This is a genomic window from Silvimonas sp. (assembly GCF_031291215.1).
Lineage (GTDB): Bacteria > Pseudomonadota > Gammaproteobacteria > Burkholderiales > Chitinibacteraceae > Silvimonas > Silvimonas soli.
Map to the genome: position 1 here is coordinate 56916 of NZ_JARLJK010000139.1, position 57671 is coordinate 114586.

Here is a 57671-nt window from a genome sequence, read left to right on the forward strand (position 1 = left end):
GCGTATTGCGAGCCAAACACCGTGACATCACCCACGCCTTCAACGCGGCTGATAGGGTCTTTCACGTTGGCGGAGAGGTAATCCCCCAAGTCGTTCTTGTTCATGCTGCCGTCGGTGGATACAAACCCGAGCACCATCAAGAAGTTCTTGGTCGATTTGGCAACGCGAATACCTTGCTGCTGCACTTCTTGCGGCAGTAGCGGTGTGGCCAGTTGCAGTTTGTTCTGCACCTGCACCTGCGCGATATCCGGACTGGTCCCGTTCTTGAAGGTCAGCGTGATCGAAACCGCACCCGAGGAATCACTGGTCGAAGCCATGTATTCCAGGTTATCGATCCCGTTCATCTGTTGTTCGATGACCTGGGTTACGGTGTCTTCAACGGTCTTGGCCGAAGCGCCTGGGTAGGTTGCGGTAATGGCAACCGACGGCGGCGCAATCGGCGGGTATTGAGAAATCGCCAAGGAGCGGATCGACAGCACCCCGGCGAGCATGATGACAATGGCGATCACCCACGCAAAAATCGGGCGATCGATAAAAAATCGAGCCATGAGCTACATCCCCTTATTACTTGGCAGCAGGTGCAGAAGCAGCGGCAGGCGCAGATGCGGTGGCATCTATCGTGGTGACTTGAACACCCGGCTTCACTTTTTGCAGGCCCGAAACAATGACTTTGTCGCCCGCTTTCAGGCCGCTGGTCACCACCCAGACATTGCCGATGGCGGTATCAGCCACCACCGGGCGCGCTTCTACCTTGTTCTCGGCGTTGACGACCATCACTGATGCATCACCGCTGGAGGTACGTTGCAGGCCCATTTGCGGCACGGTCAGCGCGTTGTCTTGCACGGCTTGCGACAGCTTGGCTCGCACGTACATGCCAGGCAGCAGCTCATGGTTGGGGTTGGGGAATTCAGCGCGCAAAGTCACCATGCCGGAGGTCTGGTCTACGGTGATATCAGAGAACAGCAACTTGCCCGGCAGCGGATAGAGCGAACCATCTTCCAGCGCCAGATTGACCTTGATGGCACCATCAATATTCTTGAGTTTGCCGGACTGCACAGCACGGCGCAGACGCAGGATTTCGGTACTAGACTCGGTAACGTCGACGTAAATCGGGTCGGTCTGGGTCACGGTGGCCATCAATGTGGCATCGCCCTGCCCGACCAGCGCGCCCTCAGTCACCTGGGCTTTGCCCACGCGACCAGAAATAGGCGAAGTCACAGTGGTGTAGTTCAGGTTCAGTTGCGCGGTTTGCACGGCGGCTTTGGCTGCGGCCAGATCGGCCTGGCTGGATTTCACCGCGATCACGGCGTTGTCGTAATCCTGCTTGCTCACGGCCTGTACCGGAACGAGTTCGCGGTAGCGCGACTCTTGCAGCTTGGCCTGTGCCAGTGCGGCATCGGCTTTATCGGCGTTGGCTTTAGCGCTATCCAGCGTGGCTTGCAGCGGAGCCGGATCAATACGGAACAACAATTGCCCTGCTTTGACGTCGCTGCCTTCCACAAAGGCCTGTTTGAGTACAATGCCCGCGGCGCGAGCACGTACTTCGGCCACGCGCACCGGATTCACCCGGCCTGGCAACTGAGCCGCCAATGGCAGATTCTGGGCCGAAATGGTCACCACACCGACTTCAGGCGCCTGGCCCGCAGCCGCTGCGGGTGCAGCGCCTTTGTCACCGCAAGCGGCCAGCGTAGTGATTGCCGCAAGCGCGGCTATCGTCATTAAACGTAAAGGAAACCGGTTCGTGTGTGCACGCATGAGCGCCCCCGCAACATGGAAAATTTGAAGAAATACAGAAAAAAACAGAGAAACGGACCCGTGCTGGCGGCTAATAAAAATCTGGCTGCCATACACAACAAGCCGCCTGGACAGGCGGCTTGAGTAATCGATGTGGCAATAGTAACATACATACATTCGCGGATGTATGTATGTTCGAGAATTAATTTAGTCGGTAAGTGTACAAGAAAAAATAGTTAAAACATAAACTAAATATCGCTGTTTGAAATGACAGCGCTACACCGGGAAGGTTCGACGATGGCGCGCAAAACCAAGGAAGAAGCAGCAGAAACACGAGCGCTGCTGCTGGATACCGCTGAAAGATTATTCAGCGCCAAGGGTGTTTCACGCACTTCACTGGCAGACATTGCCGATGCCGCCGGGCTGACCCGCGGGGCCATTTACTGGCACTTTGAGAACAAGGCAGCTGTTTTCAATGCAATGGCGGACAGCATTTGCCTGCCGCTGGAAGAAGCACTGCAGCCTGATGCCTCTGGCCACTTCACCAATCCGCTAGGTCAGTTGCAGGACGCATTAGTCCAGGTTTTGCAAGATACCGAAACCGACGAGCGCCAGCGCCGAGTCTTTGACGTGCTGTTTAACAAGTGTGAATACACCGATGACATCGAAGCGGTCGTCGTTCGCCGCCGCGAAGCCACGATAGATGGTGCCGAGCGCCGCAAGGAATTGCTGCATCAGGCGATCTTGCAAGGCCAGTTGCCGGCAGGCTTGAATGTCGCCCGGGCTGACTGCTTGCTGCTGAGTTTTCTTACCGGCGTACTGAACAACTGGTTGTTCATGCCGGATCAATTCAGTCTGCGTGATGAGGCGCTGCCCATGGTGGCATCCATGATCGAGATGCTCAAAACATCCGAAACGCTCCGTACCTGATCTACCCGGCGCCAATCGACCAGGTACCGGTTGCGGCGGGCTCCGTGGCGCCGCCGCCCTGCGCGCAATTCAATTAACGCTTCGACCACGCCCTTTCGACCAGCGCCACGCGTACTTCGTAGTGTTCATACCAGTCGCGCTTGCCGTTTTCTTGCGCCACCCGGTGCTCACCGTGAGCGCGCCAGTGAGCAATGGCTTCCTGACTGGCCCAATACGATACGGTAATGCCGAAGCCATCTGCATCGCGCACGCTTTCTACACCCAGATACCCCGGTTGCTGCGCCGCCAGTTCCAGCATGCGTGCACCGGTGGCATCGTAATCGGGGTCATACGTATCGCGTTGCGAAGTAAAGATCACTGCGTAATATGGTGCTACCGGGGTTTGGGCAAACCTGGAACCGGACATCAGTTACTCTCCTGGATAAACAACAGCTGGGCTCCGCAGATTATTGATAAGCCTGCTTGATGCCAAGTAGTTCATCCACGGTAACAAACTCATAACCCGCTGCCTTTAGCCACGGAATCACCTCGTCCACAGCTTCAACCGTCTGATCACGCCGCCCGCCGCCGTCATGCATCAGGATGATGGCTTCTTGGTGGATATAAGTCTGAATCCAGCGCTCGATGTAATGCGAACCGAACAACCAGCGGTTTTTATTCCAGTCTTGCGTATCCACCGACCATAAAATGGTCTTCAGGCCATGCTGCCCCAGCGCCTTGATTTCGCCATCGTCGATCTTGCCGTAGGGTGGACGGAACAACACCGGGCGCTTGCCGATGATGCGCTGGTAAATATCCTGGGTGCGGCTGATCTGCTCGCCCCACCAGAAGTCTTCGCTGGTGCCGGAGATATCCGGATGATCATAAGTGTGGTTGCCCAGCGTGTGGCCTTCGGCCAGCGCCCGCCGGACTACTTCTTCACGCCCTTCCAGATGTTTGCCCATCCAGAAAAAAGTCGCTTTCACATGATGCTTTTTCAGTACATCCAGTAAATCTGGCGTGTACGGGCTGGGGCCATCGTCAAAAGTCAGTGCCACCACCCGCCGATGCGTCGGGCCTTCCAGCCATGCCAGATCGGGATTAAGCCGTGCGTGATCCGCCATGATGGCCAGATCCGCTTGATCCCAGTCATCCAGAAACGGCGTGCGCACGTATTGCCGGGCTTTGGGCGTGCTGGCGGCAATCTGCCCCGGTTTGGGCATGGCGGGCGGTAACCAGGCGTAAATTGCCCAACCGATCAATGCGGCCACGACAATCAAAACCAGCCCCCACCTTGTTTTGCGCGGCATGGCAGTCCCTTGCGTTAATGAACAACCGGAGCATGCCGTAATTTGCGACCGCGACCGCAGCGTTGCTGACACACATGGCAAGCCCGGCAAAGTAGTGGGTTAAGCAGCCACCAACAATTCCCATAAGATGGTGCTCTACCGGCGTCGGCAGCAGATCGACCCGTTCCAGAGGATTCAAACATGGCTTTGCCTGGTGTCCGGCCGCAAACGGCCTGGCTGTTTGTTGCGCCGTTTTTTGCGGTGTTCGCGGTCTTTACGCTCTGGCCGGTGGGGTTCAATGCCTGGCTGGCATTTACCGATTACTTCATCCGCACCGGCCACACCCAATGGAACGGCTTTGCCAATTTTGTGATGCTGACCTGGCATGAGGTCGAGTTCGGCGCAGCGCTCAAAAACTCGCTGATCTTTCTGGTGCTGGTGCCGTTATTGCAGCTTGGCGGATTGCTGCTGGCTCTGCTGCTGCATCGCCCGTTTGCTGGGGCCGGGGCTATTCGGGCGCTGTGTTATGTGCCGGTAATTATCGCCATGTCGATCAGTGCCGTGGTGTGGCAGCAGATATTTCATTACGACGGTTTGCTTAACGCCATGCTGGCAACCCTGCACCTGATTCCGGCAGACCTGCAGCCCGACTGGATTGGTCGCCCCAATCTGGCCCTGTGCGCGGTGATCTTCTTTTCGTTCTGGAAAAACCTCGGGTTTTACATGGTGCTATATCTGGCCGGCTTGCAGTCCGTGCCGCGGGATCAGCACGAAGCCGCCATTCTGGATGGCGCAGGCCGCGTGGCTCGGCTGTGGCACGTTACCCTGCCTGCGCTGCAACCGGTGGTGCTATTGAGCACGCTGTTATCCACCATTTACGCGCTCAAGGTCTTGCAAGAGCCGCTGCTGCTGGCTCATGGCGGGGCCAGCGACACCACGACGGCATTGCTGTTTGTATATAAGGCCGCCTTTTTTGGCCAGCGTTTTGGTCTGGCTGCCGCCGCTGGCCTGGTCATCACGCTGATTTGCCTGGCGCTGGCCACGGTGCAATTCAGAGTGTTCGGCCCCCAAGGCTGGCTGCGGCGCGGAGGTTGACCATGACACACACGCACCACTTGGGACTACAAAGTAGCCGCGCCGTCGGGATCGCCCTGTTTACGCTATTTGCGATCTTTCCCTTTGCCTGGGCAACCGCTGTGGCGCTGTCCGGCAATACCAGTTTTATGTGGCGTTTTCCGCAAGGATTTCTGGCGCATCAGATCACGCCGGAATGGTTTTTACGCGTGGTGGTTGCCATCCCCTTCATGACCTATCTGCGCAATTCGCTGATCATGGCAGGAGGCACCACGCTGGGCGTATTGCTGCTGGCCATTCCCTGTGGTTTCGCGCTGGCACAAATGCAGTTCTCGGGTCGCAAGGTCTTGTTTGGCGTGCTGCTGGTGACGTTGATGTTGCCCAGCGAAACCATGCTGGTTCCCAATTTCATCACCTGCATCAAGCTGGGTTTGCTGGATAGTTATGCAGGGGCAATGCTGCCCAATATCGCCAGTGCTTTCGGCGTTTTTCTGATCAAACAGGCTTTTGAAGATTTACCCGGCGAGACGCTGGATGCCGCGCGGGTTGATGGCGCCAGCGAATGGCAAGTGCTGTGGCGCGTAGCCGTGCCACTCACCTTGCCAATGATCGGGGCGCTGGCCGTACTTACCTTTGTGACTTCCTGGAACGACTATCTGTGGCCCGCTGTGGTCTTGAACAGCCAGAACAAACTGCCACTGGCGGTTGGGGTTTATCACGATCTGACCGGGCCATTTGCCACTTCCACCAGCATGTTAATGGCCGCCGTGGTGTTGTCTGTCCTGCCGGTACTGGCGGGCTTTGCCTTTACCCAGCGGTTTTTCCTGGCAGCGCCCCCGCTTACCCCGCGCCAGGCGATCTAGTTCAGGCGTGGTCATGCCGCCCACCGGCGTGAACATCGGTCCGCGGCTTGGCAATGTGCCAAAGCGGACTATGCTAAGGCCAGCCCACGAGGCAATGTCACCACACAATCAAACCCGACCTTGTTTGTTGTCCAGGAGAATCGTCATGTACCGCAAAGGATTTGTTCTGCTCGCCGCCCTGCTGGCAATGGCCTCTTGCGCGACGTTTGCCGCCACTCTGACATTTAGCGCAACCTTGAACGCGGCCACCGAAGTGCCCCCCAAAGAAAGCAACGGCACCGGTATCGTTCAGGTCAACTACGATACCGACACCAAAGTCATGAACTACACGGTGAACTACAGCGCCCTTACCGGCCCGGCCACCGCAGCTCACTTTCATGGCCCGGCCGCAGCCGGCGTCAACGCGGGTGTGGCTGTGCCGGTGAAAGGTGCGCTAGTCAGCCCGATTGAAGGCACGGCAACACTCACCGATGATCAAGCCAAAGAACTGCAGGCTGGCATGTGGTACTTCAATGTCCACACCGCCGCCAACCCTGGCGGTGAAATCCGTGGACAGGTGCTGCCACTCAAATAAATGCGGTTGGCGCCAGCGCTCTGCATCGCCCAAACACTTTGCCCGCTACCTGAGATATGTAGCGGGCAAAGTGTTTTTGGAGCGGTCAGCAGCAGTTCAAACCTTGCTTTCAGCCATCGGCGGACGGGCACGCACTTTGGACTTGATATACGCCTTGAGCGATTCGTCTTCCCACGGCGGGGTATCGCCAAAGTGCTCGACCAGTACATCAATAAAGGTGCGCAGTTTGGCCGAGATAAAGGTGCGACTGGGGTAAACCGCGTAAATCGAAATCGGCGGCCGCGGGTAATCCAGCAAAATCGGCACCAGTGTCCCGGCGTGGATATGCTCCTGGATCAGAATGGTCGGCTGCACGGTAATGCCCAAGCCCTGCAGCGCCGCCCGTACCGCCATTTCCCCGTTATTCACTCGCAATCGCGGCGTGATATTCACCGAGAACTTGCCATCCGGCCCGTCGAACACCCAGGCATTACCGTTGTTGGAATACGTGTAGGTAATGCACTGATGATTGACCAGTTCATCGGCCGAGCGCGGGGCGCCGTGCCTGGCCAGGTACTCTGGTGCAGCCACAAACAGCAAGTTGATTTGCGCCAGCCGCCGCGCTACCAGCGACGGATGCGGTGAGGCAGAAATGCGGATCGCCGCATCGAATCCTTCTTCCACCAGATCAATCACCCGGTCGCTTAGATCCAGATCGATACGCATCTCCGGGTAGCGGGCGTAGTAGTCAGCCAGCACGGGCGCCAGGTAGTTCACGCTGAATACCGCAGGCGCGCTGATCTTCAGCGTGCCGCGTGGCTTGACCGCACTCTGGCTGAGCAAGGTCTCGGCATCTTCCAGATCATTGATTGCGTGCTGGCAGCGCTCAAAATACACGGTGCCCGGGCCAGTCAGGCTCAAGCTGCGCGTGGTGCGATTCAACAGGCGCACGCCCAGTCGGGTCTCCAGGTGTTTTACATGCTTGCTGACCATGGCCGTGGACAACCCGCTGCGCTCGGCGGCGGCAACAAAGCTACCTAGCGTAGCTACCTGACAGAACACCTTCATGCTTACCAGTGTATCCATGCCTTCCCCAAAGTTTTCAAACCATCCAACCCGACCCAAGCATTGATCGCGCCATTCGATTGCACCGATATCGGGCAACAATTTTACCCACCCGTCCTGGAATTCGGCTTTTCAAGGGGGTAATTGTTAACTATCAGGAAACTATCAAACTACAGTATTGATATTTATCCACACGCGAGCAATGAATATCATGACGTTCATGGATGCAGCACCAAGAAGCAGCACCGCATATCAAACAACATATCGGAGAAACATCATGAACAAGTTCGCAAACATCGCTTTCGTTACTTTGACCTTTGCTGGTGTAGTTGGCGCCGCACAAGCCGCTGATGGCCTGGCCCAATATGCACAACGCGCCGTGACTCCGGTTACCCAATCGGCTCCGGTTGCTGCAACCCAGACAGAAGGTATGGCGCAATTTGCTTTCCGCGCTGTAACCCCAAGCAAGCTGGACGCTGCCCCGTCCACCCAAACTGCACAAACCAAGGCGGCAGTACAAAAGACTTCGGCCACCGGTTTTGCAGTTTATGCCCAACGTGCCGTGACCCCGGTACTGTAAGCGCTGGCAAAAGCCGAGGGATTCTGACTCTCCTCTTGACCTCGGAAAAAGCCCTAAAAGGCCGCGCAAGCGGCCTTTTTCTTTGCGCGAAGCTTTTGCGTGCCGCCTGTTGGCCAGGCCTGGTTCACACAGGCATTTGCCCTTTCATGATCAGCGGCAAACCCGCCGCCGTCCAGATCACGTTGTCGCACTGCGCGGCCAGCGCCTGATGCAAGCGCCCTGCTTCATCCACATAAACCCGGTTGCCAGCGCCTAGCGGCACCACACCCAGACCCACTTCATTACTGACCAACAGCAAAGTACCTTGTACCGAGCCCAAGCTCTGCAGCAACAAGGCTCGCTCCTGCGCTAACAATTGCGGCAAATCCAGCCCTGGCACTCGCGTCCAGTCATCGCCCTCACCGAACAATACATTGCTGAGCCATAAGGTCAGGCAATCGGCAATCACCACGCGGCCTTCAGTACAAGTCTGCTCAATCGCTTCGGCCAGAGCACAGGGCGCTTCCAGGGTTTTCCAATGCGCGGGGCGCTGGGCGCGATGCTGCGCAATGCGCTCGTTCATTTCAGCATCTTGGGGCTGGGCAGTCACAATCACAGTGACGGGTGCGCCGATTTGCGCGGCCAGTCGCTCCGCCAACGCACTTTTGCCAGATCGGGCACCACCCAGAATCAATGTCGTGCTCATGGTTGTGGCCGTGCTCCATTCACCGCGTGCTGTTGCTGTTTCATTGTTTATTGCCAGTCCAGTATGAGGATTTCGCCGTGCGGTACAGGTTGCTTCAGGCAATCTGCTATCGGCGCATGACGCGACCATAGCGCCCGAATCACGCCAGCGTGGGTGACAACTACGGCCGAATCAGTCTGCTGCGCCGCTGTGTTGGCCCATTGCCAAACGCGCTGTTGCATCACCGCCAGACTCTCGCCGCCGTGCGCCGTTCCGTTGTAGTCACCGGCGATCCAGTCATCCAGCGCTGCAGCGCCGATGCTCTGCCAGGGTTGACCTTCCCAGCGACCAAAATCCAGCTCTTGCAGACGTGAGTCCAGTCTCGGCGCCGGATGTAGTCGCTCCGCCAGCAGGCGGCAGCGTTGCAAGGGACTACTGAATACCGGCGCTGCAGCGGGCAATTGCCGCCGCAACGCGGCGATCATCTCGGGCTGGAGCGGCTGGGCCAGCGGCAAATCCAGCTGCCCATAACAGATGCCTTCGCCCCCGTGCACTGGCCAATGTCGAATCAGATAAAGGCGCACGCGCACCACACCAGATAACAGAGCAGTTCGGCCAGCTGCTGCGTCATGCCCAGCGTGTCACCGGTATAACCACCTAATGTTCGGGCTAGATAGCGAGCGACCAACGTCCGCAGCACCAGGCAGGCAACAAGCGCCGCCAGCGCCCATTGCCACGGCAACAGCGCCAGCGCGGCCACGCCACAGATCAATGCCACCAGCAAACCCGCGCCCGCCAGCCGGGTCGCCACCGGCTTGGCTTTGCCCGCCGGGCGAACGTAATCCAGCGTTGCCAGCAAACTCGCTGCCACCAGGCGACTGAAGGCATGCGCGGCGATCATCGCTGGGGCGATCCACGCTACGGGCAGCGCGGCGAGCGTTTCCAGTTTCAGCAATAAACCGGCCAACAGCGCAACCGCGCCAAAGGTGCCGATGCGCGAGTCATGCATGATTTCCAGCATGCGTTCGCGGGTATAACCGCCGCCCAGACCATCGACCGAATCAGCCAGACCATCCTCATGAAATGCACCGGTGAGCCAGATGGTGGCGATCATGCTCAGCAAAATAGCCACGCGCAGCGGCAGCACCAGGTGAGCGACAAACCAGACCCCGGCCGCTAGCAGCCCTACCAATAAACCCACGAGCGGAAAATAGCGGGCGGCGTGATCCAGATCATCGCTCTGATAACCCACCCACGCGGGGATCGGCACGCGGGTGAAATAACCCAGAGCGCAAAAGAAATGCCGCAGCGTATTACGCACCGCGCTCACTCACCCCGGCCTCATCGAACGATGCCATCTGATTGAGCAAGTCGGCTGCGGCGCGCACCAGCGGCAATGCCAGTGCTGCACCGCTGCCCTCGCCCAGCCGCAAACCCAGATCCAGCAACGGTTGCTGCACGCCCAGGTGCTGCAACAAAAGCTTGTGACCATTTTCGCCGGAGCAGTGACTGAAAATGCAGTAATCCAGCACGCCCGGCACAATGCGACTGGCCACCAGCAGTGCAGAAGTGGCGATGAAGCCGTCGACCACAATTGCAACCCGCTGGCTGGCGGCGGCCAGATAGGCGCCGGTGAGCATGGCAATTTCAAAGCCGCCAAACGCCGCCAATACGTCCAGTGGGTCATGGACGGACTCATGTCTGGCCAGCACTTGCTGCAGCACGTCAATCTTGCGTATCAGGCCGGCATCGTCCAGACCCGTGCCACGCCCGGTACACGCCACGACGGGCTCGCCCGTCAAACGCGCCATGATCAGTGCTGCGGCAGAGGTATTGCCGATGCCCATTTCGCCAAAGCCCAGCACGTTGCTGCCCGCCTCAACCTGTTCGGTGACGATGCGGGCACCGGTGCTGATCGCCAGCAGCGCTTGCTCACGACTCATTGCCGGGCCGTTCAGACTATTAGCGGTGCCTTTGGCCACCGGACGATCAATCAGTAACGGATGTGGTACGAACTCCGCATTCACGCCCGCGTTCACCACTTGCAAACTCATGTTGTTGCTGCGGCAAAGCACGCTGATTGCCGCACCACCCGCCAGAAAATTCAGCACCATTTGGGGTGTGACTTCCGCCGGATACGGGCTCACACCAGCCTGGGCCAGCCCATGATCGCCCGCAAACACCAGCATGGCCGGCTTGTTGATTTGCGGATCAAGCCGCTGCTGGATCTGGCCCAGTTGTACCGCCAGTTTCTCCAGTTGCCCCAAGCTGCCCAGCGGTTTGGTTTTGCGATCAAAGCGGTGTTGCAGGGCCAAGCCCAAGTCAGCATCAAGTGGCGAGATATCAAAGGCGAGCATGATTTTTATGGTTGTCCTGAGGTTGCGCCAATCAGCACTGCAATTGGCAGAAAAAACGAATTGCACGATGACTGGCCACTGACGCGGCTGGCACAGCCCCAACCTGCCATCTAATGGATAAAACTGTAGCCCGGAAATGCTATCGGCATTGCAACCGATTCATCCTCCGGGCTACGGGTATCGCTAAAACACAACGGATTGCGTCAAGCGGTGGCGTGCGCCTTAGAAGCCCGCACCGTCATACGACAGCGTGACAAAGTAAGCACGGCCTTGCACGTTGTAGTTTTTGACCAGTTCGTAGTCGCGGTCAAACACGTTGTTGATGCGCAGGCCGGCCTTCCAGGTTTTGGCAATCTTGTAATCCAGACCCAAGCCCAGGATGCCGTATCCGCCCATTTCGTTGGCAGCGGTATTGGCTGCATCGTCATAACGCTGGCCCGACGCTTGCAGATCGGCATTCCAGCGCCACATACCAATGCTTTGCGCTACTGTCACATCGCCAAACAACTTGGCGCGGCGCGGCAACAACAAACCGGTATCGGCATCAAACGGATTCTGCCGGGTAATGCTGCCGCCGATATCCAGCCCGGCCAGCTTGCCTTGGGTGGTCAGCGTTGCACCAACAATTTTGCCTTCACTCAGGTTTTCCGGAATGTAGTTGTTATTGGCATCCAGCACGATCAGGTTGCGAATACGATTTTCGAAGCCGACCAGCGTGGTGTTCCAGCCCGCCGCATCCCAACGCAAGCCCAGATCAGCCGAGCGACCTTTTTCTGCCTGCAGGTTCGGGTTGGAGCAAACGTAGCCACAATCGAAGTAAAGATCGTTGAAGGTCGGCGCGTGGAAGCTGGTGCCAGCGTTGGCGGTGAATTGCCACTGCTTGGCAAACTTCCAGGCGTAACCGATATTGCCGGTGGTCTGATCGCCAAACTGCGAGTTGTTTTCTGCACGGATATTGGCTTGCAGATGATGATCGCCAAAGTCATTCTGCCAACCGGCCAGCGCGGCGCGGTTGATGCGGCTGTTGACGTCATAAGTTGCGGTGCTGGTGACCGATTCGTTCAGGTATTCCAGACCCAGCAGCCAGTTACCGACGCTGCTATCAATGCGGTTTTCCCAGCTCACTTGCTTCTGGCGGGTATCAAACCGGCTGGTGTACGGCAGGAAGGTGTTGTAGTCGAACGAATTCGCATGCGATTGATCTTGCGACTGGCCAATCGTCAGCGTGCTCTTCCAGGCGTCGGTGATCTGGTTGCGACTGTAAACGGACAGATTGGTCTGCGTTTCACGCGTCCACGGGTTAGGCGGAAGGCCACCGGAGTCAAATGCCGAGTCGCTTTGTACATACAGGCCGCGAATACCCAGTTCGTTTCTTTCGCCAAAGAAATGCGAGAGATCGAAGTTGGCCGATGTTTGATGCCAGCCGTCGCGATCCGGCTCGTAGTAGAAGGTGTTGGCAGGCTTGGTCACATTGAAGCCTTCGCTTTCCTTGTGGCTCACACCCAGGCTGATGCGGGTATCGTCTTGCGACGCCGACAAACCTGCGTTGGCGCCCCAGGTGCTGTCGGTGCCGTACTCAACACCACCCCACACATGCGGTGCGCCTTGACCGCGCTTGGTGAAAATCTGCACCACGCCGCCGACCGCATCCGAGCCATACAAACTGGATGCCGGGCCACGCAGGATTTCCACGTGATCAATGCTGGCAATCGGGATCAAATCAAACGACGTGCCGCCCAAGGTCGCCGAGCCCATGCGTTGGCCATCGACCAGCACCAGCGTCTGGTTGGCATTGGCACCGCGGATATACAAGCTGGCTGGCTGGCCAAAACCGCCAGAGCGAGAGAACTGCACACCAGGCACCGTGGCCAGCGCTTCTCCCAGCGTTTGCGCGCCACTGTTGGCCAATTGCGTGGCGGTCAGCACGGTGGTGTCGCTAGAAAGTGTGTCCGGATTGGCGGCGATACGCGTTGCGGTCACGACCATGACGGGTTGTACGCTGGCGTCGTCAGCAAAAGCGACGGTTGCGGCCAGCGCCAGAACCAGCGGCGTGAAGCGAAGTGGATGTTTTTTTAATGTGGACATGGTGCCTTCCTGATGCCTGCCCCACGCAGGCGATAAATATATTCCGGAAGACACGCGATCGGCAGCGCCGGGATTAGCCCGAGCCAGATCATCGTCCAGCCGCACCCCGCGCCTTCCGCCTTTGTTGCGCACATTGCGTGCGTTTTAACGCAAGGCCGGTCTCCGGGCTGGTCGCTCCAGCGTTCGCCTTCCCAACTCTTTAGTGAAGAGTCAGTGGCCTGTTTGAACGCTTTCGATACGACTTACCGTTGCGGGGGCAGCTCAGGATTAGCGATTTGAAATCAACCCGTTACAAAGGTTGATCGATACGGCGCACCTGATTCCCAGTTTCACCCACATTGCTGTGGACACCTTGCGAAGGCCGGAATTCTATCAGCATAGGCTCCGGCCCGCGAGGCGATCAGACTGGCGCAATCATCAGGAGGCGGTTTGCTCCGCTTTGTTTACGCCCAGCAAATCAAGTTGATAGCGGATAAAACGGCTGACCAGACGCGCAGTCCAGCGTGCCAGCAACACGGCGATCACAATGCCTAAACCACCACTGAGCAACAGTGCCAGGCCAATCGGCAACAGCTTTTTGTCGTAGCCATCGTTGCCAATATGCAGCACCTTTTTGACGACTTCAGGACCATCCTCGTCGTCATCGGCAGCGCTGGCCGACTTGTTGAGGTTTGCCGCCGCCCGATCTGCCGCCGCAGCAGCCTGTTGTGCCTTGGCTTCGGCTTCACGCTGGGCCGCCACTTTTTCTACCACCGCGTGTGCTGCGGCCGCTTTGGCCCGCGCGGCATCGGCAGCGGCCTTCACGGCTTGCTTGTCGCCAGGATTATCCGCTGCTGCTGCCGCTTTATCGGCCGCTTCTTCTGCTTTGTCTGCCTCACGATCCGCCGCTTCGGCCGCTTTGTCGGCTGCGGCTTCAGCTTTGTCTGCAGCAGCATCGGCAGCATCGTCAGCGCTATCTACCGCCAGTTTGCTGGTAGAGATATGCACGGAGCCATTTTTGTCCTGGATATCAATCAATGCGGTGCCGCTCTTTTTGTCCGCAATGATTTTGACCGAACTGCCCGAACCACTGGCCTTGTCGACGGCGTTCTTTACCGCCTGCGCATCGTTACCAATGATTTCAACGCCCGAGTCACCAATGATGATCGAGGCAGAGCCCGAAGCCATGTTTTTCTGATGCTTGTGCGAAACCACCACTTTTTCGCTATCGGGCCAGCCAAAGGCCCATTGAGTCACGCCCAGCGTGGTGCAGATCAACCCAGCCAGCAGCAGACTGCCCGCCGTGATAAACCCGCAGGTCAAGAGCAGCAGCCAGAACAACAAAGGGAAAGCCAGCACAAAATTGAGCGCGCCCAACCCGGCATAGGCCATAACCACGCCCCACAGCGAACGGAACGATTTGCGCTTTTCCCAGTTCTGCAGCTGCGAGCGCGCGTTCAATTCGCGGGCAATGCGCTCCGGATCACCCAGCCGCGCGGCGATTTCTTCTTCGGTATGCCCTTCTGCCGTGCCGTCGCGGAAAAATTCTTCGTAATCACTGACGATTTCGTTGATGTCTTTCGCCGGTAAACGCTGGAGCCCGGCGCGTAGCCGCAGCAAAAACGTTTTCTGGTTCATTCGCGTTCTCTCCCGTTATGCGCGGCGTTCAGGACGCCTTCTACTTCTGTAACGAATTCATTCCACTCCTGGCGCATTTGCCCCAGGCTTTCCAGACCAGCATCAGTCAGCCGATAGTATTTTCTGGACGGGCCAGAGCTGGATTCAACCAGATAAGTAGACACCCAGTTTTCATCCTGCAGCCGCCGCATCAACGGATAAATGGTGCCATCGCTGATCTCCATGCTGGCAGCCAGCTGGTTAACAATCGCCCACGCGTAGCTATCGCCCTGCGCCAGTACGGCCAGCACGCACATATCCAATGCGCCCTTCTTGAGTTGCGTCTTCATTCCTGGTTTATTCCCCTTCGGCAGCCGTCACCGATTTCGTGAGAGCTTTATACAACAAGGTATCTTGCATTACAAGCATGCTACCCATAACACAATGCATGTATAAGAGATTTGCAACAACGCAACTTGCCGTTCTTGCTGGTGTCATTTATAAAACCGACAGCCCTTCAAGGAGCACGTGCATGAATATCCAGCTCTATCTTGCCCCGTTGGTATCGTTGATCGCCGGTATCCTGATTCTGATCATGCCGCGTTTGCTCAATTTCATTGTGGCGATCTATCTCATCATCATTGGCGCAATCGGCTTGTTTGGCGGACACATCCCGCACTAAGCCTGCCCGCAAACTGCCACTCCACAGTTGTATTGCCCGCGCAAAGGAACCGGAACAATGACCGTTGCCAAACGCTTGCTGGTCCACGGACATGTTCAGGGAGTGGGGTTTCGCTTTGCCACCTGCCTTGAAGCCAAACGGCTGGGCCTGTATGGCTGGGTGCGCAATCGGCATGACGGCACGGTGGAGATCCATGTCGAAGGCAACGCCAATGGGGTGGATGAAATGGTGGATTGGGCCAGCCACGGCCCACCTAACGCCAACGTGGCGCGGCTGGATATCCAGCCCGGCGTGATTGAAGGCATCGACACCTTTACCGAGCGCGCCAGCAACTAGCGGCGCTACCGGTTGGCCATTCCGCTTTGCGCGGGAAAATCTGCCCGCGTCAGCTCAGTTGAAGTGACCGAGCATAAACTCAAGGTAATCCGCGCAACCGGCTTCGCCCTCTGCTGGCGCCCAGGTCGATTTTTCTGCAACGGCAATTGGTACGTACGGTCCTTGTTTACTCTCAAAAAACACAGAGTCCGCTGACAGCGCCACCAGACTATGAAAAACGCCCGGTGGAATGTTGATCCCCACGACATCGCTGCCCGGTGCCAACACACAGGTCGACAAAACCTTACCGTTGCTGTCAAAAATCAGACATCCCAAACGGCCGCTCAACGCGATGATGGATTCCTCTTTGCTGCTGTCCAGATGACAGTGCGGTTGCACGTAGGTACCGGGTTGCAAAGCATTGAGCAGGCGGTGGCAAGGCGTTTCATTGGCCGCATGAAAGTTGAGATTCTTGCGCAAGCGCGGGGCGGCAGCGGCTTGGGCAGCCAGCTCGGCCAACATGGCTTGATTGATCAAAACAGCGTCAGACATGGCAGATAAACTCCGGGCGAAAAAAAACCCGGGGACGTTAAGCCCCGGGTCCACCAACAACATCTACAAAGGAGAAACTATCAAGACGCAGCTGCTGCATCCCAACAGGCCTTTGAATCTATCGAAATTGGCCTGGATTGTCAAACAATTCAAGGGCATGGAAAAACCGATTTGCAAGACCAGTAATTTACAGCAAGAGCGTATAATTTTGTCTTTTTGCCAGATACCGCCATGACGCTGCCAGACCCCCGGTTGTACCCTCGCGTGAACGCCAACAACCCGGCCATTCGCGCGCTGATGTCGTTGTTAACCGAACGTGACGCGGAACAGGTCAAACTGAAACGCGGCGCGCTGGACGCCTTGATTTGTGAGCTTTTACAGGCAAATGACCACGGCGCCCTGCATGCTGCCCTGACGCAGGCACCGTCACAATATGCTTACAGCATACTATGGGAATCGTTGCGCAAGGCCGTTGAACAGCCAGAGTCTTACAACGAACAATGGGCAGTTCCATTTGCGATTCCGGTGGTTCTGGTCGCTGGCGTGAAGGGTCAAACCAACCTGCCAGGCAAGCTGAATGACCTGGATGCGGTCACCAAAATGCTCAAAAATCATGACATTTTTGCTACAGATGCCGATGTATGGCTGTCCGCGCAGCTGGCTCATCCGGAACAACTGGCAGAAATCAACCCGGCGCAACTGACCCGCTGGCGCGATCAATTGCAGTACGCCAGTGGCGGTTTGCCGGTGAACTTTGCCGAAGCGCCAGTGCCACTAAAAGATGAAGGCGTGTTTCTGCGCTACCTGGTAGGCGTTGCGATCCAGAAGAAAACAGCGGCTCCGGCCGTCAAACTGGGTGGTCAGGTGAGTGCCTGGGGCGTGCCGCTGGCACAGGAACTGGGTAAACAATTGCAAACCGCTGGCGTTACCCTGTTTGCCATTCCACGGGTGCCGCAAACCTGGTTGGCAGCGCAGGAAAGCGGTCGGATCACGCAACTGGAAACCCGTTTGCAGGTGGCAGCCAGCAACGCACTGCGCAGCATTCGCACCGCAGGTCGCACGCCGGTGGTGACCATTGCCGCGCATGAGCCCGGTGAAATCCGCATTACCTTTAGCGCGCAAGAAGACAGCGAGCGTTGGGAAGGTTACGTCTGGCCATTGGCGCCGCTGGACGAAACCGAACAAGTGGTCGCCTTTGCCCGGGAGCTATTTGCCGAGTGCCACGTGGATGACATGCGTTTTATCGACGCCGTGCAGCCTGACCGCATTGGCGAACTGCCGTTCTTTGTTACCGCACACATTGCACCAGTGGCGCATCATTAACCTGAACGCACTGACTGAGGGACTTACCCCATGAGCTTTTTCAAACATCATGTGTTTTTCTGTACCAACCAGCGTGGTCCAGGTGAAAGCAGCTGCAATGATTGCGGTGCTTCGCAGATGCAGGCCTATGCCAAAGATCGCGTAAAAGCACTCAAGCTCAATGGTCCGGGCAAGGTGCGTATCAACAAGGCGGGCTGTCTGGATCGCTGTGATGACGGCCCGGTGTTGGTTATCTATCCGGAAGGCACCTGGTACCGTTACGTGGACGAAGAAGATATCGATGAGATCGTCGATTCCCATCTGGTCAAAGGCCAGATCGTGGATCGGCTCAAGATCTAAGCTTCTGCTGACGTAAAAACAGAAACAGCCCCTTCTTGCCGGGGCTGTTTTCATGGTGTGGTCAGGTTATTGGCAAATACTCGCAACGCAGCCTATTGCACCGGGTGAGTTACAGACTCGCGGCGCCAGACGGTCAGATCAACCGGCACGCCTAAGGTCGTGTTCAGATAAGTACGAAGGGCAATTTCATCCACTGTTGCCCCCTCTGCTGCCAACTGCAACGCCACGCTCAAGCGCCCGTCCACATAATGCAGGGTGATATCCCAATCGCAGGGCGACAATTGCGTCAGTGCGCTGGCCAGCACGCCCAACACTTGTTCACGGGCAGGTAGTCTGGGGTCGATGGATTCGGTCTGTTCACGCGGATCGATATGAATTTGCACATCCAGCACCGGAAAATGCGCCAATACGGCTTGCCGCGCCAGCACTGCAATATGGTGGCCTTCGCTCACGCTGATGCGCGGGGCGACTTCCAGATGGGCGTCCACCAGCGCCTGATCGCCCATTTTGCGGGTTCGCAGATCATGTACATCCAGCACGCCGGGCGTGGTTTCCAGCGCCTGGCGAATCTTGTGCACGTCATCCAGCGGCAAAGCGCGGTCCATCAGGTCATTGAGCGCATCCCAGCTGAACGACCAGCCCATGCGCCCCACTACCACCGCCACAATCACCGCGGCCAACGGGTCCAGCACCGGATAACCGGCCAGATTGCCCGCCACGCCCACCAGCACCACTACGGAAGAAGCCGCATCGGAGCGCGCATGCCAGGCATTGGCGACCAGCATGGACGAATTCACTCGCTTGGCTTCGCGCAGCATGTAGCGAAACAACGACTCTTTGGTGACGATGGCGATCACGGCGATCCACAGCGCAATGGCATGCACCTTGGGGATCAGTTCATGATTCTGGATTTTGCCAACGGCACCCCACAGCATGCCTGCTGCGACCACCAGCAAGATCACACCCAGCGCCAGCGAAGCGGCATTCTCGAAGCGTGCGTGGCCGTACTGATGATCGTCATCGGCGGCTTTGTGGCTGTGTTTGTTGGCGAACAGCACCACAAAATCGGCCACCAGATCGGACAGCGAATGCAAACCATCCGCAATCAAACCTTGCGAGTGGGCGAACACGCCGACCACGATCTGCCCGGCGCCTAACACCAGATTCACCCAGGCGCTAACCCAGGATGTACGCGATGCCACGGCCTGGCGCAACTCGCTGGTCAGGCCGGGACTCTCAAGCGGATGGTCCGAGCGTTGCATCAGGAATCCGCAGTGTTGGTTTCTTCTTCGTCTTGCTCAGGCAAAGCGATCAGCCCGGTATGGAAGCCGTATTCGTAGACTTCGCCATACCGGCCCCACTCGATGGCCACTTGCAGCACGCGCTCGGCTTCCTCCTGATCCAGCGATTCGCGCAGCAGCTTGAGGAAAGCCTGTTCTGGCAATTCGCCCGATTCGGTTTGCTCCAGGCTGTGGCGGATATGCGCGGCCAGCGGCACATGCGTCAGCAGTTGTTGACCAAAAATCTCCTGGCGCATGGTGTTTTCGGCCTGCACGTAACGATGGCCCAGCGGCGTAATGGCGATATCGCCATGCGCCACTTGCGCCAGCCCCAGCAATTGCAGGGCTTCGGCCAGGGGCAGCAACTCATCATCGGTCAGCTCGGTTTCTTCACCCAGCGCTGGCAAGTCGGCACGGCCATTGAATGGCGGCTCGGACAACAGCTCCAGCAAGCTCTCCATGCGACTGACGTCGGCTTCCGGCAAGCGGTAGGCCAACGGCAATTCGTGGGTGCCCTCGGTGGTGCGACCAGCGCGCGCGCGAGCGGTCATCAAGGCGTAGACCTCATCGATGAGGCTGCGCACTTCGACGCTTTCCGGATTACGCGGACGCGGTAGCGAGATGCGCAACTCGGCGCGTACCCGGCCCGGATCGCTGGCGAAAATCAGTACGCGGTCGGCCATCAGTACGGCTTCTTCGATATTGTGCGAAACCACCAGAATGCCCTTCATGGGCGTCTGTTTGCTTTCCCACAGCTCCAGCATATCGTCGCGCAGTTGCTCGCCGGTCAGCACGTCCAGGGCGGAGAAGGCTTCGTCCATCAGCAGGATATCGGGTTCAACCACCAGCGCCCGCGCAATGCCCACGCGCTGACGCATGCCGCCCGACAATTCGCGCGGCAAGGCGCCGTTAAAGCCGGACAAGCCAATCAGCTCGATCGCGTCTTCAGCACGTTTTTCGCGTTCTTCCTGCTGCACGCCGCGTGCTTCCAGACCCAATTCGACGTTTTGCTGCACGGTTAACCAGGGGAACAAGGCAAACGACTGAAACACCATCGAGACGCCACGGGTTGGGCCATACAACGGCTGGCCGCGATATTGCACGTCGCCTTTGTCGGCAGAAATCAACCCGGCCATCAAGCGCAGCAGGGTCGATTTACCCGAGCCGGACTGGCCCAGCAACGCCACGATCTCGCCCTCTTGCAGGACAAAATCCACGTCTTCCAGCACCGCGCGTTGCGAGCCGTCGGCAGAACGAAACGACTTGCCGACACCTTTCAGTTCAATCAATGCATTCGCCATTCTTTTCTCCTCTACGCCTGCTTGGTGGCGCGGGGTTAGTACGCTTTGTCAGTTCAGGCGGCCAGCCGACGCTGGCCACTCAAATTCGGGATACCGGCTTGCTGGCGCGCCAGCGCATCAGAAGTGCATGCGTTCTTCAGCAATGCGATACAGACGGCGCCACAAGAAGTGATTCAGCCCCATCACAAATACGCACATCACGCCGATACCCAGCGCAATGCGCGGAAAGTCCCCCACGGCGGTCATGTGGGCAATGTAACTACCCAAGCCATGCGCTTCGAGCGTGGTGTGCCCCCAGCTCACGTATTCGGCCACGATACTGGCGTTCCATGAACCACCACTGGCGGTAATGGCACCGGTCACAAAACTGGGGAACACCGCTGGCAGCATGTAGCGTTTCCATTTCAGCCAGCCGCTCAGACCAATATTTTGCGCTGCATAACGCAACTCGGTCGGAATACTCGACGCCCCGGCAATCACGTTGAACAGGATGTACCACTGCGTGCCCAGAATGATCAGCGGCGACAACCAGATATCCGGATTCAGGTTCAGCTTGACGATAATCACCACGGCCAGCGGGAACACCAGATTGGCCGGAAAAGCCGCCAGGAACTGCGCTACCGCCTGCAAGCGATCAGCCCAGCGCGGGTTCATGCCTATCCACACCCCAATCGGCACCCACACCACCGCGGCTAGCGCGATCAGGATCATCACGCGGATCAAGGTGTAAATACCCAGCAAGAACACGTGCCCGACTTCGCCGATACCCACTTCGCCCAGAATGAAATAACCCAGGCGATACACTGCAAACAAACTCAGCGCAGCGATGAGGGCGTCGAACACGCGCTCTGCCGTGGAGCTACGGGTAGACACCCGCGCCATGATCGATGTGCCGTCATGCTTTTTACGGAAGTATTTGAAGCTGCGGTCAATCAGCGTCAGCGCCCAGCGTACGGTGCCTTGCATACGGTCGGTACGACGCAGCCAGGTCAGCAACCAGGACTGTTGAGCCGAGCCACCGCCGGTTTCTTCAAAACGGAACTTGTCTGCCCAAGCCAGCAGCGGGCGGAAGAACAATTGGTCGTACAACAAAATGCCGATCAGCATCGCCAGGATCGCCCAGCCGATGGCGGTCAGGTTTTGCGCCTGAATCGCGGCGGCAATGTACGAGCCCATGCCTGGCAGTTTGATATCCTGGTTAGAGACCGAGATGGCCTCCGAGGCCACCACAAAGAACCAGCCGCCGGACATGGACATCATCATGTTCCACAGCAGGCCTGGCATGGCAAACGGCAACTCGAGACGCCAGAAACGGTGCCAGCCCGACATCTGGAATACGCGTGCGGCTTCTTGCAGTTCTGTCGGTACGGTTTTGAGCGACTGATACAGGCTGAACGCCATGTTCCACGCTTGCGAGGTAAAAATCGCAAAAATGGCGGCACATTCAACGCCCAGCAAATTGCCTGGGAATAGCGCGATAAACCCGGTCACCGTGATCGACAGAAAGCCCAGAATCGGAATCGACTGCAAGATATCCAGCAGCGGAATCAACACTTTCTCGGCGGCGCGCACCTTGGCGGCCAGCGCGGCAAAAACGCAGGCAAACACCAGCGATGCGGCCATGGCAATAAACATGCGCAAGATGGTGCGCAACAGATAGTACGGCAGATAAGTTGGATCAAGCGAAATGGCCAGCGTCTGCCCCAACTGGTAGGGCGTGGCCATTTGCGAAGCGCCGTAGCCCAGCAAAACCAGCGCAGACAACACCAGCGGCAGCAAGGCCCAATCCCAGCGATTGCCGGACTCCACCACCTGGCGTGGCAAATACTGGAAGCGGTTCAGATTCATCATTGTTATTGACCTTGTTTATTACAACCGGGGCGCTGATTCACCCCACTTACCGCGGCCACCGCCGGAGCCAGACGACGGTATCGCTCAGCTGAGCAGATTGACGATCCAGTCTGGATGCAAAGCCCAGCCGTTAAAGCCAGCCAGCACAAACGCCGTCCCGAGGATACCAAATACCAGGCTCACTCCCAGCATCCAGCGCAAACGGGTCAAGGCGGTAATCCCCGCCAAGGCCATGGCAATACCCAGCATGGCGTCTGCCAGATCAAACTGGTCGTCACGGTAGTTTAGTTTGTTGTAGCCCGCATCCTGAGTTTCGGCACTGGCCTTCAATTGCGGTAGTTCTGCCTGGTAGTGCGCCTCTTCCCCGGCGATCTGCGCATGGGCGGTGGCGGCTTTGGGTCCAGACAAAAGCGCAGATAGTAGCAGATCAGAGTTTGCAAGAAGATGAAGCTTGAGCTTGGTGGCTTCATATTCGTTCCAGGTATCCACCGCCTGCATTTTGCTTAGCTGCATCGCCTGGACGATATTGTCGTCCTTGATTTTGGCTAAACCCAGAATCACCGAAAAACACAGCACCAACATCCCTACTGCTTGATTGAGCCGACGTTCGCCGGTTTCGACCGAGACATCTACATCCATTGTTATAACTCCGCGCTGATTATTTTATTTGCCGTTGGCAGACATTGTGAGATTGCACAACGGCTAGCCAGGCGCTCCGGTGCACATCCGGCGCGGGTTTCAGCTTTTTTGCCCGCGCTTGTCATCGCCCGCAGGTCAATGTGCGTTGTATGAGGGCATTCCCCTTGTTGTTCACTGGCGGTACTCCGGCACGCGCTTGAGTACCGTTTCTTTTGTCTGGCATGAGGGGAAAAGCCGGTTTTTTCCGGTCTTCGTCATGAATCTGCGGCCTACCCTGCTATGCTCCGATGTTGGCCCCCTTCCCGCTTGTACCATGAGCTCACCATCTGGCCGCCCCGCCCGCCGCGCGTGGTGGACTTTGCCACTCGCCCTTGTGTTGGCTCTGCAAAGCCGGTGTGGCAAAAGTGGGGAACGCTGCTGGTACGCTGGTTGCAGCGCAGGTCGCCCTGGCAAGCCGTCGCCTGCATGCTCATGCCCATTGCGCTGGCCAATCTGCTCAAGCTGATCTGCGTATACTGGACCGTCCAGGGTCGCTGGTTCGTCGGCGCAGCGCTGTACGTAACCCTCAAAACACTGGAGTTTGGCTGTGTTGCCCTGATCGAACAGGCCTGCCGCCCAACATTGCGGACCGTAAAACTTTATCGCGTGGTGTATCTGCTGATCGCCCGCATCCGACGCTGGACCAATCGCCAGTTACGCCCGTGGCGGCGCTGGTGGTCCGCAGTGCGTGCCGACTTTTTTAGCAAACCAAATTGATCTGATCACAATGAAATTGATAAAGCTGCCCGTTATTGCCCTGTGCCTTGCCTTCTTGCTGGCTGGCTGTTCGCACGAAGACCCGAATTCGCCGGTCTACAAACGCAAACAGGTGTTCAAGGAAATGCTCAGAACCAGCCAGAGCATGCGCGATATGTTGAAAGGCAATGCAACCTGGAATGCGCAGACTTTTGCTGCCAATGCAGCCAAGCTGCAGCAGTTGTCGACCCAACCGTGGCCGTATTTTGTGCCGGTAAACAAAGACGACAGCAGCAAAACCGACGCCAAACCCAATATCTGGGAAAAGCCGCAAGATTTTCACGCTGCGGCCCAGAAGCTGCAGGACAATACCGCCAAATTGCAGCAACTGGCTGCAACTAATGACCCGGCGCAGATCCGCCCGCAGTTCGAGGCCATGGAAGAAAGCTGTACCGCCTGCCACAAGGCGTTTCGCGAGTTCTAAGCCACTTGCCGCATCGTTTTTGTAACCCGCATCACAGGGCGCTCCGGCGCCCTTTTGCATTTGCGCCCGCTTTCACACGTCGTTACAGCCAAGCACGATCCAGCACGCCACAATCTGCCGCCGTATCCATTGGTCATTCAAAAAAAGGGACAGAACATGAGCGAAGAAAAGAAAGATCCATGGCTGAATTATCTGGCACTGACCACGGTCATTCTGGCGGTGTGTGCCACGTTGTCGACCTTCAAGGGCGGCGGTTACTCCACCAAAGGCGTTATCAGCCAGGCTCAGGCGTCGGATCAGTGGGCCTACTACCAAGCCAAGGGCGTCAAACAGTATCTGTACCAGATCCAGCGCGACAATCTGGTGTTGCAGCGTGACGCATTGCCGGTAGATAACAAGGCCAGCGCGGCCTACGACGCAAAAATCGCCGACTACAGCAGCAAGGTGCAGCAGTACGACACCGAGAAGCACCACATTGAAGACCTGGCACGCGGGCTGGAAGCCCAACGGGACGACGCGCAACGCCACGGCAAGCCGTTTGGTATTGCGGTGATCTTCCTGCAAGTGGCGATTCTGATCTCCTCAATTGCCGGTTTGTTCAAGCGCAAGGTGCTGTGGCTGTCGGCGCTGCCGGTCGGGCTGGTCGGTGTGCTGTATTTTGTTGATGGCTTTTTTGTGTTGTTCTAAACCGGATTAGCTCACCACTCCTCCTGCCCTCTCGCACGGCTGGCGTTTCAAACGCCAGCATGCTGCACTGCGCATAGGCGCCACTCAAACGGCATGGCTACACTCTGGCATCTGACTGAATGAGATGCCTATGCGCACCGCCAACCAGTGGTTCGATGCCTATAGCGGCGATCACCGCAACCACACAAATCAAACCATCCACTGGATTTGCGTGCCCGTCATTTTATGGTGCGCGCTGGCCATGCTCTGGACGATTCCCTCGCCACTGCCACTGCAAGGCTTCTGGGCGCTGCTGGCGATGGCGGCGACGCTAGGGTTTTACACTCGTTTGTCGTATCGCCTCGGGCTGACCATGCTGCTGTGGCTGGCATTGAATACATGGCTGGTCATCGCGGTTTTGAACGCCGCCGGACTGCACGGACTGTGGGTATCGGCGCTGGGCCTGTTTGTGCTGGCATGGATCGGCCAGTTTGTCGGCCACATCATTGAAGGTCGACGCCCTTCGTTCTTTACCGACCTGGCTTATTTGCTGATCGGCCCGGCCTGGTTAATGGGCAAGCTCACCCGGCGTCTGGGCTGGCCGATTGCCTGAAACACTTGCCGCGGGAAGCGAAAATGGCCGCAATGCGGCTATTTTTTTCCGGGTTGTAGCCCATGCGGCAGGTCTTTATCCGCACGCTCAGGCCACGTTCGTTCTATTCAACCGGGGCCAATTTCGCTACGCAAATAACCCAGGGTGGAGTAAATCCGCGCTACGGTTTCGGCATCTTCCGCATGCCGCAGGCGTGGGGGCGATAAATCGTCTTCTGCGCGGCCGGGTACATGGGCATGGCCATTGGGTTTGGTCTCACGGGTTTGCAAGTGGTCCCGTTCATGCTCAAGTGACTTGATCCATTCCTTGATCTGCCCTCCATGCCTGGTACGCATTTCGTGCTGAAACTCATTCGTCGGCGGATCGCGCAGCTCGGTATTGATTTCCACCTCCCAGGTATCAAGCTGATTCCGCACTTTTTCAAGGTCTAGCAGTGTCGCACTCATAAGGGTACTCCTTGGCAAAAAACCGCTGATCCCGTTAGTGGCCAGAACCGGCGCGCTTCGCCCCGATGTTGCCCGGCGAATTCGCAGCAACGCTCGTGGACAGCCCGGCCCTGGCCCAGGTGATCTGACCCGGCATGCAGTTACGGCAGCGGGTCTTTGGTTTCATCGTCGACCATGGCGCGCGATTCTTCCAGTTCGGCAGCCTGAGTAGCTGATAGCTGGCCTGTACCCTGCAAGTGCAACAACGATTCAAACCGGCGCAAAGCGGTGTCGTGAGCCGACAGGCGATAGACCTCATCCTTGATGGTGCCCGCCTCAAAGACCGACTTTAGCCGCCAGACCACCTTGTCCAGCGCGATACCTTCCGCCATCAACTCCACTGCCAGATCGCTGCGGGCCCAGCGGGTAGGCAGACCTGCTTCGCGCAGTGCAAAAACCAGAGGAGCGAGTTGCTGAAACTGATTGCGATCTTCGATATCGTCATCATCCATGCAGGAAGGCTCCGCTGGCAGTAGGCAATCGTTCAAGTACAGCACGGGCGAGCCAGCAAAGCCAAAAATGGCAGATTACCGGCCCGCTCGTCAGCGGCAAATGTCGCATCCAGCCCGATCAGGCGGTGATCAGTTCAGCCAGAGCTTGGGCAATACGTTCCACTTCGGCCGCACCCACTTGCCAGTGCGTAACCAGCCGCATCAACCCTTGTTCCGGCGGGTTGGCCTTGATACCACGGGCTTGCAAGCCTGCCATCAACGCCGCCACATCGACCGGTCGGGTAAAGCGGAAGAACACCATATTGATATCCAGCGCATCCATATCTACCGCCACACCCGGCAGATGCTGGATGCGTTCGGCCAGCAAACGCGCGTTGGCGTGATCATCGCCCAAACGCAATGACATTTCGTCCAGTGCCAGCAAACCGGGTGCAGCCAGCACGCCAGCCTGACGCAAACCACCGCCCATCAACTTGCGCTTTTTGCGGGCACGTTCGATGAAATCGGTAGCACCGACCAGCATCGATCCCACCGGCGCGGCCAGGCCCTTGGACAGACAGAACATCACACTATCGGCATATTGGGCGATCTGCTGTGCTGGCACTTGCAAGGCTGCGGCGGCGTTAAACAAGCGCGCGCCATCCAGATGCACCTTGATTCCCGCTTCCTGTGCGACTTCCCACGCGGCTTTGCTGTCGGCCAGCGACACCACTTGCCCGCTGGAATAAGCGTTTTCCAGGCACAGCAAAGAGGTCCGCGGCAGATGGATATCCCCACCCGGACGAATACGGCGGCGAATTTCCTCAGGCTTGAGCACGCCACGCGGCGCCGGAATCGGTCGCAGATTCACGCCAGCGATAATGGCCGCAGCACCGACCTCATGCCAGACGATATGGCTGTCTTCACCAGCAATCACTTCGTCGCCCTGGTCGCAGTGCGTAAACAGCGCCAGCTGATTGCCAAAGGTGCCGCTGGGCACAAACAGCGCGGCGTCTTTACCCAGCACGCTGGCGGCGCGTTGTTCCAGTTGGCTGACCGTGGGGTCGTCACCATAAACATCATCACCGACCGGCGCGGCGGCCATGGCTGCACGCATTGCTGGCGTGGGGTGAGTGACGGTGTCGCTGCGTACATCTATCCATTCAGTCATGCGTGGTTCCTCTGTTTCTGGCGGTGGTGCTGGCTGGTGTGAGGGGATTTTACGCAAATGCGGGGATTTGAGGGGCGATAGAAGTGGTCGCAGCCAGCTCAGTGTGAATGTCCAAAGCTTGTGTTAGTGCCTTCGGCACGTATGTGAAAAGCGTTTGATACCCGGGGGTGCCCGGGAGCACGTTACTTTCTCTTGCGTCGCCAAGAGAAAGTAACCAAAGAGAAGGCGACCCCGCTGCCGCAAGGGGGCACGAAGTCAAAATCCACAGCAAACCGTCTGCTTACCCAACTCCGTAGCCCGGATGAAGCGTAGCGGGAATCCGGGGAGCAACATTGGTCAATTCCGGTAGAGTCGCCCGCTCTCGCGAATGCCCGCTACGCTCCCGCTCCGACGCCATCCAGGCTACGAAGCTACGAAACTGAATAAAATTTTGGGGCGCGAGGCCAACCCTACCCCACCACCACCAACCCCAAAGCCACCACCGCCGGCAAAGCCTGCACAAACAGTATCTTCTTGCCCACCGTCAGCGCTCCAAATACCCCGGCGACGATTACGCAGCTTAGAAAGAAAATTTTCACGGCGAAGCCTGTCGGGCCGAGAAGCAAACCCCACAGCAAACCAGCCGCCAGAAAGCCGTTATACAAACCCTGATTGGCCGCCAGCACTTTGGAAGCTGTGGCAAATTCCGGGGTCAGCCGGAATACTTTGCGTCCGAGCGGTTTATCCCAGAAGAACATTTCCAGCACCAGGAAATACACATGCAAGGCGGCGACGAGGGCGACCAGGATATTGCCGAACAGAGCCATTGTTATCTCCATGTTTTTATTGGGTTGGTCTTGGGTCTGCCAGCGCCCCCACCAGGCGGCGCGCACAAAAAAACGCGGGCCAACGAGTTAACCATTGGCCCGCGTTGGCAAATATCAGTTAATACCCGGCCAAAGCTGTTTCAATATCGGCGATCAGGTCACTCACAGCCTCAATGCCCACGGACAAGCGCACCAGCGTATCGGTGACGCCCAGACGGGAACGCTCGCCGGGCGAGAGATTGGCATGCGTTTGCAAGGCAGGGACAGTGATCAGGCTTTCTACGCCGCCCAGGCTTTCGGCATAGGCAATCAGCCGGGTTTGTTCAATCAAACGGGCCAGCGTGCTGACGTTATCCACCTCAAACGACACGATTGCGCCGGCGCCGGTGGCGAACTGGTTCAGCAAGCGGTGACCAGGGTCTTCGGGCAGCCCGGGATAGAACACGCTTTTGACAAAGTCTTGCTGGTGCAGCCATTGGGCCATGATCTGGGCCGAGGCTTGTTGCTGTTCCAGCCGCAACGCCAGCGTTTTCAGGCCACGCAGCGTGAGCCAGGCATCTTGCGGGGCAAGGACAGCGCCGATGGCGTTTTGCAGGTAGGCCACGCGAGCCGCCAGTTCAGGGTCGCGCACGCACAGAATCCCGGCGATGGTGTCGTTGTGCCCGCCCAGATATTTGGACGCACTATGAATGACCAGATCGGCACCCAGTTCTAACGGGCGCAGCCAGTACGGCGTGAGAAAGGTGTTATCCACCCACAATTGCAGCTTGCTGTCTTTGGCCAGTTTGGCCAGCGCTGGCAAGTCCGCCACAATCTGCAACGGGTTGGACAGGCTCTCGACCAAGATAGCGCGGGTGTTCGGCAGAATGGCAGCAGCAAACGCATCGACCTGTGCCACCGGCACGTAGGTAACGCTAATGCCGAAGCGGGCAAACACCTGATCCAGCAGCCGTTGGGTGCCACCATATGAACCTTCGGCCACCACCACATGATCACCCTGATTAAACAGGCACAGCGCGGTGCTGATGGCCGCCAGGCCGCTGGCAAAAGCAAACGCGCCCGCGGCACCATCCAGCTTGGCCATGGTTTGTTCCAGCGCCTGACGGGTGGGATTGCCGCTGCGGGTGTAATCAAAGCCGGTGCTCTGGCCCAACGCCGGATGGGCAAAGGTTGCGGTCTGATAAATTGGCATGCTGATGGCCCCGGTGGCGGGGTCGTGGCACGAGCCAGCTTGAGCCAACAACGTTTTGATATCGAGCATGAAAGGTGTCCGGTGGGTACATATTTGCAGAGAGGGCACTCTGCCGCGCTTCAGTCTATGACACGTTGATGGAAGCACAAAGCCTGACATTTCCTGCAGGCTCTTTGAAGTCGCTGAGGTTTGCCGATTTCTGCGCTGTTACGGCGCCAGTCACAGCGACACCAAAAACTCACGCCAGCAGCGCGGCCAAATCCGCCCGGACAAACGGCTTGGCCAGAAACACCTGGCCTTCACGCCATGCCGGGTGCGCGCGGTGAATTTCCAGCGGCAGGCCGGACATCAGCACCACCCGTGTTTGCGGCCAACGCTTGGCGATGACGGCGGCCAGCGCAATGCCGTTGCCACCCATGCCGAGCGAAATATCCGACAACACCAGTTCCACGGGTTCGTTTTGCGCCAGCCAGCGTTGCGCTTCATCTGCGCCAGAGACGCCCGCCGCCTGTGCGCCCAGCGTGCGTAACATGGCCAGTGCGGTGTCTTTTACCGCCGGATCATCCTCGACCACCAGTACGCGCCCGGTCACCTCACCTTCCACCAACGGGCCGGGTAGCAAGATGCGTTCGCTTTCAGCAGAACTGGGTGGTAGCCAGAGCGACACGGTAGTGCCTTTGCCGACCGTACTTTGAATCTGCACGTCGCCGCCGCTTTGCCGCACAAAACCGTAAACGCTGCTGAGCCCCAGACCGCTGCCCTCACCCAGCGCACGCGTGGTGAAGAACGGCTCCATGACTTTGTCGATCAGCTCAGGCTGAATGCCGCTGCCGGTATCGGTAACCGAGATCACCACCGCCTGGGCGATATTGGGCAGGCGCTCGGCGCTGTCACGCAGCTCTATATTCAAGGTCAGCGTACCGCCGTCCGGCATCGCGGCAGCACTGTTGAGCGCCAGATTCAGAATGGCGTTTTCCAGTTGGCCGCGATCAACGCGTACGCTCAATTCACTCGCTGGCGGCTGGAGCACCACGTCAATCCCCGCGCCCACGGCGTATTCGATCAGGTCGAACATTTCGGCCAGCATGCCCTCAACCGGAACCACCTCGGCCTGCAAAGGCTGGCGCCGGGCAAAAGACAACAAACGCCGCGTCAGTTGCGATGCCCGTTCGGCTGAACGCCGCGCCAGTTCGGCCATGCCCAGCGCTTCGGGCTGTTGCTGCAATTTGCCTTCAAGCATTTCCAGATTACCGAGAATGGCGACCAGAAAATTGTTGAAGTCATGCGCCACGCCACCAGTGAGCTGACCCAGCACTTCCATCTTTTGCGCCTGGCGCAAGTCCGCCTCCACTGCGCGGCGCGCGGTCAGATCGCGACACACCGCCACCCAGCCGCCACCCGGCATGCCTTGGCAGTGGAACTCCAGGATGCGCTGATCGGCAAAATGCAATTCGGCGGCAGCGGCAATGCGGGTGTGTCGATCAGTGGTGCGTGTGGCCGTACGCCGCGACACGGCCCGCCAGCGCGCGTGAACCGGTAACGCCTTGCGCAGTTCCAGCAAGCTCATGCCGATATGCAAACGCTGATCCGGCATACCCAGCGCGGCCTGGAACATCGGATTCCAGCCCACCAAGCGACCATCGCCATCGTGGACTGACACACCGTCGTTCATCGAGCGAAACACGGTTTCCAGCAAACGTTGCTGCGTATCCAGACCTTCGGTCAGCTTTTGTTTTTCCAGCATGTTGGCGCGGAATACCTCAAACGCCCGCGCCAGTTCGCCCACTTCATCCTTGCGATCAATTGAGGGGATACGCTGTTCGGTATTGCCCGAAGCCAGCCGCGCCAGTACGCGAGTCATGCGCTGCAGCTTGCGCAGCACACGGTCAACATAGGTCACCCCCAGCAGCGCCAGCACCACGCCCACCGCAGCCAGCAAAATCAGCCCGGATTCGCTCGATGACACCACGCGGCGTACGCCTTCGTGGCGTTGCGTGGTGACTTGGCGCAGCTCTTCGACATATTGGGCGGAGCGGGCGTCCAGTTGATCGGCGTGCGCGCGAATCAGCTGCACCAGATAGGTCATGCGTTGTTCGCTGGTCAGAAACTCGTTACGCAGCGCAAACACGTTGTCCGGGCCGTTGCCGATCTGGTAAAGCAGTTGCGCCAGTTGTGGCTCGCGCTGGGCCTCGCCCCGAAGACGTACCTGCATCCACAGCGCCTCGCTGTCACTTTCGGCCACGCCCAAAGTGGTGAAGTCGGTCGCCTGAAACGTGCTCATGGTCACGACCCACAAATTGAGCATGGTCGGCGCGTTACGGGCAAACGCCTGGCGGCGGCGCAGGATATCGTTACCGGCGCGCTCGGCGTCACGGCGTTCTTCGTTGAGACGTCGCTGCAATTGCCGGTGCAGGCCGGATTGCACCATCAGGCGGGTCAGGTCGCGGTCAATGCCATCCAGTTCGGCACTGGCGGCCAGTTGGTCGCTGGTGTGCTCGGGCAAATCCATCGATAGCAGACGAATGTCGTGCAGCAGGTTGTGCAGCACTTCGGTATCGCTGTGCAACAAATCGGGCGAATCCGTCCCTGCCATAGCCGGTGCAATCGCCGCTACTTGCGCAACTTTCTCTGACAATTTGAGTACGCGGGCGATCTCCGGCACCACGTTGGCTTCGTATTCATCCAGCGCCCGCTGGTTGGCACGCATGCCCATCACACCGACCACCGCCACCGACAGCGTCACCAGAAACAGCAACAGAAAAGCCACAATCAGCCGCGTGCGGATGCTGGGCATGCGCAAGGTATCGGGCAGACGGGAGCGTAATGGTGGCATGGCGGACGTTTACAACCGCGTCACGGGCGAGGCGAACAGATAGCCTTCGCCACGTTCGGTGCGGATATACGCTGGCAAGCGCGGATTGGGCTCGATCTTGCGACGCAATCGTAAAATCAAGACGTCGATCGTCCGGTCATACACGTCAATCTCGATGCCGCGAGTGTGTTCGAGCAACTGATCACGCGACCACACCCGGCTGGGGTGCTGCACCATGGCGGCCAGAATGGCGAACTCACCCCGCGTGAGCGAACACGGCTCGCAACCTTGCCGGATCAACACGCGCTTGCCCATATCCAGCACCCAGTCGCCAAAGCTGTAACGCACGCCACCCGCTTCACCAGGCTGGCGCGGCGGCGACAACTCGGTACTCCGCCGCAACAACGCGCGCACCCGTGCCAGCAACTCGCGCCCGGAAAACGGCTTGTTGATGAAGTCATCCACCGCCATTTCCAGCCCCAGCACACGATCTGTCTCGTCGCCCTGCCCGCTGATCATGATGATGGGTACTGCCGATTTCTGCCGTAACTCGCGGGCGACGGTCATGCCGTCTTCGCCACGCAGTTTCAGATCCAGAATCACCAGCGAACACGGTTGCGTGGCCAGATGGGCCTGCAGCTCGTCGCCGCGGGCCACCGCACAAACCGCAAAGCCAGCGTCTTCCAGCAATGTTTTTAACCAGAGTCTTACCTGCGCATCGTCATCCAGAATCAGGATGCAATGTCTGTTATCCATACCGATCTCTCCACCTCATGGACGCTCTGCCGGCGCTTGCTTGAGGGTGTTGGTGTGACATCCACTATGGCAGTTGATGCTGCCTTTGGCTTGCAGCATCGTCAACCTGAAAGTCATGCTGTGGTAATCAGCAAATCTACTGATAGGCAAGCAGTGAGAATCGGGCACCGGGCAGCGCGGTCTACGGACGAACCGTGCCCGCCACCATAGCGCACTTATCCCCGGCGACCAGACGGCGATTGCGGCGAACGGGTTACACTGTGCGATCTGACGCCTTGTGCTCCCGTAGCAACGCCCGACTTCGGGTTTGCGTAAGTCGTGCAGCGCCTGTTTTGCATTGTTTTGCATTTATTCAAGCTCCACATTTCAAGAAGAACTTGTCGGCGTTGGCAGCCCAACTGCTAGCGCCAGCCCCTCAGCCCGAGAAAGACGGTTATGCGCATACTGCTGGTAGAAGACGATATTTTGTTCGGCGACGGTGTAGCCGCTGGCCTGCGTGATGCCGGGTTTACCGTGGACTGGATCACCGACGGCGAAGAAGCGCTCAGTGCGCTGGCCGTGGTGCCGTATGAGGTTGTGGTGCTTGATCTGGGCCTGCCGCGCCGCGATGGCATCACTGTATTGCGCAGCTTGCGCGCCCAGCGTCTGGATATGCCGGTATTGATCATGACCGCGCGCGATCAGATCGAACAACGGGTGACCGGGCTGGAAAGCGGCGCCGATGATTATCTGACCAAGCCGGTCGCGCTGGCCGAATTGGTCGCTCGCGTGCGTGCCTTGCTGCGACGCGCGCATGGCCGCTCGCAACCGAAAATCGAGGCGGGTTCGTTGATCATCGACCCGGCCGCCCGCCACGTGCATCTGAACGGCAACGAAATCCAGCTCTCGCCGCGCGAGTTCCTGTTGCTGGTTGATCTGGTAGAACATCGCGGCATCGCCCGCACCCGTGCCCAGCTGGAAGACAGCCTCTATGGTTTTGGCGATGAAGTGGGCAGCAATACGGTGGAAGTCCATGTCCACCATTTGCGCAAAAAACTGGGCGAAACGCTGATCCGCACCGTGCGGGGCGTGGGTTATCTGTTTGTGCCCGCTAGCCCGGCACCAGCGCATGATCGCGGCTGAACGATCAGCGCAGACCGTATCGCAGCCGACACAACCGATGCCCTTTTACATTCGGCTTAGTGTGTTACCCTGGAGTGACAAGGTGTCTTACATTGTTATCAGACGACACCTACAGCAGTCAGGCGCATGGGGTTGCACCATATATCCCGCCCATTGTTGCCTGGCCCGAACTCGAGAGATGCCATGATGAGTGCCGACCGCTTGACCATACTGTACGTTGAAGACAACGAGATGCTGCGCGCAAGCATCGTGGAGTATCTGGAAGAACTGGAGCATCCGGTCACGCCGGTACGTACCGCTGAAGAAGCGTTGCAAAGCCTGGAAACCGATCATTTTGATGTGCTGCTCACCGATGTCAGCCTGCCTGGCCGCTCGGGCATTGATCTGGGCAAGCATGCGCTTGAACGGTATCCGGATATCCATTTGATTCTGTCATCCGGCCACGACGTATCCAGCATGGCCAAAGACATGCGCAATACCCAATGCCTGGCCAAACCGTTCGATCTTGACCGGATCGACGAAGTGCTGGAATCGGTGCGCCAGTCATTGCGCGCCGGGCAATCCTGAATTTGCGCTGCCCGTGTCGGGCGGCCCACCCTCTATCCCGCCAGGCAGACCGTTCGCGTCGCGATCTGCCACCTCACGTTGTCCGTCCATTCTTGTAGGACACAGACCGACATATTTGCCGGTGCAGGCATGACATCATCCGCGCTGCCGCCAGGCTAAGCTCCATTGCGGGCCTTACCCTCGCAACCGCCATCCCGATCAACCGCCCAGTCTGAACACAAGAATAACAACGATGAACGCCATGTCCGATTTGTCTGTGCCCGAAACCGCCTTTCGCCGCATTCTGGCGCGAAATGTGGTGTTGCCATTGCTGGTTGCAGCGGTAACGTCCGTTATCTATATCGGGCTGGTGTTGTATCTGCAAAACGTCAGCCGCTGGGTTGATCATACCGATCAGGTCATTGGCAAAACCACCAATGCCAGCAAATTGCTGATCGATGCCGAAACCGGTTTGCGCGGCTACGTCATTACCGGCAAAGCCAGTTTTCTGGAGCCTTACAACGCCTCAACCGAACAGTTTCTGGACGTACTGCATGATGCTAAAGAATTAACGCAGGACAATCCGAACCAGCAGGCCTTTTTTAACCGGGCCGAAGCGGCCTATAAAGAGTGGCTTTCGTATTCGCAACAAGTCATCAAACTGCGCCAGCAACAATCGTCCGCCGCCGTAGATTTGATCACCTCTGAAACCGGCAAAGCCAGGATGGACCAGATGCGCGGTTTCTTTGCGCAAATCATCCAGACTGAAGAAGCCCTGCGTGCCCAGCGCAGCCGCGAAACCGAAGCCACCATCAACTGGCTGATCGGGCTGACCCTGGCGATTGGTTTATTGTCCGGCGCTATACTGGTACTCAGTGGCCGCCGCCAGTTACAACAACTCTCTGGCGTCTACAGTGAAACGCTGGATCGCCAGCGCCAGCACAACCAGGTGCTTGAGCAACAGGCCTGGCTCAAGCAAGGTCAATCTGAAATAGCCAACGTCATGCTGGGGGAGCAAGCCATCAGTACTTTGGCCAGCAATATTCTGGATTTCATGGTGCGCTATCTCGGCGCGTCGGTCGGCGCGGTGTATGTGAGCGAAGACCGGCAGAACTTTACGCGCGTCAGCCAGTACGCACTCAGCCCGGATGCGCTGGACAGCCAGCATCAGTTCCAGCTCAAACAAGGCATTGCGGGCCAGGCTGCCGCCGAAAACCGCATTGTTGAGCTCAATGAACTGCCGCCGGATTATCTGAGCATCAGTTCCACACTGGGCAGCACCACACCAGGCTCGGTGTTGATTGTCCCGACCCGTGGCGACCGCTATGTCAATCTGGTGCTGGAGTTATCGTTTCTAGGCGCAATGCCGCCGCGAGCCAGCGAGTTTGCGCACCTGATCGCCCACAATATCGGTACTGCCATCGACTCCGCGCAATACCGCGAGCAACTGCAAGGCGTGTTGAGTGAAACCCAGCAACTGAACGAAGAACTGCAAGCGCAGCAAGAAGAACTCAAAGTTGCCAACGAGGAACTGGAAGAACAGTCTCGCTCGCTCAAAGAATCGCAAGCGCGCATGGAAGGCCAGCAAGCCGAACTGGAACAGAACAACGAACAACTGGAAGAACAGGCCCAAGCGCTACAGCTGCAAAAATCCGAACTGGATGAACGCAATAGCGCCTTGCATGAGGCGCATCTGGAACTGGAAACGCGGGCCGATGAACTGCAACGCGCCAGCCGCTACAAAAGCGAGTTCCTTGCCAATATGTCGCATGAATTGCGCACGCCGCTGAACAGTGCGCTGATTTTGTCCAAGCTGCTGGCCGACAATCCTAAAGGCAATCTGGACGAGGAACAGGTGAAATTTGCCTCGTCGATTTATGGCGCGGGCAATGATTTACTCACGCTCATCAACGACATTCTCGATCTATCCAAGGTTGAAGCCGGCAAGCTGGATATCTGGCCCGAATCCGTACCGGTCAAACGCTTGCTAAACGGGCTGGAACAACTGTTTACGCCACTGGCGCAAAGCAAAAGTATTGAGCTGCAAGTCATCACCCGCACCGATCTGCCCGAAACGCTGATTACCGATTCCGCACGCCTGCAGCAGATCCTGAAAAACCTGCTGTCCAATGCCATCAAATTTACCGAAAAAGGCACGGTTCATATCGTGGCCGGTTTGCACGCACCGGGGCAGATCGCCTTTGCGGTATCCGACACCGGCATTGGCATTGCTGAACATGAATTGACTGCCATTTTTGACGCCTTCCACCAAGCCGATGGCGCAACCAATCGCAAATTTGGCGGCACTGGTCTGGGTCTAACTATTTCGCGCGATCTGGCGGGTTTGCTGGGCGGCCAGATCATTGCCCAAAGCACACCGGGCGTGGGCAGCACCTTCACGCTGGTCATGCCGCTGGTGCTGGCCGCACAGCCAGAAGAAACCACGCCACAACGGAACGCAGGCTCCGGTGCGCCACCGGTACGCCTGCAGGAAAGCCCCACGCCACAGACGAGTATCCCGGCCCAAAGCCAGAATCCGCTCGAGAATCAGCACGAGAACGCAGAGCAAGTCCCCGTGTTCGATGACCGCAATAATTTGCGCCCGGATGCCCGCACGGTGCTGATCATTGAAGATGAAGCCATGTTTGCGCGGATTCTCTACACCCTGGGCAACGAACTCGGCTTCAACTGCGTACTGTCCAGCAACGCCCAGAACGGGTTTGATCTGGCGCTCAAACTGATGCCTGACGCCGTATTGCTGGATATGAAACTACCAGATCAATCCGGCATGACCGTGCTGGAAGCGCTTAAGGAAGAACCGCGCACCCGGCATATTCCGGTGCATGTCATTTCCGGGATTGACAGCAGCCACGCCGCCTTGCAGGCCGGGGCAATTGGTTATGCGCTCAAGCCCACCGATCGCGCCGCCCTGCGCAAAGTGTTTGGCAAGATCGAGGCCAAGCTGGCGCAATCCATCAAGCACGTGCTGGTAGTCGAAGACGACCCATTGCAGCGCGAAAGCATGATGAAGCTGATTGCCGACGAGGACGTCAAAATCACCGCCGTGGCATTGGCCGAAGAAGCGCTAACTCATCTCAAGCAAACCGACTTTGACTGCATGGTGGTTGATCTGACCTTGCCGGACATGGCCGGGCATGAGCTGCTCAAACGCATGGCCAGTGACACGGCGTATTCGTTCCCGCCAGTGATCGTGTACACCGGCCGCGTGCTCTCGCGTGAAGAAGAAGCCGAACTGCGCCGTTATTCGCACTCCATCATCATCAAGGGCGCGCGCTCGCCAGAACGTTTGCTGGATGAAATCACCCTCTTCCTGCACCGCGTGGAAAACACGCTCGCCCCAGAACGCCAGCAAATGCTCAAAATCGCGCGCAGCCGCGAGAAAGCCTTTGAAGGGCGCAAGATCATGGTGGTGGACGACGACGTGCGCAATATCTTTGCCCTGACCAGCGCGCTAGAGCCCAAAGGCGCCAGCATTGTGATTGGCCGCAACGGCCGCGATGCCATCGACAAACTCGATGCCGACCCGGATATTGATCTGGTGCTAATGGACATCATGATGCCGGAAATGGACGGCTACACCGCCATGCGCCATTTGCGTAAAGACCCGCGCTTTGCCCGTTTGCCCATCATCGCGGTCACCGCCAACGCCATGCGTGACGATCAGGAAAAATGCCTGGCTGCTGGCGCGAACGACTATCTGGCCAAGCCGATTGATCTGGACAAACTCCTGTCGTTAATCCGAGTCTGGATGCCCAAAATTGGACGCGTCTAATGTATCCCGCTACCGATTTTGATATCGAACTCAGATTGCTGATTGAAGCGATCTATCTCAAATACAGCTACGATTTTCGCGATTATTCGCCAGCGTCGATGAAGCGACGTGTGACGCATGCCTTGCAGCAGTTTGATTGCCCAACTGTGTCGACGCTGCAGCACCGCGTGATTCATGAGCCCGATTGTTTTCCGGCGCTGTTGCAATACCTGACGATTCCGGTGAGCGAGATGTTCCGCGATCCGGCTTACTTTCTGGCTTTGCGGGAACAAGTGCTACCCATTTTGCACACTTATCCCAGCGTGAAAGTCTGGATAGCCGGCTGCAGCACCGGCGAAGAAGTATATTCAATGGCGATCATGCTCAAAGAAGCCGGTTTGCTGGATCGGGCAATCATTTACGCCACCGACATCAACCCGCGCAGCCTGGAAAAAGCCGAAGCGGGCATCTACCCGATCGACAGCTTGCCGTTGTTTGAACGCAATTACCGGCAAGCTGGCGGCAAAGGCGAATTATCTGACTACTACACCGCTGCCTATGGCTCGGTTTTGTTCGACAAGCAATTGCGTCGCAATGTGACCTTTGCCGATCACAGCCTTGCCACCGACAGCGTGTTTTCCGAGGTGCAGCTGATCTCGTGCCGTAATGTGCTGATCTACTTCAACCGCGAATTGCAGAACCGCGCTTTTGGCTTGTTTCACCAGGCGCTGGTGCATCGCGGGTTTATGGGGCTGGGTTCCAAAGAAACGGTGCAGTTCTCTGACTATGCCAATCGGTTTGAGGCATTTGCCAAACCGGAACGGGTCTTTCGCAAGCTATGACACTGCGCCTGCGACCTCGCCCCAAGCCAACCACGCCACTGCCCCAAACCGTGCTGATTGGGGGTTCGGCTGGCAGTGTCGAAGCACTGGGGCAGATATTGCCTATGCTGCCAGAGCACTTTGCGGCGGCAGTGGTCGTGGTGGTGCATTTGCCCGCCGACAGCGCCAGTTTGCTGGTCGATATTTTTGCTCCCCGAGTCAACCTGACCGTTCAGGAGGTACACGACAAAGTGCAATTGCTTGCTGGCAACATCTACTTTGCGCCACCGGACTACCACGTGCTGGTAGAGGCCGATGGCACGTTGGCGCTAAGCCGCGATGCGCCGGTGCACTTTTGCCGCCCGGCCATAGACGTGCTGTTTGAAACCGCAGCCGATGCCCTCGGCACCCGCGCCATTGGCGTTGTCTTGACGGGTGCCAATGAAGACGGTGCAGCGGGTCTGGCTTATCTGGCGCACACCGGCGCAACAACGCTGGTACAAGACCCCAAAGACGCCAGCATGCCCACCATGCCCGACGCCGCGTTGTCGTTAAGTCGCGTTGACCGGGTTTTGCCTGCAGCACAAATCGGCCTGGCACTGGCCGACATCGTTCAAGGAAAAGCCGATGCCCTCCGCTAAGGCGCAAATTCTGATCGTGGACGATCTGGCCGAGAATCTGCTGGCGCTGGAGGCGTTGATTCGTCACGACGATCTGGAAATACACCGCGCGCTATCCGGGCTGGATGCGCTGGAATTGATTCTCGTCCACGACTTCGCACTGGCCTTGATCGACGTGCAGATGCCCGGCATGAACGGCTTTGAGCTGGCTGAGTTCATGCGCGGCACCGAGAAATCCAAACACGTACCCATTGTCTTTGTCACCGCTGGCGACAAAGAACACTTTGCCTTCAAGGGCTATGAAAGTGGTGCGGTGGACTTTCTGCACAAGCCGCTGGATGCGCACGCGGTCAAAAGTAAAATCAATATTTTCGTCGAATTGCATCAGCAACGTCTGGCCATGCGCTGCCAGTTACAGGCACTGGAAACCAGCCGCGCCGAGCAGGAAAAACTGCTGCAACAACTGCAGCACACGCAGGGCGACCTGCAACAGGCGGTGCGCGTGCGCGACGATTTCATGGCGATGACCTCGCATGAGCTGAAAACCCCGCTCGCCGCCCTCAAACTGCAAAATCAGTTACGCCAGCGCCATCTGGATCAGGACAACACCGACGCATTCACACCAGACAAGCTGCGCAAGATGCTCGCCACCGATGCCCGCCTGGTGGATAGCGTTATCCGTCTGATCGATGACATGCTGGACGTCACCCGCATCCGCTTTGGCAAGCTCTCCTACTCACCCAGCCATTTTGATCTGGGTGAACTGGTGCATGAGGTCGTCGACCGTTTCTCTGAACAACTCACCTTGAGTAACAGCGGTTATCAGGTGGATGTGGCGCAAGGCGTCGCCGGCGTGTGGGACCGCTACCGGCTGGATCAGGTCATCTCCAATCTGATTACCAATGCCATTCGTTATGGCAACGGCAAGCCCGTCAGTATTCGTTTACATGCTGACCGGCAGCGCGCATTCATCAGCGTGCGCGATCACGGCATTGGCATTGCGCCAGCCGATCAGGCGCGCATTTTCCAGGTCTTCGAACGAGCAGCAGACACCCACGCCATGGGCGGATTGGGGCTGGGCTTGTTTATTGTGGCGCAGATTATTGAAGCGCATGGCGGGCATATCCAGCTCGAAAGTGCGCCGGGTGAAGGATCAACCTTTAACGTGGAATTACCACTGACTCAGTAGTGAGAGTAGCGCCGCTTTTTTGCCATATGCGTGGCATGTCTGAACAGGTGATCTCATCATGGCCGGGTTGAATCAGCAGTCCGCAGAACAGCTGCAGGAAGTCTCCAGACGTACATCAGCCTTGCTGGCTTACGAAGTACTCGACACGCCTGCCGATCCGGCGTTTGACGATATCGCCAGGCTGGCGGCGCAACTATGTGGCGTACCCATGGCATCCATCAGCTTTTGTCTGCCTGAGCGCGAGTGGTTCAAAGCCGCCATTGAGTTACCGCAGCGCCAGTTGGTGGCGCAAGACGCCTTTGCTCCGCTGGTGCTGGACGCAAACGCAGCCGTGGTGGTGCCCGATCTTGCCGCCGATCCGCGCTTTGCCAGCCACCCTTGGGTGAGCGATGCGCCGCAACTGCAGTTTTATGCCAGCGTGCCATTGCGCATTGCCGATGGCCTGGCAATCGGCGCGCTGGCGGTCTACGACACTCGCCCCGGCAACTTGAGCGAACAACAAGCCAGTGGGCTTGAAACCCTCGCCACACAGATCATGACGTTGCTGACGTTGCGCCAGACGCAAGCCTGGCAACTCAGCACCGAGGCATCGCGGCAGAAATCCGCTGCACTCAACCGCTTGATTCTGGATAGCGCCACCGACTTCGCCATTGTTTCCATGGATCGCGAAGGCCTGATCACCTCCTGGAATACCGGCGCCGAAAAAATCATGGGCTGGACCGAGGCGGAAATGCGTGGCCAGCCTGCGCACGTTTTTTTCACCCCCGAGGAAGTCGCCAATGGTGTCCCGGAACAGGAAATGGCGGCATCGCTCGTGTCCGGGCGCGGCGAGGATGATCGCTGGCATATGCGTAAATCTGGCGAGCAATTCTGGGGCGCCGGGCTGATGATGCCGTTGCGTGGCGATATGGGCGAACACTTGGGGTTTATTAAAATTCTGCGTGATCGCACCCAGCAACGCGCCATGGACGAAGCACTGCGCGAAAGCGCGGAATTCACCACCCGTTTGCTCGACGGCAGCCCGGACTGTATTCAGGTGCTGGACTTGGCAGGCAATCTCACTTTTATCAACAGTAGCGGTTTGCGACTACTGGATATCCAGGATGCCGAATCGGTCAAATCCCGGCACTGGGCCGATTTCTGGGAGGGCGAGAACCAGCTCAAAGCGCTCAATGCGCTGGCCGCCGCCCAAGCCGGTAAAACCACGCATTTCCAGGGCAGCACCCAGGCGTTCTCGGGCCGGAAATGGTGGGAAGTGGTGCTGACTCCGGTGTTTGATGAACAAGGGCAGCCGGAAAAAATCCTCTGCATTGCCACCGATATCTCGCAAGCCCACCACACCCAGCAACAACTGGCGCGCAGCGAAACCCGCTTTGCCGCGACCTTTGACCAGGTGCCTGCCGGCCTGTGTGAACTGACACCGCAAGGCGCCTTTACGCTGGTCAACGACCACTTGTGCGCCTTGTTCGGTCTGACGCGTGAAGCGTTGTTGCAACTCACCCTGGCCGATGTGCTGCACCCCGCTGAGCTGGAAATGACACTGCCGCAACTCTCGGAAGCCGCGCTTGGCGGCAGCAGCTTTGACGCGATCAAACGCTATGTGCGCGGCGATGGCGAAGTGTTGTGGGCCAACACCAGCGTGTCCTGCATCCGCAGCGAGAACGGCGAGCCCAGCTCTCTGCTGGCGGTGATTGTGGATTCTTCGGAGCAGAAAAAGTCTGAAGAACGCCTGCTGGCCACGAATATGCAGCTGGAAACCGAAGGCAGCCGCCTGAAGCAACTGTTCTCACACACCCCAAGTTTTATGGCGATTTTGCGCGGGCCGGATCATGTATTCGAGTACTTCAATTCGCGCTGTGATGAGCTATTCAAAAACCGCAAGTTGGCAGGCCTGCCCGCGCGGCTAGCGCTGCCCGAACTGGCAGGCCAAGGTGTGCTGGATTTGCTGGAACAGGTGTACACCACCGCGCAACCTTTTCTGGGCAACCAGGTGCCAGTCACGCTGAACCTGCCGCAAAGTGCCGATCAAGACGGCGATGCAGACACGCAAACCCACTATCTGGACTTCATCTTCCAGCCAGTGGCCGATACCGATGGCAAGATCACCAGCATTTTCTTTGAAGGGAATGACGTCACCGACCGCGTGCTCGCCACTGCATCGGCCCGCGAGCGCGAGAACGAAATGCGCACGCTGGCCGAGGCATTGCCCAATCATGCGTGGTCGGCCAGCCCGGATGGCAATCTGACGTGGTTCAACCAGCGGGTTTATGAATACACCGGCGTTGAGCCTGGCACGCTGGATGACGCGGGCTGGGAACAAGTGGTGCATCCGGAGGATCGCGCGCGCTCGGCGGAGGTATGGCAAAACGCCGTGGCTAACGGCACACCGTATGAAGTGGAAGCCCGTATCCGCCGGGGCGTGGATGACGCGTATCGCTGGTTTTTGATTCGGGCGCTGCCAGTACGTGGCGAGCTGGGCGAAATACGGCGCTGGATCGGCACCAACACCGACGTAGACGAACAGCGCGTACTGACCAGCCAGTTGGCCGGCCTGAACGCCACGCTCGGCCAACAGGTGGAAGAACGCACGGCAGACCGCGACCGGATGTGGCGTTTGTCGGTCCACCCGATGATGGTGGCGCAATACGACGGCATGATCCTGGACGTTAACCCGGCGTGGACCAATCTGCTGGGCTGGTCTGCCGAAAAAGTGCGTGGGCGCTTCTTTCCGCAGTTGTTGCATGCGGAATCGCGGGCAGACGCCCAGTTGCGCATCTCGCAGGTGCAGTCAGGGTTGATCGTTAACGAGTTTGAAGTGCAGGTTGCGCATGAAGATGGCAGCTACCGGTTGATATCCTGGACCGCTGTGGGCGAAGGCGACCGCATTCATGCCATTGGCCACGACGTGACTGCCGAGCGGCTGGCGCAAGAAGCATTGCGCTCTTCCGAAGAAGCGTTGCGCCAGTCGCAAAAAATGGAAGCCGTCGGCCAGCTCACCGGCGGCATCGCGCACGATTTCAACAACCTGCTGCAAGGCATTACCGGATCGCTCAGCATGGCCAAGCGCCGTGCCGGGCAAGCCCGATATGACGATCTGGGCCGCTTGATCGACAACGCGGTGGCATCAGCCAATCGCGCAGCCGCCCTCACCCACCGCTTGCTGGCGTTCTCGCGCCGCCAACCGCTCGACCCCAAGGCGCTAGCCGTCGATGAGTTGATTCGCTCCATGGAAGACCTGTGGCGCCGCACGCTGGGCGAGAGCATTGAACTCGACCTGGTCTTTGGCGAAGCGCTGTGGCCTGCCCTGTGCGACGAAAACCAGCTGGAAAACGCGCTGTTGAACCTCATTATCAACGCCCGCGATGCCATGCCTGACGGTGGCCAGCTGGAGGTTCAGGCCCGCAATATCGAAATCGATTCGGTGGTCGCCGCCCGCAGCCTCGATATGAAAGCCGGACAGTATGTGTGTATTTCGGTCAGCGACACGGGCACCGGCATGGCGCCAGACGTCATCAAGCGCGCTTTTGATCCTTTCTTTACCACCAAGCCACTGGGCGAAGGCACCGGGCTCGGTTTGTCGATGATTTACGGCTTTGTGCGCCAATCCAACGGCCACGTGAACATCAGCAGCACCGTCGGCAAAGGCACCACTCTTAGCCTGTATTTGCCACGCGGCACGCTCGCCAGCACCGAATCCGCCGAGAACATGGAGATCTCCGCCACGCCCACGGCCGGACATGAAGAAACGGTGTTGGTGGTCGAAGATGAAGCGCTGGTGCGCGAACTGATTGTTGAAGTGCTCAGTGAGCTGGGCTACGTCTCATTGCAAGCAGGCGATGGCCCGTCGGGACTGGCCATTTTGCAATCGAGCGCGCGCATTGATCTGCTGGTGACCGACATTGGTCTGCCCATTCTGAATGGCCGACAAATTGCCGACGCCGCCCGTCTGATCCGCCCCGGACTGAAAGTGCTATTCATGACCGGTTACGCCGAGAACACCACCATGGCCAGCGGCTTTCTGGAGGCCGGCATGGAAATGATCACCAAGCCGTTTGCCATGGAAACACTGGCCAACCGCATCCGCAAACTCATCGAAAGCCCGGCCAGCTAGCGCGCTTGCCAGAGCGCCAGCAAGCCACCTAATGCCAGCAGCAAACCCGCGGTTATTCTGGCAGAAAGACGCGGCTGGTAACGTTCGGCCACGCAGATTGCGCTGACTCCCGCCATCGCCAGCAAATGCACCGGGGTGAATGCCGCGGCCAGCATCATCGCCCAACATGCTTGCAAACAATGGCGCCCGTTGAACCAGCCGTAACGCAAACATGCCATATCCGCCTGCCAGCCAGTGGGGGCCAGCGGCACCGTGCGGTGGCAGATGCGCAAGGCACGCAATCTGGCGGGAGCGATTTGCCAACCGGCGGCGACGCCAAACAACAGTAGCGGCAGGCGCGCATCAGGTCGGCCAATATCGCTGGCGTTATCCAGCGCCAGCAATGCGCTAAGCACAAAACCTGCGAGCAACCAGACCAGCAAATATCCACCCAGAAACGCCGCGATCGCCCGCTGGCGGCGCTGCCACAAACTGCGAAAGGCCACGTGACGGATGGGCATGATCAGCAGCGGCAACATCATCGCCGCAGTCATGACCAGCAGATGAACAAACTGATGTGCCACGACGGACCAGCGCCACTGGCCGAAAGTCGCGCTGGCTGAGGTGCTGGCGGAGCACATCATGCCGGTCCAGTCCGGCGCAGTTTGCCGCATGGCCAGCAGCAGCCAGCCCCACGCCAGCACACACAGCAGCAGCGCCCACCATTCCGGATGCCAGCGTAGCCAGTGCTGGCGCTGTACCCGGTTCCCGCCCAGCCAGCGGCGAGCCGGAAATGCGCCCGCAAGCATGTGTCAGTCGCCGTAGTACAGGCTGATGCGGCCCACTTGCACCTTGGGCGTTTGCCCGGTCGGTCGCAACGGCACAAAGGTGACGTTGAGGGTGCTCGGGTCCCAATGCCCTTGAGCCTTGAGCCTGGCGACCACATGCGTGACATCCAGCACATAAGTCAACCCGCTCCCCTCATGCAGCAGATCGGTACTGGATGCCACGCCCAGGCCAAACATCGGTAAGGTGCCGGCAAAATGCGGATCGCTCTGGCTGGGAGAGGCCGCTGCCACCGGCATGTTCAGATACACCGCATAAGCGCCGGGACGACCAACGCCAGTGATGTTTTCCAGATTCAGATAGACCTGCGTGGGTGCTGGTGCAGACGTTAACGCCGCGCCGCGCACCGTGGGGACCGGTTGCAGGGCCACTTGCGCGGTGGATGCACCGGCCGCCAGCGCATGCGGCTGCGCCGTTGCGCCAACCAGTTCGGCCGGTTGTTGCAACGGGGCGATGGCAGCACCCATGGGCGCGGGTGCGGGGGCGTGCGGTTTCACCGGCGGGCTCGCCAGCGGATCAGCAATATCTTCATATTTGTACCCCAACAAACTGGCCGTGGTGTCTTCTACCTGGCTGGGAATCAACACCTGCACCGCGCCGGTGGCATCGTGAAACTGGAACTTCGCTCCCTTGGCATTGCGCCAGTCCGGATCAACCGGGTTCACGTTTACGCTTGGGTTGCGGTGTTGCCAGACCTCCCATAAGCGGTCGATATTGGCGTGATGCAGCCAGAAAATCGGGTCCAGCGCGGCTGTCTCAAACAGGCTCATCAAGCCGGTGTTGCCCCCCACCGCCACGTGGATATCTCCATGCGGCGTTTTCTCCAACGCGCCAGTGGCACCGCCGCCGTGGCTGAATGTGGTTTTAGGTCCGCCAAAGCCAGGATGGCCACCGCTGGATGTACCGGTGTACAGCTTGTCGGCGACGCATGACAAACTGGTTTCCGCCGAAGTAATGCCCACATCGCCGCTCACATTGGGCGCACGCGCTGCCACGTTCAAGGCATTGGGGCTGCCATCGGGCAAACTGGCCGCCCAGAATGCGGCAGGCAACTTGAAGGCATCCGGATTACTGGCGTCACTGTAATTCCAGTATGGCAAAGCCCAATCATCCGGACCGCCCAGCTTGCGCACGGTAGCGGCAACCATCTGCTCAAAGTACACCAGATACATGCGGTGCCACGGCAGAAAGAACCACGATGAATGCTGACACTGGCTCCAGAAAGTGTGTTGTTCAGTGCTGGAAGGCATGGTGTCGCTGGGCGAAGCAAATGGGTCTTCGCTGGGATCATAACCATGAATCGCCGCTTGATAGCGCCAGCTGGTCGGGTCGTTGATCGGCCGGGTTTGCATATCGGCCACGGCCTTGGCGTACCACAGCAGGATCGGGTCCCATTGCGGCAGTTTCCAGACATCCCGGCGTGTTCTCGTACCTGGTGCAGCGGCCATGCTCAGTCTCCAGCGTGTTCTACCTTGGTTTTGAGCGCCCCTGCTGTTCTTGTCCGCCAGCCTGGTTTGTCCGGGCTTGGGGTATACATGTTTCTGGATCAGATGCCTGTATGTGTCAAGCCAGTTTGCGGGTTGGGAAGATGAAGGGAAGTAACCCGTACTACCGCCCGCGCCAGGCGTGGTGAAAAAACGGAACCATGCCCGCTGCACGTGTTCTACCAATACAGAAGGCCGGATATTGATCTGGCTGCAAGCAAGGAGTGAGGCTATGAGCACAACACCGTTATCACCGGAAATCCTGACTGGAGAAACTGGCGGACTGCACACGCATCTGGATACGCTGGAAAGCGCGCTGGATTACGCGCTGGCAAAAAAAGAAAGCCCCAAAACGCCTAACCCGGAAACCTGGCAAGTGACTTTCAACGTGCTGTCACGCGCCGCAGACAGCAAAAACCCCTCCGATATCGAAAACGCCCGTGAACAACTGGCCCGGGCCGTGGGAGAAACCTTGCGGGCGACGGGGAAAGAGGCTTATTGAGTGTTAGCAGGAAAGCTGGCTGGGACATCGGGCATCAACTTTAATAGTTTGAGTGCCTGCGGTAGGGGTGTTTTGATACCGGCGCTCCATAAGCAACACAGTAGATCAACCATGGCGCGGCGGGTTTCACCCGCCCTACATAGGGTGCAATACCCCGTAGGGGCATTGCACCTACCCATGCCATGAACAAGAGCACCGTGCTTTAGCTTTGTGTTCCAGCAATGGCAAAGGCATTGCCTGGTGGGTTACGTCATAACGGCTAACCCACCCTGCGTGTGAGGAAGGTTTAGCTATGTAGCCCGGATGAAGCGCCAGCGAGAAACCGGGAGGCAATGTATCAACCAGCCACCTGCATTCGCCATGACCCACATTGCACCCCGGATTGCTTCGCGAATCCGGGCTACGGTTCTATGGCATACCCAGCGGCCCCACTGGATTCCCGCCAAGGAGGCCGCCGAGGCCGGGAATGATGAGGTGATGGTGATGCCAAAGGTTTCTGCCGTTGCCGTTGCTGTTGATTTTTCCTTGGCAAACACCATAGCAAACTACGCCGACGGAGAGTCGAAGAAACGTGCCCCCGGTCACCACCGGGTATCAAACGCCTTTAAAACCCGTGCCAAAGGCACTCAACCTTCTGACGTTGAAATTGAAGGTGGCTTTACCCTCAAAACCACAAACTCCAAGCCACCTCTCCACCCAAAAAAATCAATCCTGCAACTGCTGCAACAAATACAACCTCTGATAAATCCCGTTCCCAATCGCCATCAACTCATCATGCGACCCCGACTCAGCAATATGCCCATGGTTCAGCACAATGATCTTGTCTGCATCCCGAATCGTCGACAAGCGATGCGCAATCGAAATCATCGTCACCTTGCCATGCAATGCTTCCAGCGCCTTTTGCACTACCTGTTCGGTTTCGCTGTCGATATGCGATGTGGCTTCGTCTAGCAGCAGAATACGTGGCTTGCCCGCCAAAGCGCGGGCGATGGCGATCAACTGTTTTTGCCCACTCGACAAGCGCGTGCCACTTTCGCCCATATCGGTGTCGTAACCGTTTTCCAGCGACAAGATCAGCTCGTGCACGCCCGCCGCTTTGGCGGCGGTTTCAATATCGGCCTGGCTCAAGCCGCGACCCATATCGATGTTCTCGCGTGCACTAGCCGCCAGCAAAAACGGGTCTTGCGGCACCAGGCCAACACCGGCCCGGAAAGCCTCGTCACTGAATCTGGTCAGCGGTACGCCATCGATATCAATCTCGCCCGCTTGCGGCGTGTAAAAGCGCAGCAGCAGCGACAACAGCGTGGATTTGCCGCTGCCGGTATGCCCGACAATGCCGTAAAACTTGCCCGCCGGGATATCCAGATTCAGGTCATGCAAAATGGTCTGATCTGAGTTGTAGCCAAAGCGAAGATTGGCAAAACGCACCGCGCCTTGCTGCACGCGGGCCTCGCCATCCGGTTGCGGGCCTTGTGATTCTTTCAGCAGCGTGTTCACCCGCGCAGCTGCCACCACGGCTTGCTGCAACTGGCTGAACTGCAAGGTGATCTGGATCAGCGGATCGACCACGCGGGCGATATAGCTCACGAACGCATACAACACGCCGATTTCCAGCGCGCTGAACTGGCGCTCGCCAAACGAATAAATCACCACCACCAGAATCAGCGCGTTGAGCAAATCCAGTGCCGGACGCAGCAGCCAGGCGTTGGCCGACAACTCGCTCAGCCGCGCGGTGTAATGCGCATGGTTGGTTGCAGCAAACTTCTTCGAGAAGCGTCCGGCCGCATTACTGGCTTGTAGCACGCTCATGCCGGCAATCGACTCGGCCACCTGGGCGTTGATCTCGCTGCGCAATTCGCGCGCTTGTGCCACCGACGGCGCGCTCCAGCGCTGATACCACCAGACGATGACCACCACGGCGGGGAACAGCGCCAGCACGATCAGCATCAACCGCCAATCCAGCAGCGTCATCGCCAGCATGGCGCCGGTCACCACAATGCAGCTGTCGAGCATGACAAACAGCACTTGCACGTACAGCGCCTTGACCGACTCAGTATCGTTGGTCACGCGGCTGACCAGTTGCCCGGTGATGGCCTTGTCAAAAAACGCCATCGGCAAGCGGATCACGTGGCCATACACTTGCTCGCGCAAGCGCTGGACCGAACGCATCGCCACGCCCGCCAGTCGCGTCAATTGCAGATAACGCAAAATACCGGCGGCATAACCAGCGGCCAGACACCCCGCCAGAATGCCGACGATTTCCGGCACGGCCAGATGGCGCGGCAGCAGATAGTTGTCGATAAACAGCTTGCTCAGGAATGGCGACAACGCTTCCAGCAACGCCGCGACCACCAGCCAGAACGTGCCCTTCCACAGATGGCTGTGTTCTGGCGCAGCGGCGGAGCGCAGCAAGGTAATGGCATCGCGCCGTTCGGTTTTCAGACTTTCAACCCGCAGGTTGTCTTGCATAACCACGTTCATTTTTTAGAATCCACTCAACGTAGGGTGCGCATTAATGCGCACCGCCAGATCGCTCCGCGTTCGCGCGCCATGCGCGCAAACCCTACACCGCCCAACCGTTCGCTCAGAGCTCATCGAGACTGGCCTCCAGTTGTTGGTAGCGCCACTGGCTGGCATACCAGCCGTCGCGCTCTACCAGATCTTCATGACTGCCGGTTTCAGTAATCCGGCCATGGCGCAACACGGCGATGTGATCGGCATCGGCCACGGCGGACAAGCGATGGCTGACGATAATCACGGTGCGACCGCGGCGCGCTTCTTTCAGGTGTTGCAGAATCTGCGCTTCGGTCTGGGTATCCACCGCCGACAGCGCATCGTCCAGCAACAGCAGCGGCGCATCGGCCAGCAGCGCCCGGGCGATCGCCACACGTTGGCGTTGCCCGCCAGACAGCGCCACGCCCTTCTCACCCACTGGCGTGTCGTAACCATGCGGCAAACGCAGGATGTCTTGATGCACTGCCGCCAGTTTGGCCACGCGCTCAACGTCTTCGCGGGTGGCGTCTGGCTTCACCAAGGCGATGTTGTCGGCAATCGATGCCGAAAACAGAAACGGCTCTTGCGGCACCCAGCTAATAGCGTTGCGCAGCGTATCGAGTTTGTAATCCTCGACACTCACGCCATCCCATTCGATAGCACCGGTTTGCAGCGGATACTGGCGCAGCAACAAACGCAGCAAAGTGGATTTACCCGAGCCAGTCGGTCCGACCAGACCCAGCGTTTTTCCGGCTTCAAGTTCTAGCGAAACGGCGGATAAAGCGGGTGCGGTTTGCTCAGGGTACGAGAACCCAAGATTGCGATAAGCCAGTAGACCTGGGCGCAAGCGCTCGGTCTGACCATCGTCAGACACACTGGGCACATCATCCAGAATTGGCGCCAGCCGCCCCCACGCCGCCTTGCCGCGTTCCAGCAAAGACAACACCCAGCCCGCGGCAAACATCGGCCAGATCAGTTGCCCGAGATACATACTAAAACTGGTCAGCGCGCCAATGGTCAGCTCGTTGTGCCACACCAGATAACCACCCACACCCAAAGTGGTGACGGCGGAGGTGCTCAATGTGAGACCCACGGCCGGTTCAAACGCAGCTTCCCAGCGTTGCGCGGTCAAACTGCTGGCAGCGGCATCACCGGCCAGTTTCGACAACTCATTGCTGTTGCGGCCCTGCAAACCCAGCGCACGCATGGTTCGTACGCCGGTGAGCGTTTCCTGCACGTGATCGTTCAGCTTGCTGAAACGGCCAAGCGAATCATGCCAGGCATGGTGGATGTGATCCGAGATGCGCCAGAACGCCAGCGCCATCAGCGGAAAAGGCAACAATGCCGCCAGCCCCAAGCGCCAGTCGATACCCAGCGTCATCATCGCCACCACCAGGATGAGCGTCATCGAGCCATCAAACCCGGCCAGCATGGCTTCACCGGCGGCCAGTTCTACGGCGTCGATATCGTTGGTAGCACGCGCCATCAAATCGCCCGTGCGCTGGCCGTGATAAAACCCTGGCCCCTGCACGGTCAGCTTGTCGTACAAACGAGTACGCAGCCGCACGCCCAATTGATACGCAGCGGCAAACAACTGCAAGCGCCAGCCCACACGCAAAAAGTAGATAGCCACGCCCATCAACAGCACGATGCCCAACTGTTCGAGCAACGCAGCACCGGCCAACTTGTGCGCTACCAACTGGTCGATGATGTGACCCACCTGGCGCGGAATGGCGACGCCCAGCACGGCCACGGCAACCAGCATCAAGGCCGAGGCGAAATAGGAACGCCAGTGCTGCCGGATAAACCCGGCCAGCAAGCGATAAAGACTCATGACAAAACCTTTCTTTTCAATTCTTTTTCATCGAGAGCAGACCGCCCCACCGGCTTTGCGGTGTTGTGGGGTGCTTCGGCGGCGACATTCGGGGCGAGGTAAGGTTGTTTAGCGGCCAGCGCCGCTACCTTTGCGCCACGCGGCGGATATGGGGCTTGAGCGGTTCGTCGTAATGTCGTCGACACCAACCGTCGTTTCGCGTTTTATTCACGCCCAGTCGAACCCAAGCAATCAGCGCCATGGGCGGATGATTGGGCAAGCCTGTGCCAAGGAGCGCAGCATGTTGCCTGGTCTGGGTCAGTAACTGATTCAGCATGCCGGTTCTCCTTGTGGGTGGGCTGGGCGGCTGGGCGTGCGGGGGTGAGTTGCGAATCATAGCCCATTGTTATGAAAAATGACTGCTCTGCGCTTGATCAGTGTTGCAACGAAATGTGGAACTAGCTTGCCCGGCAGGCGTCTTTTAGCAAGATTGTGTTGCGCGAGCGACCTATCGATAATGACCAGGCCGCGCACAAGGCGGCCCTGATAAAAACCATATTCCCGATCAAGGATCTCGATGAAGCACTTTAAACTGGCCACACTGACTGGCGCGTTGCTGCTGAGCTTGCATGTGGCCGCAGCCCCTGTCTCCGGCATTGATTTTGCCAATTTCGATAAAACCGTCCGGGTGCAGGATGATCTTTACCTGCATACCAATGGCACCTGGATTAAAAACACCACCATTCCTGCCGACAAAGGCTCTACCGGTGCGTTTTTGATGCTGCGCGACCTGAGCGAAGCACGCTCGCGCAAGATCATTGAAGACGCCGCAGCCAAGCCCGTGGCTGGTACCGAGTCGCAGCAAATTGGCGATCTCTACCGCAGCTACATGGACGAAGCGACCGTCGAAAAACTGGGCGTAACGCCAGTGAAACCCGCGTTGGCCGCCATCGATAAACTGGCCAGCGCAGATGATGTCGTGCGTTACTTTGGCCAGTTGCAGCCATTAAGCGTGAGCACTCCGCTGATGCTGGGAGTAGAAGTTAATCCCAAGGATTCCCGCCAGTACCTGCCAGCGGCTTATCAGGGCGGCTTGGGCTTGCCGGATCGTGACTACTTTTTGCTGGATGACCCGCGCTTTGTGGCGGCTCGTGGGGCATATCTGACTTACCTGACCAAACTGTTTACCCTGGCGGGCGAAACCCAACCGGCCGAACAAGCCAAGGCCGTGATTGCCCTGGAAACCGCGCTGGCCAAAGTGCAGTGGAGCAAAGTCGAAAATCGTGATCCGGTCAAGACCTACAACAAGCTCACCGTCGCCGAGCTACAAAAACTGTCGCCTGGCTTCAACTGGCAAGCCTTCCTGGAAGGCGGAAAAATGGGCAGCGTCGCCGATGTCGACCTGGGCCAGCCCACCTACGCCACCGCGCTGGGCAAATTGCTGCAAGATCAGCCGCTGGCCACATGGCGCTCGTACCTGAAAGCCCGCGTACTGGCAGATGCCGCGCCGCTGCTATCCAAAGCCTTTGTGGACAACAATTTTGAATTCCACGGCAAAGCCCTGACCGGCACCACCGAAGACCAGCCACGCTGGAAACGCGCCGTAGCGCTGGAACAAGCCGGCCTGGGCGAAGCCGTGGGCAAACTGTATGTGGCGCAATACTTCCCGCCTGCCTACAAAGCGCGCATGGAGGCGCTAGTCGGCAACTTGCTTAAAGCTTATGGGCAAAGCATCGACAAGCTGACCTGGATGGGCCCGGAAACCAAAAAACAGGCGCAGATCAAGCTGGCCAAATATGCAGTGAAGATTGGCTATCCCAATACCTGGCGTGATTATTCCACGCTGCAAATCAAGCCGGACGACCTGTTCGGCAATGCAACGCGTATCTCTGAGTTCAGCTATAACCGTGACCTGGCAAGACTGGGTAAACCAGTGGATCGCAGCGAGTGGCTAATGACACCGCAAACCGTCAACGCCTACTACAACCCGCCGATGAACGAGATCGTGTTCCCGGCGGCGATTCTGCAACCGCCGTTCTTTGACATGGCAGCCGACGACGCCGCCAATTACGGCGCGATTGGCGCGGTCATCGGTCACGAAATCAGCCACGGCTTTGATGATCAGGGCAGCCAGTTCGATGCCGATGGCAATCTGAAAGAATGGTGGACTGCGGATGACCGCGCCAAATTCACTGCGCTGACCGACCGGCTGGTAGCGCAATACGACGCCTACGAACCACTGCCAGGCCAGCACGTCAACGGCAAACTCACGCTGGGTGAAAACATTGCCGACAACTCCGGCCTGCAAATTGCCTATAAGGCGTACCACCTGAGTCTGAACGGCAAAGAAGCGCCGGTGATTGATGGCCTGACCGGCGATCAACGCTTCTATCTGGCATTCGCCCAGGTCTGGCGCAGCAAAACGCGTGACGAATCTCTGCTGCGACAGGTGAAATCCGACCCGCATTCGCCAGCCAGCTTCCGGGCCATTGGCGCTGTAGAAAACAGCGATGCGTTTTTCAAAGCGTTCGATGTCAAACAGGGCGACAAGATGTACAAACCAGAAGATCAGCGTATCCGCATCTGGTAACCCGGCTGGATATACTGCTGCAAAAGAAAAACCGGCTTCGGCCGGTTTTTTTCATCATCATCATCATGATTGCTGGCTTGCCTTGGCAGCGGTTGTTCCACCTTTATCCCGTTTATAGAAAAGTCATAAACCCATGCGCCAACTGCAACTCACCACTGACCGCCTGATCCTGCGCATTCTGCCGCCGCAAGAAGCGCATCGGCTTGTCGCCTGGGACGAACTGAACCGCGCTCATCTGGCGCAATGGGAACCGGCCCACGATCCAGCCTTCTTTACCCCAGCGTATTTCGTCAGCCGCCAGGAGCAAGCCCTGCGCGATTACGAAACCGGCAACGCCATCCGCCTGGTGATGCAAGACCGCGCCAGCGGCGAACTGGTCGGCCGTTGCAGCCTGACCAACATCGTGCGCGGACCATTTCAGGCATGTCATCTAGGTTATTGCCTTGGCTATCAATGGGAAGGTCAGGGACTGATGCATGAAGCGCTACGTGCCGTGATCGACCATGCGTTTACCGACCTGGACCTGCATCGGATCATGGCCAATTACATGCCCGCCAACGTACGCAGCGGGAGATTGCTGGCGCGACTAGGGTTTGTGCAGGAAGGCGTGGCGAAGTCCTATCTGCAAATAGCGGGGAAGTGGGAGGATCATGTTTTGACGGCGTTGGTGAATGACGCTTTGTAACGCATGTCGCGCCAGTAGCCCGGATGGGACAAAGCATGAATCCGGGAGCGATGTTGGCCACTGCAAATCTCGCTGGCCTATTGATACATGGCAACCCCGGATTCCCGCTACCGCTTCATCCGGGCTACATGCTGTTGCAACCAACCTTGGCATTCCACACCGCAAACCACGCCGACCGAGAGCCGGAGACCCAGGCTCCGGCCGACCGAGGGAACGCAGGATGCGCGTAAAGGCAACTGGTCAGCAGTCTGTTCGCTTCGGCTTTTGACTTCGGGCCCCGTTTGCGCTTGCGCTGTCGGGTCGCCTTTTGCTATCCCGCTCTGCGGGACTTTTGGTTTCTTTTCTTTGGCGACGCAAGTTGCACGAACAAGTGTCTTTTGCATATGAAACATACTCCCGGTCAGCACCGGGTATCAAATGCCTTTCACTCCGTGCCGAAGGCACTAACACAAAGCCCTTAAAGCTAATGTTGAAACTGGCGTCGCAACACCAAAATCCAAACCATCACCCCCCAAACACCGCCTTCGCCAACTCCCCCAACCTCTCATCCCCACCCGCCAACTCCAGCATAATCCCCGCCTGCGCGCGGGTGACTGCCACGTAAAGCTCCCGCCAGCCCGCTGCAGTCGGCTGCTGCAAGTGCCGCTGCCAGCCAAATGCATTCACCGGCAGCAACACCCGCTCATATTCATGCCCCTTGGCGTGCAGCACCGAAGTCAGCGACAAACTCGACGCGGCGCGGCGTTTCATGAAGCGTTCAATCCGCGTATCCCAAGCCTGCAATTGCGCGGCGGGTGATTGATCCACACAAAAACGCCGCTGGATCTCTTCCAGCAACAAGCCAGATTGCCGCCCCGCCGCCGGGTGTTGGGCGCGCTGGTGCAAGAAGGCGTGCAGATGCAAGGTGCTGATGGCGTGCGCCAGCCATTGCGGCCAGGCTTGTTCGCTGGTGAGTGTGCTGGGCATGTGTTTGCCGACTTCATCCAGCGCAAAGCCAAAGATAGCCGGATCCGCTGTCAGCAAGCGTTTGCCATCTAGCCGGGTGGCGCCATCCAGCCCCAGTTCGCGGCGCAGATCAGCGCGCACTTCGCGGTCCAGTTGCAGGCCGGGCACGTCGATCAGGATATCCAGCGCGTAGAGATTGTTGACGTGAAAAGCCGGTGCCGCGCCAAACAAATGGCTATGCAACACGGCCAACGCCCGGATCAGCCGAAACTCCTGGCCATGGAAAAAGTACGGCACGCGCTGCACCAACTGGTAACTCACCCCGGCATCAAGCAAACGCATTTGCAGCGCCATGCAGTCTGCCGCGGTGGGCAAAATGGCGCAGTGTCCGGCCAGCGGCACGCCTTTTTGCTCGCTTTGGGCCAGCCAGGCCACCAAGTCGTCGGTCGCGTGCAGTTTGGCGGCCTGGGCGCGTGCGCCGGTGACTTTCTCGGTACCGGGTTGCAGTATCTGCACGATATGGTCGGCGATGCGCGCAATACGTTGACCGTAGCGCCAGGAGCGCGGCAGGGTCAGCGTTTCCATATTGGCAATCTGGCTCGCCGCTTCAAATGCCGAAAACGGGCGCAGGCCGCGCCAGGCAAAGATGTCTTGATGCCGGTCGCCCATCAGCACCAGACGGCAACCGGCGCTGATCAGCACTTTGATCAACTCAAAATGTAGCGCTTTGGTGTCGTGGAACTCATCAACCACCACCACTTTGATGCCCTTGGCCCGCACATAACGCACCAGTGCTTGCGGGTCACCGGCGAGGTCATACGCCGCGCCATCCACTCCCACCAGGTGACGGCTTTCGCGGCGCAAACGTTCAAAGCGGGTAAACAAAGCGTAGAACCACGGCGGCAAGTCCAGGCTGGCGATGTAATCTTCGCGCTCGCGCTCCTGGAATTC

At 58.2% G+C, this 57671-nt stretch carries 53 protein-coding genes and 1 riboswitch (2 of these 54 cut by a window edge); of the genes, 23 read left to right on the top strand and 30 right to left on the bottom strand.

The genetic code is table 11. The features are described from left to right. Positions 1-548: the beginning of an efflux RND transporter permease subunit gene (locus P4L78_RS17785; protein ID WP_283150061.1), read on the bottom strand. It extends 2623 nt beyond the left edge of the window; 548 of the gene's 3171 nt are visible here — the first part of the coding sequence; its start codon is at positions 546-548; its stop codon lies beyond the left edge, outside the window. Between the two features lie 16 nt (positions 549-564). Beyond that, positions 565-1755, bottom strand: a complete 1191-nt coding sequence (locus P4L78_RS17790; RefSeq protein ID WP_309329522.1) for an efflux RND transporter periplasmic adaptor subunit — start codon at positions 1753-1755, stop codon at positions 565-567. A gap of 276 nt (positions 1756-2031) precedes the next feature. Between P4L78_RS17790 and P4L78_RS17795 the strand changes: the two genes are divergently transcribed. Beyond that, positions 2032-2664 (top strand): TetR family transcriptional regulator, encoded by a 633-nt coding sequence (locus P4L78_RS17795; protein WP_283150063.1) that lies wholly within the window; start codon positions 2032-2034, stop codon positions 2662-2664. 73 nt (positions 2665-2737) lie between these two features. Here the strand turns inward: P4L78_RS17795 and P4L78_RS17800 are convergent, their stop codons facing one another. After that, positions 2738-3070, bottom strand: a complete 333-nt coding sequence (locus tag P4L78_RS17800; protein WP_283150064.1) for an antibiotic biosynthesis monooxygenase — start codon at positions 3068-3070, stop codon at positions 2738-2740. A gap of 40 nt (positions 3071-3110) precedes the next feature. Then, positions 3111-3953 (bottom strand): polysaccharide deacetylase family protein, encoded by an 843-nt coding sequence (locus P4L78_RS17805; RefSeq protein ID WP_309329524.1) that lies wholly within the window; start codon positions 3951-3953, stop codon positions 3111-3113. Between the two features lie 180 nt (positions 3954-4133). Here P4L78_RS17805 and P4L78_RS17810 point away from each other — a divergent pair, with 180 nt between their 5' ends. The 3 genes from P4L78_RS17810 (at position 4134) to P4L78_RS17820 (ending at position 6443) form a co-directional block, all read left to right on the top strand. Next, complete coding sequence (locus tag P4L78_RS17810; RefSeq protein ID WP_283150066.1) at positions 4134-5027, top strand: carbohydrate ABC transporter permease; 894 nt, start codon at positions 4134-4136, stop codon at positions 5025-5027. A gap of 2 nt (positions 5028-5029) precedes the next feature. After that, positions 5030-5869: a carbohydrate ABC transporter permease gene (locus P4L78_RS17815; protein WP_309329526.1), complete on the top strand. Its 840-nt coding sequence runs from the start codon at positions 5030-5032 to the stop codon at positions 5867-5869. A gap of 145 nt (positions 5870-6014) precedes the next feature. Beyond that, a complete protein-coding gene (locus P4L78_RS17820; protein WP_283150068.1) occupies positions 6015-6443 on the top strand; it encodes a CHRD domain-containing protein in 429 nt (142 codons plus the stop codon). A 96-nt stretch (positions 6444-6539) separates the two neighbouring features. On the opposite strand, the gene P4L78_RS17825 is transcribed toward P4L78_RS17820, so the two are convergent. Further along, on the bottom strand, positions 6540-7508 hold the full coding sequence (locus P4L78_RS17825) for a LysR family transcriptional regulator (protein ID WP_283150069.1): 969 nt from the start codon (positions 7506-7508) through the stop codon (positions 6540-6542). 256 nt (positions 7509-7764) lie between these two features. Here P4L78_RS17825 and P4L78_RS17830 point away from each other — a divergent pair, with 256 nt between their 5' ends. Further along, entirely contained in the window at positions 7765-8067 is a 303-nt protein-coding gene (locus tag P4L78_RS17830) for a hypothetical protein (protein WP_283150070.1), read from the top strand. 124 nt (positions 8068-8191) lie between these two features. On the opposite strand, the gene cobU is transcribed toward P4L78_RS17830, so the two are convergent. The 7 genes from cobU to P4L78_RS17865 all read right to left on the bottom strand — a co-directional run bounded on the left by cobU (position 8192) and on the right by P4L78_RS17865 (position 15119). Continuing rightward, positions 8192-8752, bottom strand: coding sequence for a bifunctional adenosylcobinamide kinase/adenosylcobinamide-phosphate guanylyltransferase (cobU, locus tag P4L78_RS17835; protein WP_283150071.1), 561 nt, complete (start codon positions 8750-8752; stop codon positions 8192-8194). 47 nt (positions 8753-8799) lie between these two features. Then, positions 8800-9315 carry a histidine phosphatase family protein gene (locus P4L78_RS17840; RefSeq protein WP_283150072.1) on the bottom strand — a complete coding sequence of 172 codons (516 nt, stop codon included), beginning with the start codon at positions 9313-9315 and terminating at the stop codon, positions 8800-8802. After that, positions 9300-10061, bottom strand: coding sequence for an adenosylcobinamide-GDP ribazoletransferase (locus tag P4L78_RS17845; RefSeq protein ID WP_283150073.1), 762 nt, complete (start codon positions 10059-10061; stop codon positions 9300-9302). The genes P4L78_RS17840 and P4L78_RS17845 overlap by 16 nt, the downstream gene beginning before the upstream one ends. Next, on the bottom strand, positions 10045-11088 hold the full coding sequence (gene cobT / locus P4L78_RS17850) for a nicotinate-nucleotide--dimethylbenzimidazole phosphoribosyltransferase (protein WP_309329529.1): 1044 nt from the start codon (positions 11086-11088) through the stop codon (positions 10045-10047). Before cobT ends, P4L78_RS17845 begins: the two co-directional genes overlap by 17 nt. 222 nt (positions 11089-11310) lie before the next feature. Next, positions 11311-13173 (bottom strand): TonB-dependent receptor domain-containing protein, encoded by a 1863-nt coding sequence (locus P4L78_RS17855; RefSeq protein WP_309329531.1) that lies wholly within the window; start codon positions 13171-13173, stop codon positions 11311-11313. A 135-nt stretch (positions 13174-13308) separates the two neighbouring features. Continuing rightward, positions 13309-13543: riboswitch (cobalamin riboswitch) on the bottom strand. A 47-nt stretch (positions 13544-13590) separates the two neighbouring features. Continuing rightward, positions 13591-14790: a DUF1700 domain-containing protein gene (locus tag P4L78_RS17860; protein ID WP_283150076.1), complete on the bottom strand. Its 1200-nt coding sequence runs from the start codon at positions 14788-14790 to the stop codon at positions 13591-13593. Next, complete coding sequence (locus P4L78_RS17865; RefSeq protein WP_283150077.1) at positions 14787-15119, bottom strand: PadR family transcriptional regulator; 333 nt, start codon at positions 15117-15119, stop codon at positions 14787-14789. Before P4L78_RS17865 ends, P4L78_RS17860 begins: the two co-directional genes overlap by 4 nt. A gap of 182 nt (positions 15120-15301) precedes the next feature. Here P4L78_RS17865 and P4L78_RS17870 point away from each other — a divergent pair, with 182 nt between their 5' ends. Then, positions 15302-15451, top strand: a complete 150-nt coding sequence (locus tag P4L78_RS17870) for a DUF3096 domain-containing protein (RefSeq protein WP_283150078.1) — start codon at positions 15302-15304, stop codon at positions 15449-15451. A gap of 57 nt (positions 15452-15508) precedes the next feature. Beyond that, the gene (locus P4L78_RS17875; protein WP_309329534.1) at positions 15509-15787 is read left to right on the top strand and encodes an acylphosphatase; all 279 of its coding nucleotides are present in this window, start codon (positions 15509-15511) and stop codon (positions 15785-15787) included. Between the two features lie 54 nt (positions 15788-15841). Here P4L78_RS17875 and P4L78_RS17880 read toward each other — a convergent pair whose 3' ends face one another. Beyond that, positions 15842-16318 (bottom strand): WbuC family cupin fold metalloprotein, encoded by a 477-nt coding sequence (locus P4L78_RS17880; RefSeq protein WP_309329535.1) that lies wholly within the window; start codon positions 16316-16318, stop codon positions 15842-15844. A 231-nt stretch (positions 16319-16549) separates the two neighbouring features. Here P4L78_RS17880 and P4L78_RS17885 point away from each other — a divergent pair, with 231 nt between their 5' ends. Next, the gene (locus tag P4L78_RS17885) at positions 16550-17641 is read left to right on the top strand and encodes a hypothetical protein (RefSeq protein WP_309329537.1); all 1092 of its coding nucleotides are present in this window, start codon (positions 16550-16552) and stop codon (positions 17639-17641) included. A gap of 30 nt (positions 17642-17671) precedes the next feature. After that, positions 17672-17980, top strand: a complete 309-nt coding sequence (locus P4L78_RS17890) for a ferredoxin (protein WP_283150082.1) — start codon at positions 17672-17674, stop codon at positions 17978-17980. A 92-nt stretch (positions 17981-18072) separates the two neighbouring features. On the opposite strand, the gene P4L78_RS17895 is transcribed toward P4L78_RS17890, so the two are convergent. The 4 genes from P4L78_RS17895 to P4L78_RS17910 form a co-directional block, all read right to left on the bottom strand. Further along, on the bottom strand, positions 18073-19242 hold the full coding sequence (locus P4L78_RS17895) for a cation diffusion facilitator family transporter (RefSeq protein WP_309329540.1): 1170 nt from the start codon (positions 19240-19242) through the stop codon (positions 18073-18075). Next, positions 19242-20561, bottom strand: a complete 1320-nt coding sequence (locus tag P4L78_RS17900) for a nitrate/sulfonate/bicarbonate ABC transporter ATP-binding protein (protein ID WP_283150084.1) — start codon at positions 20559-20561, stop codon at positions 19242-19244. The genes P4L78_RS17895 and P4L78_RS17900 overlap by 1 nt, the downstream gene beginning before the upstream one ends. Positions 20562-20678: 117 nt before the next feature. Next, positions 20679-22412 (bottom strand): ABC transporter permease subunit, encoded by a 1734-nt coding sequence (locus P4L78_RS17905; RefSeq protein WP_309329542.1) that lies wholly within the window; start codon positions 22410-22412, stop codon positions 20679-20681. An 84-nt stretch (positions 22413-22496) separates the two neighbouring features. Beyond that, entirely contained in the window at positions 22497-23051 is a 555-nt protein-coding gene (locus P4L78_RS17910) for a DUF4337 domain-containing protein (RefSeq protein WP_283150086.1), read from the bottom strand. 465 nt (positions 23052-23516) lie between these two features. Here P4L78_RS17910 and P4L78_RS17915 point away from each other — a divergent pair, with 465 nt between their 5' ends. The 4 genes from P4L78_RS17915 (at position 23517) to P4L78_RS17930 (ending at position 25549) form a co-directional block, all read left to right on the top strand. Beyond that, complete coding sequence (locus tag P4L78_RS17915) at positions 23517-23807, top strand: hypothetical protein (protein WP_309329544.1); 291 nt, start codon at positions 23517-23519, stop codon at positions 23805-23807. A 10-nt stretch (positions 23808-23817) separates the two neighbouring features. Next, positions 23818-24270, top strand: a complete 453-nt coding sequence (locus tag P4L78_RS17920) for a cytochrome c (protein ID WP_309329546.1) — start codon at positions 23818-23820, stop codon at positions 24268-24270. A 156-nt stretch (positions 24271-24426) separates the two neighbouring features. Then, the gene (locus tag P4L78_RS17925) at positions 24427-24957 is read left to right on the top strand and encodes a DUF4337 domain-containing protein (RefSeq protein ID WP_283150089.1); all 531 of its coding nucleotides are present in this window, start codon (positions 24427-24429) and stop codon (positions 24955-24957) included. A gap of 130 nt (positions 24958-25087) precedes the next feature. Further along, positions 25088-25549 (top strand): Mpo1-like protein, encoded by a 462-nt coding sequence (locus P4L78_RS17930; protein WP_309329548.1) that lies wholly within the window; start codon positions 25088-25090, stop codon positions 25547-25549. Between the two features lie 107 nt (positions 25550-25656). On the opposite strand, the gene P4L78_RS17935 is transcribed toward P4L78_RS17930, so the two are convergent. From P4L78_RS17935 to P4L78_RS17965, 7 genes are all read right to left on the bottom strand, one after another. Further along, on the bottom strand, positions 25657-25995 hold the full coding sequence (locus tag P4L78_RS17935; RefSeq protein WP_283150091.1) for a hypothetical protein: 339 nt from the start codon (positions 25993-25995) through the stop codon (positions 25657-25659). A 140-nt stretch (positions 25996-26135) separates the two neighbouring features. Next, entirely contained in the window at positions 26136-26486 is a 351-nt protein-coding gene (locus P4L78_RS17940; protein WP_309329551.1) for a hypothetical protein, read from the bottom strand. 118 nt (positions 26487-26604) lie between these two features. Next, positions 26605-27636, bottom strand: a complete 1032-nt coding sequence (gene ltaE / locus P4L78_RS17945; protein ID WP_309329553.1) for a low-specificity L-threonine aldolase — start codon at positions 27634-27636, stop codon at positions 26605-26607. A 449-nt stretch (positions 27637-28085) separates the two neighbouring features. Next, positions 28086-28442 (bottom strand): DUF1304 domain-containing protein, encoded by a 357-nt coding sequence (locus P4L78_RS17950; protein ID WP_283150094.1) that lies wholly within the window; start codon positions 28440-28442, stop codon positions 28086-28088. A 118-nt stretch (positions 28443-28560) separates the two neighbouring features. Then, the gene (locus P4L78_RS17955) at positions 28561-29703 is read right to left on the bottom strand and encodes a PLP-dependent aspartate aminotransferase family protein (RefSeq protein WP_309329555.1); all 1143 of its coding nucleotides are present in this window, start codon (positions 29701-29703) and stop codon (positions 28561-28563) included. 169 nt (positions 29704-29872) lie between these two features. Continuing rightward, positions 29873-32467 (bottom strand): ATP-binding protein, encoded by a 2595-nt coding sequence (locus tag P4L78_RS17960; protein ID WP_309329557.1) that lies wholly within the window; start codon positions 32465-32467, stop codon positions 29873-29875. A 9-nt stretch (positions 32468-32476) separates the two neighbouring features. Further along, positions 32477-33202, bottom strand: a complete 726-nt coding sequence (locus P4L78_RS17965; protein ID WP_309329559.1) for a response regulator transcription factor — start codon at positions 33200-33202, stop codon at positions 32477-32479. A 435-nt stretch (positions 33203-33637) separates the two neighbouring features. Here P4L78_RS17965 and P4L78_RS17970 point away from each other — a divergent pair, with 435 nt between their 5' ends. The 7 genes from P4L78_RS17970 (at position 33638) to P4L78_RS18000 (ending at position 45383) form a co-directional block, all read left to right on the top strand. Further along, positions 33638-34324, top strand: coding sequence for a response regulator transcription factor (locus P4L78_RS17970; RefSeq protein ID WP_283150098.1), 687 nt, complete (start codon positions 33638-33640; stop codon positions 34322-34324). Between the two features lie 183 nt (positions 34325-34507). Continuing rightward, entirely contained in the window at positions 34508-34891 is a 384-nt protein-coding gene (locus P4L78_RS17975; protein ID WP_309329561.1) for a response regulator, read from the top strand. Between the two features lie 241 nt (positions 34892-35132). After that, the gene (locus tag P4L78_RS17980; RefSeq protein WP_309329563.1) at positions 35133-38663 is read left to right on the top strand and encodes a response regulator; all 3531 of its coding nucleotides are present in this window, start codon (positions 35133-35135) and stop codon (positions 38661-38663) included. Further along, positions 38663-39484, top strand: a complete 822-nt coding sequence (locus P4L78_RS17985; protein ID WP_283150101.1) for a protein-glutamate O-methyltransferase CheR — start codon at positions 38663-38665, stop codon at positions 39482-39484. Before P4L78_RS17980 ends, P4L78_RS17985 begins: the two co-directional genes overlap by 1 nt. Continuing rightward, the gene (locus P4L78_RS17990) at positions 39481-40104 is read left to right on the top strand and encodes a chemotaxis protein CheB (protein ID WP_309329565.1); all 624 of its coding nucleotides are present in this window, start codon (positions 39481-39483) and stop codon (positions 40102-40104) included. Before P4L78_RS17985 ends, P4L78_RS17990 begins: the two co-directional genes overlap by 4 nt. Continuing rightward, entirely contained in the window at positions 40091-41272 is a 1182-nt protein-coding gene (locus tag P4L78_RS17995) for a hybrid sensor histidine kinase/response regulator (protein WP_309329567.1), read from the top strand. The genes P4L78_RS17990 and P4L78_RS17995 overlap by 14 nt, the downstream gene beginning before the upstream one ends. Before the next feature lie 58 nt (positions 41273-41330). Further along, the gene (locus tag P4L78_RS18000) at positions 41331-45383 is read left to right on the top strand and encodes a PAS domain S-box protein (RefSeq protein WP_309329569.1); all 4053 of its coding nucleotides are present in this window, start codon (positions 41331-41333) and stop codon (positions 45381-45383) included. Here P4L78_RS18000 and P4L78_RS18005 read toward each other — a convergent pair. Together P4L78_RS18005 and P4L78_RS18010 are read right to left on the bottom strand one after the other, a co-directional pair. After that, positions 45380-46171 (bottom strand): DUF2182 domain-containing protein, encoded by a 792-nt coding sequence (locus P4L78_RS18005; RefSeq protein WP_309329571.1) that lies wholly within the window; start codon positions 46169-46171, stop codon positions 45380-45382. The two genes, P4L78_RS18000 and P4L78_RS18005, sit on opposite strands and share 4 nt — an antisense overlap. Positions 46172-46174: 3 nt before the next feature. Further along, entirely contained in the window at positions 46175-47656 is a 1482-nt protein-coding gene (locus P4L78_RS18010; protein WP_309329573.1) for a tyrosinase family protein, read from the bottom strand. 268 nt (positions 47657-47924) lie between these two features. On the opposite strand from P4L78_RS18010, the gene P4L78_RS18015 reads away from it, so the two are divergent. Beyond that, positions 47925-48194 (top strand): hypothetical protein, encoded by a 270-nt coding sequence (locus P4L78_RS18015; protein WP_309329575.1) that lies wholly within the window; start codon positions 47925-47927, stop codon positions 48192-48194. A gap of 705 nt (positions 48195-48899) precedes the next feature. On the opposite strand, the gene P4L78_RS18020 is transcribed toward P4L78_RS18015, so the two are convergent. The 3 genes from P4L78_RS18020 to P4L78_RS18030 form a co-directional block, all read right to left on the bottom strand. Continuing rightward, positions 48900-50675 (bottom strand): ABC transporter transmembrane domain-containing protein, encoded by a 1776-nt coding sequence (locus tag P4L78_RS18020; protein WP_309329577.1) that lies wholly within the window; start codon positions 50673-50675, stop codon positions 48900-48902. Between the two features lie 103 nt (positions 50676-50778). After that, the gene (locus P4L78_RS18025; RefSeq protein WP_309329579.1) at positions 50779-52521 is read right to left on the bottom strand and encodes an ABC transporter transmembrane domain-containing protein; all 1743 of its coding nucleotides are present in this window, start codon (positions 52519-52521) and stop codon (positions 50779-50781) included. A gap of 124 nt (positions 52522-52645) precedes the next feature. Beyond that, the gene (locus P4L78_RS18030) at positions 52646-52837 is read right to left on the bottom strand and encodes a hypothetical protein (RefSeq protein WP_283150110.1); all 192 of its coding nucleotides are present in this window, start codon (positions 52835-52837) and stop codon (positions 52646-52648) included. 240 nt (positions 52838-53077) lie between these two features. On the opposite strand from P4L78_RS18030, the gene P4L78_RS18035 reads away from it, so the two are divergent. Together P4L78_RS18035 and P4L78_RS18040 are read left to right on the top strand one after the other, a co-directional pair. Beyond that, positions 53078-55090, top strand: coding sequence for a M13-type metalloendopeptidase (locus tag P4L78_RS18035; protein ID WP_309329581.1), 2013 nt, complete (start codon positions 53078-53080; stop codon positions 55088-55090). A gap of 133 nt (positions 55091-55223) precedes the next feature. Beyond that, positions 55224-55775 (top strand): GNAT family N-acetyltransferase, encoded by a 552-nt coding sequence (locus P4L78_RS18040; protein WP_309329583.1) that lies wholly within the window; start codon positions 55224-55226, stop codon positions 55773-55775. A gap of 504 nt (positions 55776-56279) precedes the next feature. Here the strand turns inward: P4L78_RS18040 and P4L78_RS18045 are convergent. Next, a protein-coding gene (locus P4L78_RS18045) for a UvrD-helicase domain-containing protein (protein ID WP_309329585.1) crosses the window boundary here: on the bottom strand, positions 56280-57671 show its 3' portion. The gene runs 555 nt beyond the window's last position; 1392 of the gene's 1947 nt are visible here — the last part of the coding sequence; the start codon falls outside the window, past its right edge; it ends in the stop codon at positions 56280-56282.

Bases quoted from the DNA above. Each gene is read 5' to 3' on its own strand.
- P4L78_RS17790 (WP_309329522.1), bottom strand. From the start codon at position 1,755: ATGCGTGCACACACGAACCGGTTTCCTTTACGTTTAATGACGATAGCC.
- P4L78_RS17795 (WP_283150063.1), top strand. From the start codon at position 2,032: ATGGCGCGCAAAACCAAGGAAGAAGCAGCAGAAACACGAGCGCTGCTG.
- P4L78_RS17800 (WP_283150064.1), bottom strand. From the start codon at position 3,070: ATGTCCGGTTCCAGGTTTGCCCAAACCCCGGTAGCACCATATTACGCA.
- P4L78_RS17805 (WP_309329524.1), bottom strand. From the start codon at position 3,953: ATGCCGCGCAAAACAAGGTGGGGGCTGGTTTTGATTGTCGTGGCCGCA.
- P4L78_RS17810 (WP_283150066.1), top strand. From the start codon at position 4,134: ATGGCTTTGCCTGGTGTCCGGCCGCAAACGGCCTGGCTGTTTGTTGCG.
- P4L78_RS17815 (WP_309329526.1), top strand. From the start codon at position 5,030: ATGACACACACGCACCACTTGGGACTACAAAGTAGCCGCGCCGTCGGG.
- P4L78_RS17820 (WP_283150068.1), top strand. From the start codon at position 6,015: ATGTACCGCAAAGGATTTGTTCTGCTCGCCGCCCTGCTGGCAATGGCC.
- P4L78_RS17825 (WP_283150069.1), bottom strand. From the start codon at position 7,508: ATGGATACACTGGTAAGCATGAAGGTGTTCTGTCAGGTAGCTACGCTA.
- P4L78_RS17830 (WP_283150070.1), top strand. From the start codon at position 7,765: ATGAACAAGTTCGCAAACATCGCTTTCGTTACTTTGACCTTTGCTGGT.
- cobU (WP_283150071.1), bottom strand. From the start codon at position 8,752: ATGAGCACGACATTGATTCTGGGTGGTGCCCGATCTGGCAAAAGTGCG.
- cobT (WP_309329529.1), bottom strand. From the start codon at position 11,088: ATGCTCGCCTTTGATATCTCGCCACTTGATGCTGACTTGGGCTTGGCC.
- P4L78_RS17855 (WP_309329531.1), bottom strand. From the start codon at position 13,173: ATGTCCACATTAAAAAAACATCCACTTCGCTTCACGCCGCTGGTTCTG.
- P4L78_RS17860 (WP_283150076.1), bottom strand. From the start codon at position 14,790: ATGAACCAGAAAACGTTTTTGCTGCGGCTACGCGCCGGGCTCCAGCGT.
- P4L78_RS17865 (WP_283150077.1), bottom strand. From the start codon at position 15,119: ATGAAGACGCAACTCAAGAAGGGCGCATTGGATATGTGCGTGCTGGCC.
- P4L78_RS17870 (WP_283150078.1), top strand. From the start codon at position 15,302: ATGAATATCCAGCTCTATCTTGCCCCGTTGGTATCGTTGATCGCCGGT.
- P4L78_RS17875 (WP_309329534.1), top strand. From the start codon at position 15,509: ATGACCGTTGCCAAACGCTTGCTGGTCCACGGACATGTTCAGGGAGTG.
- P4L78_RS17880 (WP_309329535.1), bottom strand. From the start codon at position 16,318: ATGTCTGACGCTGTTTTGATCAATCAAGCCATGTTGGCCGAGCTGGCT.
- P4L78_RS17885 (WP_309329537.1), top strand. From the start codon at position 16,550: ATGACGCTGCCAGACCCCCGGTTGTACCCTCGCGTGAACGCCAACAAC.
- P4L78_RS17890 (WP_283150082.1), top strand. From the start codon at position 17,672: ATGAGCTTTTTCAAACATCATGTGTTTTTCTGTACCAACCAGCGTGGT.
- P4L78_RS17895 (WP_309329540.1), bottom strand. From the start codon at position 19,242: ATGCAACGCTCGGACCATCCGCTTGAGAGTCCCGGCCTGACCAGCGAG.
- P4L78_RS17900 (WP_283150084.1), bottom strand. From the start codon at position 20,561: ATGGCGAATGCATTGATTGAACTGAAAGGTGTCGGCAAGTCGTTTCGT.
- P4L78_RS17905 (WP_309329542.1), bottom strand. From the start codon at position 22,412: ATGATGAATCTGAACCGCTTCCAGTATTTGCCACGCCAGGTGGTGGAG.
- P4L78_RS17910 (WP_283150086.1), bottom strand. From the start codon at position 23,051: ATGGATGTAGATGTCTCGGTCGAAACCGGCGAACGTCGGCTCAATCAA.
- P4L78_RS17915 (WP_309329544.1), top strand. From the start codon at position 23,517: ATGCTCATGCCCATTGCGCTGGCCAATCTGCTCAAGCTGATCTGCGTA.
- P4L78_RS17920 (WP_309329546.1), top strand. From the start codon at position 23,818: ATGAAATTGATAAAGCTGCCCGTTATTGCCCTGTGCCTTGCCTTCTTG.
- P4L78_RS17925 (WP_283150089.1), top strand. From the start codon at position 24,427: ATGAGCGAAGAAAAGAAAGATCCATGGCTGAATTATCTGGCACTGACC.
- P4L78_RS17930 (WP_309329548.1), top strand. From the start codon at position 25,088: ATGCGCACCGCCAACCAGTGGTTCGATGCCTATAGCGGCGATCACCGC.
- P4L78_RS17935 (WP_283150091.1), bottom strand. From the start codon at position 25,995: ATGAGTGCGACACTGCTAGACCTTGAAAAAGTGCGGAATCAGCTTGAT.
- P4L78_RS17940 (WP_309329551.1), bottom strand. From the start codon at position 26,486: ATGGATGATGACGATATCGAAGATCGCAATCAGTTTCAGCAACTCGCT.
- ltaE (WP_309329553.1), bottom strand. From the start codon at position 27,636: ATGACTGAATGGATAGATGTACGCAGCGACACCGTCACTCACCCCACG.
- P4L78_RS17950 (WP_283150094.1), bottom strand. From the start codon at position 28,442: ATGGCTCTGTTCGGCAATATCCTGGTCGCCCTCGTCGCCGCCTTGCAT.
- P4L78_RS17955 (WP_309329555.1), bottom strand. From the start codon at position 29,703: ATGCTCGATATCAAAACGTTGTTGGCTCAAGCTGGCTCGTGCCACGAC.
- P4L78_RS17960 (WP_309329557.1), bottom strand. From the start codon at position 32,467: ATGCCACCATTACGCTCCCGTCTGCCCGATACCTTGCGCATGCCCAGC.
- P4L78_RS17965 (WP_309329559.1), bottom strand. From the start codon at position 33,202: ATGGATAACAGACATTGCATCCTGATTCTGGATGACGATGCGCAGGTA.
- P4L78_RS17970 (WP_283150098.1), top strand. From the start codon at position 33,638: ATGCGCATACTGCTGGTAGAAGACGATATTTTGTTCGGCGACGGTGTA.
- P4L78_RS17975 (WP_309329561.1), top strand. From the start codon at position 34,508: ATGATGAGTGCCGACCGCTTGACCATACTGTACGTTGAAGACAACGAG.
- P4L78_RS17980 (WP_309329563.1), top strand. From the start codon at position 35,133: ATGTCCGATTTGTCTGTGCCCGAAACCGCCTTTCGCCGCATTCTGGCG.
- P4L78_RS17985 (WP_283150101.1), top strand. From the start codon at position 38,663: ATGTATCCCGCTACCGATTTTGATATCGAACTCAGATTGCTGATTGAA.
- P4L78_RS17990 (WP_309329565.1), top strand. From the start codon at position 39,481: ATGACACTGCGCCTGCGACCTCGCCCCAAGCCAACCACGCCACTGCCC.
- P4L78_RS17995 (WP_309329567.1), top strand. From the start codon at position 40,091: ATGCCCTCCGCTAAGGCGCAAATTCTGATCGTGGACGATCTGGCCGAG.
- P4L78_RS18000 (WP_309329569.1), top strand. From the start codon at position 41,331: ATGGCCGGGTTGAATCAGCAGTCCGCAGAACAGCTGCAGGAAGTCTCC.
- P4L78_RS18005 (WP_309329571.1), bottom strand. From the start codon at position 46,171: ATGCTTGCGGGCGCATTTCCGGCTCGCCGCTGGCTGGGCGGGAACCGG.
- P4L78_RS18010 (WP_309329573.1), bottom strand. From the start codon at position 47,656: ATGGCCGCTGCACCAGGTACGAGAACACGCCGGGATGTCTGGAAACTG.
- P4L78_RS18015 (WP_309329575.1), top strand. From the start codon at position 47,925: ATGAGCACAACACCGTTATCACCGGAAATCCTGACTGGAGAAACTGGC.
- P4L78_RS18020 (WP_309329577.1), bottom strand. From the start codon at position 50,675: ATGAACGTGGTTATGCAAGACAACCTGCGGGTTGAAAGTCTGAAAACC.
- P4L78_RS18025 (WP_309329579.1), bottom strand. From the start codon at position 52,521: ATGAGTCTTTATCGCTTGCTGGCCGGGTTTATCCGGCAGCACTGGCGT.
- P4L78_RS18030 (WP_283150110.1), bottom strand. From the start codon at position 52,837: ATGCTGAATCAGTTACTGACCCAGACCAGGCAACATGCTGCGCTCCTT.
- P4L78_RS18035 (WP_309329581.1), top strand. From the start codon at position 53,078: ATGAAGCACTTTAAACTGGCCACACTGACTGGCGCGTTGCTGCTGAGC.
- P4L78_RS18040 (WP_309329583.1), top strand. From the start codon at position 55,224: ATGCGCCAACTGCAACTCACCACTGACCGCCTGATCCTGCGCATTCTG.